Source organism: Nocardia farcinica (genome assembly GCF_001182745.1).
Lineage (GTDB): Bacteria > Actinomycetota > Actinomycetes > Mycobacteriales > Mycobacteriaceae > Nocardia > Nocardia farcinica.
In genome coordinates, this window is the sequence record NZ_LN868938.1 from 2,296,044 (window position 1) to 2,353,714 (window position 57,671).

The 57,671-nt window shown below is 70.6% G+C and carries 44 protein-coding genes, 2 rRNA genes and 1 pseudogene (2 of these 47 cut by a window edge); 23 read left to right on the forward strand and 24 right to left on the reverse strand.

The window, feature by feature from the left end; genetic code table 11:
* The 6 genes from AMO33_RS11205 to AMO33_RS11230 all read right to left on the reverse strand — a co-directional run.
* Positions 1-2,475 (reverse strand): 23S ribosomal RNA (locus AMO33_RS11205); it reaches 655 nt to the left of the window's first position.
* Between the two features lie 334 nt (positions 2,476-2,809).
* Positions 2,810-4,328 (reverse strand): 16S ribosomal RNA (locus AMO33_RS11210).
* The 16S and 23S rRNA genes sit together here, the layout of an rRNA operon.
* A 422-nt stretch (positions 4,329-4,750) precedes the next feature.
* Positions 4,751-5,482: a dethiobiotin synthase gene (gene bioD, locus AMO33_RS11215; protein WP_060592476.1), complete on the reverse strand. Its 732-nt coding sequence runs from the start codon at positions 5,480-5,482 to the stop codon at positions 4,751-4,753.
* Complete coding sequence (locus AMO33_RS11220) at positions 5,479-6,633, reverse strand: 8-amino-7-oxononanoate synthase (protein WP_060592479.1); 1,155 nt, start codon at positions 6,631-6,633, stop codon at positions 5,479-5,481. The genes bioD and AMO33_RS11220 overlap by 4 nt, the downstream gene beginning before the upstream one ends.
* Positions 6,634-6,659: 26 nt before the next feature.
* Positions 6,660-7,943 carry an adenosylmethionine--8-amino-7-oxononanoate transaminase gene (locus AMO33_RS11225; RefSeq protein ID WP_011208349.1) on the reverse strand — a complete coding sequence of 428 codons (1,284 nt, stop codon included), beginning with the start codon at positions 7,941-7,943 and terminating at the stop codon, positions 6,660-6,662.
* A 97-nt stretch (positions 7,944-8,040) separates the two neighbouring features.
* Positions 8,041-8,484, reverse strand: coding sequence for a MarR family winged helix-turn-helix transcriptional regulator (locus AMO33_RS11230; protein WP_060592481.1), 444 nt, complete (start codon positions 8,482-8,484; stop codon positions 8,041-8,043).
* Positions 8,485-8,513: 29 nt separating this feature from the next.
* On the opposite strand from AMO33_RS11230, the gene AMO33_RS11235 reads away from it, so the two are divergent.
* From AMO33_RS11235 to treY, 3 genes are all read left to right on the forward strand, one after another.
* Positions 8,514-9,047, forward strand: coding sequence for a cupin domain-containing protein (locus AMO33_RS11235; RefSeq protein WP_060592483.1), 534 nt, complete (start codon positions 8,514-8,516; stop codon positions 9,045-9,047).
* Between the two features lie 63 nt (positions 9,048-9,110).
* Entirely contained in the window at positions 9,111-11,231 is a 2,121-nt protein-coding gene (glgX, locus tag AMO33_RS11240; RefSeq protein WP_060592485.1) for a glycogen debranching protein GlgX, read from the forward strand.
* Positions 11,232-11,239: 8 nt separating this feature from the next.
* Entirely contained in the window at positions 11,240-13,666 is a 2,427-nt protein-coding gene (gene treY, locus AMO33_RS11245; RefSeq protein WP_228791466.1) for a malto-oligosyltrehalose synthase, read from the forward strand.
* A 93-nt stretch (positions 13,667-13,759) separates the two neighbouring features.
* Here the strand turns inward: treY and AMO33_RS11250 are convergent, their stop codons facing one another.
* The 3 genes from AMO33_RS11250 to AMO33_RS11260 form a co-directional block, all read right to left on the reverse strand.
* Positions 13,760-14,950, reverse strand: coding sequence for a DUF2235 domain-containing protein (locus AMO33_RS11250; protein ID WP_060592486.1), 1,191 nt, complete (start codon positions 14,948-14,950; stop codon positions 13,760-13,762).
* 216 nt (positions 14,951-15,166) lie between these two features.
* Entirely contained in the window at positions 15,167-15,589 is a 423-nt protein-coding gene (locus AMO33_RS11255) for a hypothetical protein (protein WP_060592488.1), read from the reverse strand.
* Positions 15,590-15,620: 31 nt separating this feature from the next.
* On the reverse strand, positions 15,621-15,977 hold the full coding sequence (locus AMO33_RS11260; protein ID WP_011208342.1) for a nuclear transport factor 2 family protein: 357 nt from the start codon (positions 15,975-15,977) through the stop codon (positions 15,621-15,623).
* A gap of 148 nt (positions 15,978-16,125) precedes the next feature.
* Between AMO33_RS11260 and AMO33_RS11265 the strand changes: the two genes are divergently transcribed.
* Entirely contained in the window at positions 16,126-18,810 is a 2,685-nt protein-coding gene (locus AMO33_RS11265; protein ID WP_060592490.1) for an AAA family ATPase, read from the forward strand.
* Here AMO33_RS11265 and AMO33_RS11270 read toward each other — a convergent pair.
* Positions 18,796-19,035: a hypothetical protein gene (locus AMO33_RS11270; protein ID WP_060592491.1), complete on the reverse strand. Its 240-nt coding sequence runs from the start codon at positions 19,033-19,035 to the stop codon at positions 18,796-18,798. The genes AMO33_RS11265 and AMO33_RS11270 overlap by 15 nt on opposite strands.
* An 87-nt stretch (positions 19,036-19,122) precedes the next feature.
* Here AMO33_RS11270 and AMO33_RS11275 point away from each other — a divergent pair, with 87 nt between their 5' ends.
* On the forward strand, positions 19,123-19,557 hold the full coding sequence (locus tag AMO33_RS11275; protein ID WP_011208339.1) for a nitroreductase family deazaflavin-dependent oxidoreductase: 435 nt from the start codon (positions 19,123-19,125) through the stop codon (positions 19,555-19,557).
* Positions 19,558-19,620: 63 nt separating this feature from the next.
* Complete coding sequence (ilvA, locus tag AMO33_RS11280) at positions 19,621-20,976, forward strand: threonine ammonia-lyase IlvA (RefSeq protein WP_060592493.1); 1,356 nt, start codon at positions 19,621-19,623, stop codon at positions 20,974-20,976.
* A 22-nt stretch (positions 20,977-20,998) separates the two neighbouring features.
* Here the strand turns inward: ilvA and AMO33_RS11285 are convergent, their stop codons facing one another.
* Positions 20,999-22,216 (reverse strand): serine hydrolase domain-containing protein, encoded by a 1,218-nt coding sequence (locus tag AMO33_RS11285; RefSeq protein WP_060592494.1) that lies wholly within the window; start codon positions 22,214-22,216, stop codon positions 20,999-21,001.
* A gap of 63 nt (positions 22,217-22,279) precedes the next feature.
* On the reverse strand, positions 22,280-24,019 hold the full coding sequence (treZ, locus tag AMO33_RS11290) for a malto-oligosyltrehalose trehalohydrolase (RefSeq protein ID WP_060592495.1): 1,740 nt from the start codon (positions 24,017-24,019) through the stop codon (positions 22,280-22,282).
* 99 nt (positions 24,020-24,118) lie between these two features.
* On the opposite strand from treZ, the gene AMO33_RS11295 reads away from it, so the two are divergent.
* The gene (locus AMO33_RS11295) at positions 24,119-24,733 is read left to right on the forward strand and encodes a class I SAM-dependent methyltransferase (protein WP_060592497.1); all 615 of its coding nucleotides are present in this window, start codon (positions 24,119-24,121) and stop codon (positions 24,731-24,733) included.
* Between the two features lie 33 nt (positions 24,734-24,766).
* Here the strand turns inward: AMO33_RS11295 and AMO33_RS11300 are convergent, their stop codons facing one another.
* Complete coding sequence (locus tag AMO33_RS11300) at positions 24,767-25,159, reverse strand: hypothetical protein (protein ID WP_060592499.1); 393 nt, start codon at positions 25,157-25,159, stop codon at positions 24,767-24,769.
* Positions 25,160-25,335: 176 nt separating this feature from the next.
* Between AMO33_RS11300 and AMO33_RS11305 the strand changes: the two genes are divergently transcribed.
* Together AMO33_RS11305 and AMO33_RS11310 are read left to right on the forward strand one after the other, a co-directional pair.
* Positions 25,336-25,908, forward strand: a complete 573-nt coding sequence (locus AMO33_RS11305; RefSeq protein WP_060592500.1) for a TetR/AcrR family transcriptional regulator — start codon at positions 25,336-25,338, stop codon at positions 25,906-25,908.
* Positions 25,909-25,987: 79 nt separating this feature from the next.
* On the forward strand, positions 25,988-27,181 hold the full coding sequence (locus AMO33_RS11310; RefSeq protein ID WP_060592502.1) for a Cmx/CmrA family chloramphenicol efflux MFS transporter: 1,194 nt from the start codon (positions 25,988-25,990) through the stop codon (positions 27,179-27,181).
* A gap of 82 nt (positions 27,182-27,263) precedes the next feature.
* Here the strand turns inward: AMO33_RS11310 and dnaE are convergent, their stop codons facing one another.
* Positions 27,264-30,758 carry a DNA polymerase III subunit alpha gene (gene dnaE, locus AMO33_RS11315; RefSeq protein WP_060593431.1) on the reverse strand — a complete coding sequence of 1,165 codons (3,495 nt, stop codon included), beginning with the start codon at positions 30,756-30,758 and terminating at the stop codon, positions 27,264-27,266.
* Between the two features lie 324 nt (positions 30,759-31,082).
* On the opposite strand from dnaE, the gene AMO33_RS11320 reads away from it, so the two are divergent.
* The 8 genes and pseudogenes from AMO33_RS11320 to acs all read left to right on the forward strand — a co-directional run bounded on the left by AMO33_RS11320 (position 31,083) and on the right by acs (position 39,918).
* Positions 31,083-31,532, forward strand: a complete 450-nt coding sequence (locus AMO33_RS11320) for a hypothetical protein (RefSeq protein WP_060592504.1) — start codon at positions 31,083-31,085, stop codon at positions 31,530-31,532.
* Between the two features lie 83 nt (positions 31,533-31,615).
* On the forward strand, positions 31,616-32,806 hold the full coding sequence (locus AMO33_RS11325) for a sensor histidine kinase (protein ID WP_060592507.1): 1,191 nt from the start codon (positions 31,616-31,618) through the stop codon (positions 32,804-32,806).
* A gap of 47 nt (positions 32,807-32,853) precedes the next feature.
* Positions 32,854-33,645, forward strand: coding sequence for a LytR/AlgR family response regulator transcription factor (locus AMO33_RS11330; RefSeq protein WP_041560015.1), 792 nt, complete (start codon positions 32,854-32,856; stop codon positions 33,643-33,645).
* A complete protein-coding gene (locus AMO33_RS11335; protein ID WP_086838736.1) occupies positions 33,642-34,007 on the forward strand; it encodes a hypothetical protein in 366 nt (121 codons plus the stop codon). Before AMO33_RS11330 ends, AMO33_RS11335 begins: the two co-directional genes overlap by 4 nt.
* Position 34,008: 1 nt before the next feature.
* Complete coding sequence (locus AMO33_RS11340) at positions 34,009-35,754, forward strand: sodium/solute symporter (protein WP_060592509.1); 1,746 nt, start codon at positions 34,009-34,011, stop codon at positions 35,752-35,754.
* A gap of 136 nt (positions 35,755-35,890) precedes the next feature.
* Positions 35,891-36,247, forward strand: a complete 357-nt coding sequence (locus tag AMO33_RS11345; protein ID WP_011208325.1) for a DUF485 domain-containing protein — start codon at positions 35,891-35,893, stop codon at positions 36,245-36,247.
* Positions 36,244-37,879, forward strand: a pseudogene (locus AMO33_RS11350) (solute symporter family protein). Before AMO33_RS11345 ends, AMO33_RS11350 begins: the two are co-directional and overlap by 4 nt.
* An 83-nt stretch (positions 37,880-37,962) precedes the next feature.
* Entirely contained in the window at positions 37,963-39,918 is a 1,956-nt protein-coding gene (gene acs / locus AMO33_RS11355) for an acetate--CoA ligase (protein ID WP_060592511.1), read from the forward strand.
* A 92-nt stretch (positions 39,919-40,010) separates the two neighbouring features.
* On the opposite strand, the gene AMO33_RS11360 is transcribed toward acs, so the two are convergent.
* From AMO33_RS11360 to AMO33_RS11370, 3 genes are all read right to left on the reverse strand, one after another.
* Entirely contained in the window at positions 40,011-40,478 is a 468-nt protein-coding gene (locus AMO33_RS11360) for a VOC family protein (RefSeq protein ID WP_011208322.1), read from the reverse strand.
* An 89-nt stretch (positions 40,479-40,567) separates the two neighbouring features.
* Positions 40,568-41,290, reverse strand: a complete 723-nt coding sequence (locus AMO33_RS11365) for a hypothetical protein (protein WP_240327482.1) — start codon at positions 41,288-41,290, stop codon at positions 40,568-40,570.
* Entirely contained in the window at positions 41,287-42,231 is a 945-nt protein-coding gene (locus AMO33_RS11370) for a hypothetical protein (protein WP_060593433.1), read from the reverse strand. The genes AMO33_RS11365 and AMO33_RS11370 overlap by 4 nt, the downstream gene beginning before the upstream one ends.
* A 122-nt stretch (positions 42,232-42,353) precedes the next feature.
* Between AMO33_RS11370 and lspA the strand changes: the two genes are divergently transcribed.
* The 3 genes from lspA to AMO33_RS11385 are packed head-to-tail and all read left to right on the forward strand — an operon-like array spanning position 42,354 to position 44,728.
* On the forward strand, positions 42,354-43,022 hold the full coding sequence (gene lspA / locus AMO33_RS11375; protein ID WP_060592515.1) for a signal peptidase II: 669 nt from the start codon (positions 42,354-42,356) through the stop codon (positions 43,020-43,022).
* Entirely contained in the window at positions 43,019-43,945 is a 927-nt protein-coding gene (locus AMO33_RS11380) for an RluA family pseudouridine synthase (protein ID WP_060592517.1), read from the forward strand. The genes lspA and AMO33_RS11380 overlap by 4 nt, the downstream gene beginning before the upstream one ends.
* A gap of 36 nt (positions 43,946-43,981) precedes the next feature.
* A complete protein-coding gene (locus AMO33_RS11385) occupies positions 43,982-44,728 on the forward strand; it encodes a hypothetical protein (RefSeq protein WP_060592519.1) in 747 nt (248 codons plus the stop codon).
* Between the two features lie 10 nt (positions 44,729-44,738).
* Here the strand turns inward: AMO33_RS11385 and AMO33_RS11390 are convergent, their stop codons facing one another.
* Positions 44,739-45,557, reverse strand: a complete 819-nt coding sequence (locus AMO33_RS11390) for a PhzF family phenazine biosynthesis protein (RefSeq protein WP_060593434.1) — start codon at positions 45,555-45,557, stop codon at positions 44,739-44,741.
* Positions 45,558-45,655: 98 nt separating this feature from the next.
* Complete coding sequence (locus tag AMO33_RS11395; RefSeq protein ID WP_060592520.1) at positions 45,656-48,076, reverse strand: cation-translocating P-type ATPase; 2,421 nt, start codon at positions 48,074-48,076, stop codon at positions 45,656-45,658.
* 83 nt (positions 48,077-48,159) lie between these two features.
* Here AMO33_RS11395 and rarD point away from each other — a divergent pair, with 83 nt between their 5' ends.
* Positions 48,160-49,092, forward strand: coding sequence for an EamA family transporter RarD (rarD, locus tag AMO33_RS11400; RefSeq protein ID WP_041560824.1), 933 nt, complete (start codon positions 48,160-48,162; stop codon positions 49,090-49,092).
* Between the two features lie 71 nt (positions 49,093-49,163).
* On the forward strand, positions 49,164-50,099 hold the full coding sequence (locus tag AMO33_RS11405) for an ADP-ribosylglycohydrolase family protein (protein ID WP_060592521.1): 936 nt from the start codon (positions 49,164-49,166) through the stop codon (positions 50,097-50,099).
* Positions 50,100-50,163: 64 nt separating this feature from the next.
* Here AMO33_RS11405 and AMO33_RS11410 read toward each other — a convergent pair whose 3' ends face one another.
* From AMO33_RS11410 to AMO33_RS11420, 3 genes are all read right to left on the reverse strand, one after another.
* Positions 50,164-53,418: an arabinosyltransferase domain-containing protein gene (locus AMO33_RS11410; protein ID WP_060592523.1), complete on the reverse strand. Its 3,255-nt coding sequence runs from the start codon at positions 53,416-53,418 to the stop codon at positions 50,164-50,166.
* 112 nt (positions 53,419-53,530) lie between these two features.
* Complete coding sequence (locus AMO33_RS11415; RefSeq protein WP_011208311.1) at positions 53,531-54,088, reverse strand: hypothetical protein; 558 nt, start codon at positions 54,086-54,088, stop codon at positions 53,531-53,533.
* A gap of 37 nt (positions 54,089-54,125) precedes the next feature.
* Positions 54,126-55,430 (reverse strand): DNA polymerase IV, encoded by a 1,305-nt coding sequence (locus AMO33_RS11420; protein ID WP_240327549.1) that lies wholly within the window; start codon positions 55,428-55,430, stop codon positions 54,126-54,128.
* A gap of 278 nt (positions 55,431-55,708) precedes the next feature.
* On the opposite strand from AMO33_RS11420, the gene AMO33_RS11425 reads away from it, so the two are divergent.
* Entirely contained in the window at positions 55,709-56,593 is an 885-nt protein-coding gene (locus AMO33_RS11425) for a UTP--glucose-1-phosphate uridylyltransferase (protein ID WP_076574018.1), read from the forward strand.
* Here the strand turns inward: AMO33_RS11425 and AMO33_RS11430 are convergent.
* A complete protein-coding gene (locus AMO33_RS11430; RefSeq protein ID WP_041560010.1) occupies positions 56,590-57,153 on the reverse strand; it encodes an NlpC/P60 family protein in 564 nt (187 codons plus the stop codon). The two genes, AMO33_RS11425 and AMO33_RS11430, sit on opposite strands and share 4 nt — an antisense overlap.
* Before the next feature lie 358 nt (positions 57,154-57,511).
* Positions 57,512-57,671, reverse strand: the end of a protein-coding gene (gene ileS, locus AMO33_RS11435) for an isoleucine--tRNA ligase (protein WP_060592524.1). It continues 2,969 nt past the right edge of the window; the window shows 160 of its 3,129 coding nt (coding positions 2,970-3,129); its start codon lies beyond the right edge, outside the window; it ends in the stop codon at positions 57,512-57,514.

A 57,671-nucleotide genomic window follows, 5' to 3' on the forward strand; every position in this document is an offset into this window, starting at 1 on the left:
AAACTACCCACCAGGCACTGTCCCTGAACCAGATCATGGCCCGAGGTTAGAAGTCCAATACGATCAGAGTGGTATTTCAACGACGACTCCCACCACACTGGCGTGTGGCTTTCACAGTCTCCCACCTATCCTACACAAACCGTACCGAACACCAATACCAAGCTATAGTGAAGGTCCCGGGGTCTTTTCGTCCTGCCGCGCGTAACGAGCATCTTTACTCGTAATGCAATTTCGCCGAGTCTGTGGTTGAGACAGCAGAGAAGTCGTTACGCCATTCGTGCAGGTCGGAACTTACCCGACAAGGAATTTCGCTACCTTAGGATGGTTATAGTTACCACCGCCGTTTACCGGGGCTTAAATTCTCAGCTTCGCGCCGAAGCGCTAACCGGTCCTCTTAACCTTCCGGCACCGGGCAGGCGTCAGTCCGTATACATCGTCTTACGACTTCGCACGGACCTGTGTTTTTAGTAAACAGTCGCTTCTCTCTGGTCTCTGCGACCCAACCCAGCTCACGGTGCAAGACCGGTCACCAGATCAGGTCCCCCTTCTCCCGAAGTTACGGGGGCATTTTGCCGAGTTCCTTAACCACAGTTCTCTCGATCGCCTCGGTATTCTCTACCTGACCACCTGTGTCGGTTTGGGGTACGGGCCGTGTACCAACTCACTAGAGGCTTTTCTCGGCAGCATAGGATCACTGAATTCACCTCAATCGGCTACGCATCACCTCTCAGGCTCATGTTGTGCGGATTTGCCTACACAACGCCCTACAGGCTTACACCAGTACAACCACTCACTGGCCCAGCTACCTTCCTGCGTCACCCCATCGCTTGACTACTACAGCAGGGGTCGTGCGCAGCCACTTCCGGCCTCCCGAAGGAGGTCCATCCGCTTTTGGGCACTTAGCACCACTGATTCGCCATTGGGCGCGGATACACGGGTACGGGAATATCAACCCGTTGTCCATCGACTACGCCTGTCGGCCTCGCCTTAGGTCCCGACTCACCCTGGGCGGATTAACCTGGCCCAGGAACCCTTGGTCATTCGGCGGACGAGTTTCTCACTCGTCTTTCGCTACTCATGCCTGCATTCTCACTCGCACAGCCTCCACAACTGGGTTACCCCGCTGCTTCCCTGGCTGCACGACGCTCCCCTACCCACCCCAACCACTGCGCACCGGACCGTAACCCGATGCGGATGTCATGTTGGAGTGCCGCGGCTTCGGCGGTGTACTTGAGCCCCGCTACATTGTCGGCGCAGGATCACTTGACCAGTGAGCTATTACGCACTCTTTCAAGGGTGGCTGCTTCTAAGCCAACCTCCTGGTTGTCTTCGCGACCCCACATCCTTTTCCACTTAGTACACGCTTAGGGGCCTTAGCCGGCGATCTGGGCTGTTTCCCTCTCGACTACGAAGCTTATCCCCCGCAGTCTCACTGCCACGCTCTCACACACCGGCATTCGGAGTTTGGCTGACTTCGGTAAGCTTGTAGGCCCCCTAGGCCATCCAGTAGCTCTACCTCCGGCGTGAAACACGTGACGCTGCACCTAAATGCATTTCGGGGAGAACCAGCTATCACGGAGTTTGATTGGCCTTTCACCCCTACCCACAGCTCATCCCCTCAGTTTTCAACCTAAGTGGGTTCGGGCCTCCACGACGTCTTACCGTCGCTTCACCCTGGCCATGGGTAGATCACTCCGCTTCGGGTCTAGAACACGCGACTCAACGCCCTATTCGGACTCGCTTTCGCTACGGCTACCCCACACGGGTTAACCTCGCCACATGCCACTAACTCGCAGGCTCATTCTTCAAAAGGCACGCCATCACCCACAGCAACAAAGTCACTCGCAGGCCCTGACGGATTGTAAGCGCACGGTTTCAGGTACTATTTCACTCCCCTCCCGGGGTACTTTTCACCTTTCCCTCACGGTACTAGTCCGCTATCGGTCACCAGGGAGTATTCAGGCTTACCGGGTGGTCCCGGCAGATTCACAGCAGATTTCACGGGCCCGCTGCTACTCGGGTATCACTCACATGAGCCGTCATGTTTTCACTTACCGGACTCTCACCGTCTACGGTAGGCCGTCCCAGACCACTTCAGCTAACACAACGGTTTCTGACTCACGCCCAGCTCGGCAGAACCGGGAAGAGCAACCCCACAACCCCACATAGACAACGCCTGCCGGCTATCACATCTACATGGTTTAGCCTCATCCGCTTTCGCTCGCCACTACTCACGGAATCACTCTTGTTTTCTCTTCCTGTGGGTACTGAGATGTTTCACTTCCCCACGTTCCCTCCACACACCCTATATATTCAGGCGCGGGTAACACGACATCACTCGTGCTGGGTTTCCCCATTCGGAAATCCTCGGATCTCAGCTCGGTTGACAGCTCCCCGAGGCTTATCGCAGCCTCCTACGTCCTTCATCGGCTCCTGGTGCCAAGGCATCCACCGAACGCTCTTAAACACTTACAAACAAAGATGCTCGCGTCCACTGTGCAGTTCTCAAACAACACACCCACCCGAACCAGAAACCCAGGACCAGCACCCCCGAAGGAGCCGGTATCACATGGCGATCCGAGCAGATCATGCATTCGCCTAGAGAGTCACTCGCGTGTTCTCTCAGGACCCAACAGTGTGTCGACTACATCCCCGCCGGCCGGCCACACAGGACCAACCGATACACGAGGCACATGCCAGCGTTCCACCCATGAGCTCCCGCCGGAAGACGACTGCTTCCGAAACGGTCTCTGCCACAAGACGTTTACCATCCCGACTCCTCGGGTGTCCGTGGAGAAGTGCTCCTTAGAAAGGAGGTGATCCAGCCGCACCTTCCGGTACGGCTACCTTGTTACGACTTCGTCCCAATCGCCGATCCCACCTTCGACGGCTCCCTCCCACAAGGGGTTAGGCCACCGGCTTCGGGTGTTACCGACTTTCATGACGTGACGGGCGGTGTGTACAAGGCCCGGGAACGTATTCACCGCAGCGTTGCTGATCTGCGATTACTAGCGACTCCAACTTCACGGGGTCGAGTTGCAGACCCCGATCCGAACTGAGACCGGCTTTAAGGGATTCGCTCCACCTCACGGTATCGCAGCCCTCTGTACCGGCCATTGTAGCATGTGTGAAGCCCTGGACATAAGGGGCATGATGACTTGACGTCGTCCCCACCTTCCTCCGAGTTGACCCCGGCAGTCTCCTGCGAGTCCCCGCCATAACGCGCTGGCAACACAGGACAAGGGTTGCGCTCGTTGCGGGACTTAACCCAACATCTCACGACACGAGCTGACGACAGCCATGCACCACCTGTACACCGACCACAAGGGGGCCTACATCTCTGCAGGTTTCCGGTGTATGTCAAACCCAGGTAAGGTTCTTCGCGTTGCATCGAATTAATCCACATGCTCCGCCGCTTGTGCGGGCCCCCGTCAATTCCTTTGAGTTTTAGCCTTGCGGCCGTACTCCCCAGGCGGGGCGCTTAATGCGTTAGCTACGGCACGGATCCCGTGGAAGGAAACCCACACCTAGCGCCCACCGTTTACGGCGTGGACTACCAGGGTATCTAATCCTGTTCGCTACCCACGCTTTCGCTTCTCAGCGTCAGTTACTGCCCAGAGACCCGCCTTCGCCACCGGTGTTCCTCCTGATATCTGCGCATTTCACCGCTACACCAGGAATTCCAGTCTCCCCTGCAGTACTCAAGTCTGCCCGTATCGCCCGCAAGCTTGGGGTTGAGCCCCAAGTTTTCACGGACGACGCGACAAACCGCCTACAAGCTCTTTACGCCCAGTAATTCCGGACAACGCTCGCACCCTACGTATTACCGCGGCTGCTGGCACGTAGTTGGCCGGTGCTTCTTCTACAGGTACCGTCACTTGCGCTTCGTCCCTGTCGAAAGAGGTTTACAACCCGAAGGCCGTCATCCCTCACGCGGCGTCGCTGCATCAGGCTTTCGCCCATTGTGCAATATTCCCCACTGCTGCCTCCCGTAGGAGTCTGGGCCGTGTCTCAGTCCCAGTGTGGCCGGTCGCCCTCTCAGGCCGGCTACCCGTCGTCGCCTTGGTAGGCCATTACCCCACCAACAAGCTGATAGGCCGCGGGCCCATCCTGTACCGATAAATCTTTCCACCAAACACCATGCGATGTAAGGTCATATCCGGTATTAGACCCAGTTTCCCAGGCTTATCCCGAAGTACAGGGCAGATCACCCACGTGTTACTCACCCGTTCGCCGCTCGTGTACCCCGAAGGGCCTTACCGCTCGACTTGCATGTGTTAAGCACGCCGCCAGCGTTCGTCCTGAGCCAGGATCAAACTCTCCGTTGAAGACTCACAATCACACCCCACAGGGCGCAATCAAAAGTACAAAACTAGAGTCCGAAAACCCAGCAAAACAATCGCCAGCCGGAAATTAGCTGACAAAAAATATCCGACCCTCACACGGGGGTATGAGGAACCGGAACCAAAAAAAATTTGGCACTGACATTCATCGACACACTATTGAGTTCTCAAAGAACACACGCACACACCATCTCGCGGGTTTCCCCGTCCGTCGGTGAGGCAACTTTTACAGCTTAGCGCGGCCATTCGCCCGAATCAAAATCCGGACTCACAGTCGAGCTAGTGTGATCGTCAGGCGCTCCTCGTCCGACCTCGTTTCCCGTGCCACGCTCAGCCTCTCGGCTCGGCGTCTCGGCTCAGCGTTTCCGCTCCGGGTTGGCGTCCGTGTCGCTCTGACCTGGAATAAGTTACGTACCCGATTGCGAGGTGTCAAATCCCCAGGTAGATGGGGGTGAATCGGAGTTGAACGGCAGACGCGGCGACCACCCCGGGGCGAACCACCCGGGGACCGCGGCGGTGAACCGATCGTGGTCCCAGGCGCCGACTCCTGCGGGCACGGCCCCGACGATCGGCACGCCGGTCAGGCGCGGCAGATCCTCGCGATTGCACAGGGACGCCAGATCCGGCTCGGCCGGCCAGGCGCCGATCACCACTCCCGCGCAGCGCACGCCCGCGGCGTCGAGCGCGCGGATGGTGAGCTCGGTGTGGTTGAGGGTGCCCAGGCCGGCGGCGGCGACGACGAGGACCGGCGCGTCGAGTTCGCGGGCCAGATCCAGCAGGGTGAACTCGCCGACCCGGACGAGCAGTCCGCCCGCGCCTTCCACGACGGTCAGCTCGGCGTCGAGGCCGCCGACGGCGGTGGCCGTCTCGTCGAGGGTGAGCAGGGGCGCGCCGCAGCGGCGCGCGGCGGTGTCGGGTGCCAGTGGCTCGGGATAGCGCGCGAGTTCCAGGGTCGGGACCGGGCCCGCGAGCCGCCGGACCTCGGCGAGGTCGCCGGGTTCGCCGGGCGCCACACCCGTCTGGGCGGGTTTGCAGACCGCGACCGCGAGGCCCTCGGCACGGGCGAGCGCGGTCAGCGCCGCGGTGACGACGGTCTTGCCGACGTCGGTGGAGGTGCCGGTGACGAGCAGGGTGTTCACGCGGGCACCACCTCCCGACCGCGTGCCTCGGCGAGGACCTCGCCGAGCACGGTCGCGATGGTGTCGAGTTCGGCGGCGGTGAGGTCCGCGCGGGCGGTCAGGCGCAGGCGGGAGGTTCCTTCGGGGACGGACGGCGGGCGGAAGCAGCCGACCTCGAGGCCGCGGGCGCGACAGGCCTGCGCGGCATCGTGGGCGACCTGGGCTTGGCCGAGCACCACCGAGACGACCGCCGACTCCGGGGTGCCGACACCCGCGATCCGCGCGATGGCCGCCGCATTGCTCAGCACCCGCCCCGCCATGCCGGGGTCACGGCGCAGCAGTGCCAGCGCGGCGCGGGCGGCACCGACGGCGGCGGGCGCCAACCCGGTGTCGAAGATGAAGGTGCGGGCCGTGTCGATGAGGTGGGCACGCACGCGTTCGCTGCACAGCACGGCGCCGCCCTGCGCGGCCAGCGCCTTGGACAGCGTGGCCGTGACGACGAGATCGGGCTCGCCGGCCAAGCCGGTCTCGTGCACCAGCCCGCGGCCGCCGGTACCGCGTACCCCGAGCCCGTGCGCCTCGTCGACGACGAGCACCGCGCCGTTGGCGCGGGTGACCCGGTGCAGGTCGGCCAGCGGCGCGAGATCGCCGTCGGCGCTGAACACCGAGTCGGTGAGTACCAGCGCGCGTTCCTCGGTGCGCGCGGCGAGCACCCGGTCCACCGCGGCCACGTCGCGGTGCGGGGCGATCTCGACGCGCGCGCGGGACAGGCGGCAGGCATCCACCAGCGAGGCGTGTGAGCCCGCGTCGGAGACGACGAGCGAACCGCGCCCGGCCAATGCGGTGACCGCGCCGAGATTGGCCGCGTAGCCCGAGGCGAACACCAACCCGGCCTCCGCGCCGACGAAGTCGGCGAGCTCGGCTTCGAGCTGTTCGTGCTCGGTGGTGGTGCCGGTGACCAGTCGCGATCCGGTCGAGCCCGCCCCCCAGCGGCGGACGGCCGCGACGGCGCCCTCGACGACCTCCGGGTGCCGGGTGAGCCCGAGATAGTCGTTGGAGGCCAGGTCGATCGACGGCGACCGCGGGGCCCGCGGCCGTAGTTCTCGGCGCAATCCGGCGCTCACGCGCGCATCGGCCCGTTCGTCCAACCAACTCAGCGGATCGGTAGTCACAGCTGAGCAGCATACTTGAACACCGTTCAGGACGGCACATCACCGGCCGCGACGGCCGCTGCGATACCGCGGGTGATGGCCGCGACGTCGGCGGCGGTGCTGATGAACGGCGGCATCGTGTAGACGAGGTTGCGGAACGGCCGTAGCCAGACACCGGCGGCCACCGCGGCCGCGGTCGCGGCACGCATGTCGACGGGTCGGTCGAGTTCGACGACGCCGATCGCGCCGAGCACCCGCACGTCGACCACGCCCGGCAGGTCCCGCACCGGCGCCAGTCCCGCGCGCAACCCGTCCTCGATGCCGCGGACCTCGCCGCGCCAGTCACGGGCGAGCAGCAGCTCCACCGACGCGACGGCCACGGCACACGCCAACGGGTTGCCCATGAAGGTGGGCCCGTGCATGAGCCCGCCGTGCGCGGCGCTGATGGTCTCGGCGATCCGGGTGGTGCACAGGGCGGCCGCGAGGGTGAGGTAACCGCCGGTGAGCGCCTTGCCCACGCACATCACGTCGGGGCGCACCCCGGCGTGTTCGGCGGCGAACAGCTCCCCGGTGCGCCCGAATCCGGTGGCGATCTCGTCGAAGACCAGCAGCACGTCGTGGGCGTCGCAGAGCCTGCGCAGGTCGGCGAGGTAGCGGGGATCGTGGAACCGCATACCGCCCGCGCCCTGCACCACCGGCTCCACGACGACGGCCGCCAGTTCGTCCGCGTGGGCGGCCAGCGCGGCCTCGAGTTCGGCCACGTAGCCGGGCCGGTACTCCGCCGGCGGCATCCCGACGAAGACCTGTTCGGCGAGCACGTCGGTCCACAACGCGTGCATGCCACCTTCCGGGTCGCACACGCTCATCGGGGTGAAGGTGTCGCCGTGGTAGCCGCCGCGCCAGGTGAGCAGCCGCCGTTTGCCCGGCTTGCCGAGACTGCGCCAGTACTGCAGGCACATCTTGACCGCGACCTCCACCGAGACCGAGCCGGAGTCACAGAGGAACACCTTGTCCAGCCCCTCGGGCGTGAGCTGAACCAGCAACTCGGTCAGCCGGGCGGCCGGTTCGTGGGTGAGTCCGCCGAACATCACGTGACTCATCCGCTGCGACTGCGCGACCAGCGCGGCGTCGAGCACGGGGTGCCGGTAGCCGTGCACGGCCGCCCACCAGGAGCTCATGCCGTCGACCAGCTCCCGCCCGTCGGCCAGCGTCAAGCGCACGCCCGACGCGCTCGCCACCACGAGCGGCTCGGTGGTGGCGGGGAAGCCGCCGTAGGGGTGCCAGACGTGTGCGGCGTCGATGGCGGTGATCTGGTCCGGAGTCAATGCCACAGTGGAGTCCCTCGCCGGTCGGTGTGCCCGGCCCGCCGGGCGACTTGAACGGTGTTCAAGTTAGCAGCGCGGCGCGGCCCGGCTCCCACCCGGCCGGTCACCGGGCGCCCTCGCCGAGGACGTCGGCCACGCCGGCCAGTGCCGCCCGCAACCCGGCCACCGTGGACTCCCCCAGCCGCGCGGCCAGCGCGCGCTCGATCGCCTCGATCTCCCGCCGGGCCCGCCGCAGCGCGGACCGCCCCGCGGGGGTGGCCACCACGAGCCGCGCCCGGCGGTCGGCCGGGTCGACCCGGCGTTCGACGTACCCGCACGCCGCCAGGTGCGTGACCAGTTCCCCCATGGACTGCTGCGTCATCCCCGCCGCGTCGGCGAGTGCGGTGATCCGCGAGCCTTCCGGATCGAGATAGCGGAAGACCGCGAAGTGGGCGGGGCGCAGCCGCTCGTCGAGGGCGGGGCGCAGAGCTTGCTCGAGTGTGTGTTCGTAGGACCGGGTGGCGTGGACGAGCAGTTTCAACAGCGTGGTCGCGGTTTCGGTTGACACAATAGGAAGGATACCTTTATATCTGGAGTATGAGCGAGCAGCGCGCCGTCACGTTCCGCAACGGCCACCGCGTCACCCTGGTCGACCGCGGTGTCGACGAGCGCGGCCCCTACCTGAAGCTGCATCACCATCTGCCGCAGCCGGGCAGGCAGGCGGGCCCGCACTGGCATCCCGAGCTCGCCGAGAGCTGGACGGTGCGGGCGGGCAGGCTGTGGTTCGAGGTCGACGGCACCGAGATCGTGGCAGGCCCGGGTGTCACGGTGAGCGCGCCGCCCCGCGCGGTGCACCAGTTCCGCTGCGAGGAGCCGGGAACCGAGTTCGACCACGAGATCCGGCCGCCGCTGCGGCACTGGCAGATGTTCGAGCTCTGGTCGGCACTGGATCTGGCGGGCCGGACGACCGCGGGCCGCATCCCGCGGAACCCGCTGGCGCTGGCGCTGCTGTGGGAGTACCAGGACGGATACCTGGCGGGCGTGCCCGCGTGGGCGCAGCGCGTCGTGCTGGGCGGCCTGGCCCGGATCGCCCGCCGCGTCGGATATCCGCGCCCGCCCGCCGAGGTGTGATCGAGACGACCCGAAACCGCCGCCGCTCCGACGCACCACCGGTTCGGCGCTACTGTCGTCACCATGGTTCAGCCCGACCACTCGCCGAGCGACGTGACGCCCCTGGGGGTATGGCCGGGGAACGCCTATCCCCTCGGCGCGACCTACGACGGGGCAGGCACGAACTTCTCGCTGTTCTCCGAGGTCGCCGAGGCGGTCGACCTGTGCCTGATCGACCGCGACGGCGCCGAGACGCGGGTGCGGCTCGACGAGGTCGACGGCTATGTCTGGCACGCCTATCTGCCCACCATCGGGCCCGGCCAGCGCTACGGATTCCGGGTGCACGGCCCCTACAATCCCGAGCGCGGACTGCGCTGCGATCCGAGCAAACTACTGCTCGATCCCTACGGCAAGGCCTTCGACGGCGACTTCGACGACGATCCCTCGCTCTACACCTTCGGCCTGGATTCACTCGGGCACACCATGACCGGCGTGGTCATCAATCCGTTCTTCGACTGGGGCGCCGACCGCGCGCCGAACCGGCCCTACCACGAGACGGTGATCTACGAAGCCCACGTCAAGGGCATGACGATGACCCATCCCGACGTGCCCGAGGAATTGCGCGGCACCTACGCGGGCATCGCGCACCCCGCGGTGGTGGAACATCTGAAGAGCCTGGGCATCACCGCGATCGAGCTGATGCCGGTGCACCAGTTCCTGCACGACCGCGTGCTGCTGGATCAAGGTCTGCGAAACTACTGGGGCTACAACAGTTTCGGCTACCTCGCCCCGCACAACGGTTACGCGGCCAGCCCGCGCGGTGGGGCCGCGGTCACGGAGTTCAAGGCGATGGTGCGCGCGCTGCACGCCGAGGGCATCGAGGTGATCCTCGACGTGGTGTACAACCACACCGCCGAGGGCAACCACCTCGGCCCGACCATCGCCTTCCGCGGCATCGACAACGCGGCCTACTACCGGCTGGTCGAGGACGATCCGTCGAAGTACATGGACTACACCGGCACCGGCAACAGCCTCAACGTCCGGCACCCGCACACCCTGCAGCTGATCATGGATTCGCTGCGGTACTGGATCCTGGACATGCACGTCGACGGCTTCCGGTTCGACCTGGCCGCCACCCTGGCCAGGGAACTGCACGACGTGGACCGGCTCTCGACGTTCTTCGACCTGGTGCAGCAGGATCCGGTGGTGAGCCAGGTGAAGCTGATCGCCGAGCCCTGGGACGTCGGCGAGGGCGGCTACCAGGTCGGCAACTTCCCCGGCCTGTGGACCGAGTGGAACGGCAAGTACCGCGACACCGTCCGCGACTACTGGCGCGGCGAGCCCGCGACGCTGGGCGAGTTCGCCTCCCGGTTGACCGGCTCCTCGGACCTGTACGAGGCGACCGGGCGGCGGCCGAGCGCCAGCATCAACTTCATCACCGCCCATGACGGTTTCACGTTGCGGGACCTGGTGTCCTACAACGAGAAACACAACGAGGCCAACGGCGAGGACAACCGCGACGGCGAGAGCCACAACCGGTCGTGGAACTGCGGTGTGGAAGGCCCCACCGACGATCCGGAGATCCTGGCGTTGCGCGCCAAGCAGTCCCGGAACCTGCTGGCCACCCTGATCCTGAGCCAGGGCACGCCGATGCTGGCGCACGGCGACGAGATGGGCCGCACCCAGCAGGGCAACAACAACGTCTACTGCCAGGACTCGCCGCTGTCGTGGATGGACTGGTCGCTGGCCGAGACCAACGCCGACCTGCTGGAGTTCACCCGCAGGGTGATCGGGCTGCGCACCGAGCACCCGGTGTTCCGGCGCAGGCGCTTCCTGGCGGGCAGGCCGATCCGCTCCGCCGGGGCCGCCCGCGACATCGCCTGGCTCACCCCCGGCGGCGAGGAGATGACCCCGGCCGACTGGGACAGCGGCTTCGGCAAGTCGCTGGCGGTCTACCTCAACGGTCAGGGCATTCCCGAGCCGGGACCGCGCGGCGAACGTATCACCGACGACTCGTTCCTGCTGTGCTTCAACGCCCACCACGACCCCATGGACTTCGTCCTACCCGGCCCCGGCTACGGCGGGCCGTGGCTGGTGGCGCTGGACTGCTCGGCGCCCGACGGCCGGGCCGAGGCGCAGTACGACGCCGCCGCGACCGTGACCGTGCCCGCCCGCTGCCTGCTCGTGCTCCGCTGCCCCGAGTGACCGAGACGATGACCGCACCCGACCCCTTGCACCACACCGACCCGATCGTCCGCGGCCGCGCCGTGACCCGGCAGACACCGGTCCGCAGCACCTACCGGCTGCAGCTGCGCCCGGACGCCTTGACCTTCGCCGATGCCCGCGCCATCGCGGAATACCTCCAGCAGCTGGGCATCTCGCACCTGTACCTGTCGCCGATCCTCACCGCCACGCACGGGTCGACGCACGGCTACGACGTCACCGATCCGACCACCGTGTCCGCGGCGCTGGGCGGGCCGCTCGGGCTGAAAGCGCTCGCCGACGAGGTCCGCACCCGCGGCATGGGGTTGATCGTGGACCTGGTGCCCAACCATGTCGGCGTCGCCGACCCGCGGCAGAATCCCTGGTGGTGGGACGTGCTGCGGAACGGCCGCGACTCCCGCTACGCCCGGTTCTTCGACATCGATTGGAGCCCCGGCAACGGCGCCGGCGGCAGGCTGGCGCTGCCGGTGCTGGCCAACGAGAACGACCCGGCCGCGCTGACCGTGGACCGCTCCGGTCCCGAACCGATGCTGGCGTTGCACGACCTGCGCTTCCCGATCGCGCCGGGCACCGACGGCGACAACGCGCTGCGCATCCACGACAAGCAGCACTACCGGCTGGTCAGCTGGAAGGCCGGCGTGTGCACCTACCGGCGGTTCTTCGCGGTGAGCACGCTGGCGGCGCTGCGACAGGAGGATCCGGAGGTCTTCGAGCTGACCCACCGGGAGCTGGCCGCCTGGTGCGAGCACGACCTCATCGACGGCGTGCGCGTCGACCATCCGGACGGGCTGTCCTATCCCGCCGCGTACCTCACTCGGCTGCGGCAGCTGATCGGCCCGCACCGGCTGCTGCTGGTGGAGAAGATCCTGGCCAACCGGGAGCCGCTGGACCCCACCCTGCCGATCGACGGCACCACCGGCTACGACGCGCTGGCCGGAGTCGGCGGGGTGCTCATCGATCCCGACGGGGAGCACGCGCTCACCGAACTCTCGCGCCGGGTGGCCGGGCACGGCAGCGACCGGGCCTGGATCGGCGAGACCGAGCACCGCATCAAACGCGCTGTCGCCGAGAGCATTCTCGCGCCGGAGCTGCGGCGGTTGGTGGCCGCGATCAAGCGCGACGCGGCCGCCGAATCGTTCGACACCCTCGCGCTGACCAACGCCACCATCGAGGTGCTGGCGTTCATGCCGGTCTACCGCGCCGACTACGCGCCGCTGGCCGGGATGACCGGAGCGGTGATCGCGGAGGTGGAGCGGCGCAACAGCGAGCTGACCGCACCGCTGAACGTGCTGGTCGCCGCCTTGGCCGTGGGCGGGGAGGCCGCCATGCGGTTCGAGCAGGTGTGCGGGGCGATGACCGCGAAAGCCGTGGAGGACACCATGTTCTACCGCGCGGTGCGGCTGGTCTCGCTGCAGGAGGTGGGCGGCAACCCGGCCCGGTTCGGGCACTCGGTCAACGAGTTCCACCTCGCCAACATCGAACGGGCCCAGCGCTGGCCCGCGACGATGACCACCCTGTCGACCCACGACACCAAGCGCGGCGAGGACGTCCGGGCACGCATCGGAGTGCTCTCCCAGGTGGCGAGCGTATGGGCGCGGTCGGTGGAGTCGTGGCTGGAGAAGACGCCGCCGCCGGACGGGGCGACCGCACTGTTCCTGTTGCAGAACATGTTCGGCGTGTGGCCCGCCGACGGCCGTCCCGCCTCGTCGGTGCCCGGCCTGCGCGAGCGGCTGCACCGGTACGCGGAGAAGGCGATGCGCGAGGCCGGGCTGCGCACGTCCTGGGAGGAGCCGGACGGCGAGTTCGAGGCGGCCGTGCACGGTTGGCTGGACGCGGTGGTGGACGGCCCGGTCGGCGCCGAACTCGGCGACCTCGTCCACGATCTCGCCCCGCACGCGTGGTCGGATTCGCTGGCGCAGAAGCTGTTGCAGTTGTGCGGGCCGGGCATTCCCGACGTCTACCAGGGCTGTGAGCTGTGGGAGGACTCCCTGGTCGACCCGGACAACCGCCGCCCGGTGGACTTCCCCGCCCGCACCGGCATGCTGCAATCGCTCACCGGCACACCGGCGTTGGACACCTCGGGGGCGGCGAAGATGTGGGTCGTGGCCTACGCGCTGTGGCTGCGGCGCGAGCGGCCGGAGTGTTTCGTGGGCGGTGCCTATCTGCCGTTGTTCGCCACCGGTGAGCAGGCCGGGCGGGTGGTGAGTTACGCCCGCGGCCGGGTCGGCGAGACACCGGAGGTGGTGGTCGTGGTCACCCGGCACAGCGTCGGGCTGGGTGAAACGGGTTGGGGCGATACGGCGTTGGATCTGCCCCAGGGCTCGTGGACGGACCGGCTGACCGGGCACACCTTCCAGGGGCGCACCCGGGTCGAGCAGATCTTCGCCCGGCTGCCGGTGGCACTCCTGGTCCGCTGAGCGGCGCGGCCACCGTCGGCCGTCGATATGGCCCCTGCCGGTGCCGGTGCGGCTCCGTTGCCGCGTCGGCGCCGGCTGCCTGCGATGGTGCGGCTACGCCACCGCCCGCGGGCGCTGTCCGGCCGCGGCGGGTGGCACGGGTTCGATCAAGGTCTCGGGGCAGCTGCCGCCGAGTTCGTCGAGCCAGCGGCGCAGATTCGTCGGCAGGTCGTCGCGGTCGGCCGCCGCCGTCGAGGCCAGCCGCACGCCGTGGTCGCCCTCGACGTGCAGTTTGCGCCAGGAGTTCCAGTAGAACCGGCCGTGCCGGGCCCGCACCGACCGCGCGGCGCGCACCACGTTGAGGATCCGGTACCCCAGGCCGAGTGAATCGTGCAGCTTGTCGTGCTCGGGGCGGTTCACGCAGCGGCCGGCCAGGCACTCGACGAGCGCGCGGTCGAAGGCCAGGCCCTCGGCTTCGGCCTCGGCGACCATCCAGCGGAACGTGGCATCGGAGAGCCCGCACTCCTCGTATCCGCCGCCGATGTCGCTGTGCACGCCGCGGAACCAGACCTGCTTGACCCGCTCGCGCCCGGCCCGGTGTTTGATCCTGCGGTACTTGATGTTCAGCGCCACCGGCACCGTCCACAGGCAGGGCTCGAAATTGCGCCGGCGTTCGTCGACGGCCAGCGCCTGCCGCGCGCACAGCACCCGCTCGGAGAGGTTGACGTTGTGGAAGCTGTGCCGCCACGACGTGATCCCCGGAACGCCGAGCGCGCCGACGGTGTCGAAGACACCGAGGAAGTCCACCGGGACCATGCGACTGTGCTCGGCGCGGAAGGCCGCCCAGTCGTCCTCGGTCGGGGGCGGGCCCCAGTTCGACAACCGCGAGCCGCCCAGCCTGCGGTACATCGCCAGTGCCGTCGGGTAGTGGCCGCCGATCATCGAGTCCGGGCGCATGATCCCGATGCGGTCGATCAGGCCGACCAGGCTGCGGGCGGTGTAGGCGCCGCGGCTGAAGCCGAAGACGAAGATCTCGTCGCCGGGTTCCCAGTTGACGGCCAGCTGCCAGTAGGCGGCGGAAAGGTTGGCCTCCAGGCCGAGCCCGAAGGCGCCGCCGATGAGGCGGTCTGCGGTGAAGCCTCGGGCGCCGGGCCCGGAGACGTAGATGACCTGCTGCCGGATGGGCGAGCCGTCGGGGCCCGGAGCCTCCATGCGCACGGTCTGCGCGATTTTCACGATGTTCGACACGGTGCTGCTGTTCTCGGCCTTCCAGGTGCCGTCGCAGCACACCACCAGGCGTTTCATGGTTGTAGTCTCCCGCCCGACGGGGTGTGGCACGCGCGTATCGGACTACTCGTTCCGGCGTGCCGCGCCGCCGCCGGGTGCGCGCCGCCGACCGGCTCCTACCTGCGTGAACCCCCTCGACCCCGAGCGCGGCGGCGGCCGGGCGCCGCCGGTACGCACGCCGGCGACCCGGCGGGCACCGAGGGTGCGAGCCGGGTCGCCGGGGCGGCGCGACGATCAGCGCGCCTTGCGCAGGCCCAGGTACTGCAGGGCGGCGAAGCCGCCGACGGTCACGGCCTGCAGCACCGCCCACACGGTGCCGATCGCGGTGAGGTCGAGAACCCCGGTGATCGCCGCGGCGAGGCCGGCGAGGACCCACGCGAGGTTGACCGCGACGACGACGCCCGCGGCGGCCTGGCTGATCCGGGCCGGTAGCCCGACCAGCGCGACACCGATCGCGTAGACGGTCAGGAACACGCCGATGCCGAGGGCGACGGTGCGGTCCAGGCCGAGCAGTGACTCGAGGGGCCCCGACAGGGCCAGGTAGGCGAGTCCGTTGACGCCGGTGACCAGGGCGTCGGTGCGCAGCGACAGCCGCAGCAGGCGGTCGCCGGGGGCGAGCAGTGCCGAGAACCGTCCGGTGGGGGTGAGTGCGGTCATGGCGAATCGTCTCCTTCGGGGGAATGGGCGGTCAGGCGGCGGCGGGAACCTTGTCGAGGAAGCCGTAGACGTCGGCGATGCGGCCCTGCTCGAGCACCGCGACGTCGAAACCGACGACCAGCGCCGGACCGTCGGCCGGGCCCAGCTCCCAGGTGAAGCGCACCTGGTCGTGATGGCCGTCGACCGGTCCGGCCAGGCGGAACACCAGGTCGGGGAACTGGGCCTGCACCGCGGCGATGCCGGCGTCGAGGGCGTCGCGGCCGGTGACGGCCATCAGCGGGTCGACGTAGCGGGGCTCGTCGGTGAAGACCCGCGCGATGGCCGCCCGGCGGGCCGCCGCGTCGGTGGTGTTCCAGATCTCCAGGTACTGCGCGACCAGCTCGTTCATGATGTTCTCCTTCGGTGCGGTGGTGATGGGAAGAACGGTATGGCCGGGGCGTGGGTCGCCGAATCAGTCGCGCATAAGTACTTTTCGACCCGGTACGGGTCGGCCCGGAGGCCGGTATCGGTCAGGCGGTACCGGCTACGGTGAACGAATGCTGTACGGACGTCAGGCCGAGCAGGCCCGCATCGATCGGCTGCTCGCCGACGCGCGGGCCGGGCGCAGCGGCGCACTGGTCCTGCGGGGCGAGCCGGGTATCGGCAAGACCGCGTTGCTGGATTACGCGGCGGCGCAAGGACTTCCGACGGTGCGCAGCGCGGGCGTGGAATCGGAGGCCGAGCTGCCGTTCGCGGGCCTGCACCTGCTGGTGCGGCCGGGCATGGCACTGGTCGACGGGCTGCCCGAGCGGCAACGGGCGGCGCTGCGCGGTGCGTTCGGTCTCGGTGACGCCGTGCCGGGCGACCGGATGCTCATCGGGCTGGCGGTGCTCTCGCTGCTGGCCGAGGAGGCGGCCGAGCAGCCGCTGCTGTGCCTGATCGACGACGCGCACTGGCTCGACCGCGCGACCGCCGAGACGCTGCTGTTCGCGGCGCGGCGGCTCGACGCCGAAGGGGTGGCGATCATCTTCGCCACCCGCTCCGGTCCGGACGACTTCCCCGCACCCGGCCTGCCCGAGCTGGTGGTACCGCCGCTGCGGCCGGAGGCGGCCGCGGCGCTGGTGGACGACCAGGTGGCCGGGCTCGCCCCGGACGCGCGGATGCGGCTGCTGGCCGAGTCGGCGGGCAATCCCCTGGCACTGCGCGAACTACCCGCGGTGCTGGCCACCGAGGCGGTGCACGACGGGCCGAGTCCGCTGCCGTTGACCCAGCGCCTGCACGTCGCCTTCCACGGGCAGGTCAGCAGGCTGCCCGCGGACACCAGGACACTGCTGTTGGTCGCGGCGGCCGCGGGCACCACCGCCCTCGGGCCGGTGCTGGCCGCCGCCGAACGCCTCGGTGCGCACGCCGGCGATCTGCGCCCCGCCGAGGAACTCGGACTGCTGGGCACCGACGGCGCGGAACTGCGACTGCGGCATCCGCTGCTGCGCTCGGCGATCTACAACGGCGCGCCGCTGAGTGCCCGGCTCGCCGCGCACCGTGCCCTGGCCGACACGCTGACCGGCCCGGAGCAGGCCGACCTGCGGGCCTGGCAGCTGGCCGGCGCGGCCACCGGCCCCGACGAGGAGGCCGCCGCGGCGCTGGAGGAGACCGCCGAGCGGGCGCGCAGGCGCAGCGGCCACCACGGTTCGGTCGCCGCCTACGAACGGGCGGCCGCACTCAGCCAGGACCCGGCCGCGCGGGTGCGCAGGCTGGTCCTCGCGGCCGAAACCGCGGCCGAGGCAGGGCTTTTCGACCGCTCCGGCGATCTCGCGGCCCGTGCGGCCGCGCAGACCACCGACCCGCTGCTGAGCGCCCGCCTGGAGTTGGTGCGCGGCACCGCCGAGTTCGGGACCGGTAAGCACCTCGCCGCCCACCACCGGCTGCTGGCCGCCGCGGACAGCGTCGCCGCCGGGCATCCCCGCGCCGCCGCGCGCATCCTCACCCAGGCCGTGCACGCGGCCTGGTACCTCGGGGACACCGAACTGGCGCAGGTCTCCGACCGGCTGGCGGCGCTCCGGCTGCCCGCCGACGATCCCAGCGCGCCGATCGTGGCCTATCTGCTCGGCGGCCTGCATGCCCGGGCGGGCGCGGAGCTGCGGGACGTCGCCGAGGCCGCCGGGATCGACACCGCGGCGACCCCGCGCGAGCTGGTCCAGCTGTGCGGCACGGGGCTCGTGGTCGGGCAGGACGAGCAGGTCGGCGAGCTGGCGGCCGACCTCGTCGCCCGGTGCCGCGAGCAGGGCCGCATCGGGTTGCTGCCGCCGCTGCTGTTCTTCCGGGCCGAAGCCGAGACCTTTCTCGGCCGTCCCCGGGAGGGCCTGGTGATCGCGAGCGAGGGCGCCCGCATCGCCGCCGACATCGGGCAGGGGCACTGGGTGAGCCAGCTCGACGCCTTCCTGGCCTACCTGGCCGCGCTGGGCGGCGCCGCCGAGGACTGCCGGGCGGCCGTGGACCGCGCGCTGGCCGAGGAGCTCGGCGGCGCGCAGGCGCCCGGCGCCACCTGGTGCCAGGCGGCGCTCGGCCTGCTGGCGCTCGGGCTCGGTCAGGTGGAGGAGGCGGTCGGCCGGTTCACCGCGCTCACCGAGGAACCGGCCAGGCACCAGGTCGTCGGGCTGCGCTCGCTCCCGGATCTCGTCGAGGCCGCGGTCCGGCTGGGCGACCACGACCTGGCCGCGCGGGCACAGGACCGGCTCGCCGCCTGGGCCGACAGTTGCGGACAGCCGTGGGTACGGTCCCTGGCCGCCCGCGCAGGGGCGCTGCTCGCCGAGGGCGCGGCGGCCGAGGACGGCTTCACCGCCGCGCTGGCCGCGCGGCCGCGTCCGTTCGAGGAGGCCCGTACCCGATTGGTGTACGGGGAATGGTTGCGGCGCGGGCGGCGCAAGAGCGACGCGCGCGCCCAGCTGCGGGTCGCGCACGAGATCTTCGAGCGGCTGGGCGCGCGTCCGTGGGCCGATCGGGCCGAAGTCGAACTCCGCGCGCTCGGCGCGGCCACGACGCCGCGGCCGGCCGGCGGGCCGCTGGCCACCCTGACCCCGCAGGAACTACAGATCGTACGGCTCGCGGCGCAGGGCCTGTCCAATCGCGATATCGCCGCGCAGCTGTTCCTCAGCCCGCGCACCGTCGGGCATCACCTGTACAAGGCGTATCCCAAGCTGGGTGTGGTGTCGCGCGCGGAACTGGCCGAGCTACCCCTGGAGTGAGGGATGGCGCACCGCTCGGCGATCGGTGAGCCGACGGGCCGCGGTCGAGGCGAAGGCCACCCGTACCGCTGCCGCGACGGCGGCGGCCAGCACCGCCACCTGGGCCGAGCCGGTGAGCACGCCGAGCAGCAGTGCGGTCACCAGCGCGGCGGCCAGCGCCTCGAGCTTGTACACCGGCCACGCGGAGCCCGCGAGGTCGACGGTGGGATGGTGAACCGTAGCCATGTGTTCAGGATACGCGCGGAACAAAGTTCGGGCCACCGAACTCATGTGGCGGGGAACACGTCGGGGTCGCGGATCGTTGGTGCTCGTATGCCACTCACCGGAGAATACGAACCCAGCCCGTCCGACTGGGCCCGCAAGCAGGTGGAGACCTACGAGAATTCCGGCGGTACCGAAGGCACGACCCTGCAGGGCAAGCCGGTCGTCGTGCTCACCACCAAGGGCGCCAAGACCGGCAAGCTGCGCAAGACGCCGCTCATGCGTGTCGAGCACAACGGCGAGTACGCGGTGGTCGCCTCGCTCGGCGGCGCCCCCAAGCACCCGGTCTGGTACCACAACATCAAGGCCGAACCGCACGTCGAACTGCGCGACGGCACCGAAGTCGGTGACTACACCGCCCGCGAGGTGACCGGCGAGGAGAAGCGGGTGTGGTGGGAACGAGCCGTCGAGGTCTGGCCCGACTACGCCGAGTACCAGACCAAGACCACCCGCGAGATCCCCGTTTTCGTCCTCACGCCCCGCTGACCACGGCCGTTGCCCTGCCACCCGCCGCAGCCGACCGGCGCGGCGGGTGGCAGCATTGACGAGGTGGCCAATCCGCTGGAACTGATCGATGACCTGTCCCCGTCTCGTCGCGCGCTCAACGCCGACGAGATCGACGCCGCGGCCAAGCGAATTTCCGACATCATCGAGCCCACCCCCCTCCAGCTCAGCCCCCGCCTGTCCGCCGCCACCGGCGCCCGCGTCTACCTCAAGCGCGAGGACCTCACCGCCGTGCGCTCCTACAAGCTGCGCGGGGCCTACAACCTGATCGTGCAGCTCGACGAGCGCGAGCGCGCGGCGGGCGTGGTCGCGGCCAGTGCCGGCAATCACGCCCAGGGCGTGGCGTTCGCCTGCCAGGCGATGGGCATCCAGGGACGCATCTACGTGCCGACCACGACGCCGAAGCAGAAGCGCGACCGGATCCGGGTACACGGCGGGGAGTTCGTGGAGCTGATCGCCGTCGGCGACACCTACGACGCCGCCGCGGCCGCCGCGGCCGCCGACGTGGAACGCACCGGCGCGACGATGGTCGCTCCCTTCGACGACCCGCGCACCGCCGCCGGTCAGGGCACCATCGCGGTGGAGATCCTCGAACAGCTCGGCGCGGCGCCCGATCTGGTCGTGGTGCCGGTGGGCGGCGGCGGCTGCCTGGCCGGTATCGGCACCTACCTGCGCGACCGCTCCCCCGCCACCGGCATCCTGGCGGCCGAGCCCGCCGGGGCGGCCTCCATGACGGCGGCGCTGATCGCGGGCGGGCCGGTGACCCTGCCCGAGATCGATCCCTTCGTCGACGGCGCGGCGGTGCGCCGCGTCGGCGCGCTGCCCTACGCCGCGGCGGTCGGCTTCGGCGGCCGGGTCGTCACGCACGCCTCGCTACCGCTGCTCACCGCCGTCGACTCACCGCAGGGACACGGCGCGTTCCGGTTGCTCCAGGTCGACGAGGGCGCCATCTGCACGACGATGCTCGAGCTCTACCAGAACGAGGGCATCATCGCCGAGCCTGCGGGCGCGCTGGCGGTGGCCGCCCTGGCCGAGGTCGACGTCGAACCCGGTTCGACGGTGGTGTGCCTGATCTCCGGCGGCAACAACGACGTCTCCCGCTACGGCGAGATCATCGAGCGCTCCCTGGTGCACCAGGGTCTCAAGCACTACTTCCTGGTCGATTTCCCGCAGGAGCCGGGCGCGCTGCGCCGGTTCCTGGACGAGGTGCTCGGTCCGGACGACGACATCACCCTGTTCGAGTACGTCAAGCGCAACAACCGGGAGACCGGGGCGGCGCTGGTCGGCATCGAACTCGGCGCGGCCGACGGGCTGGACGCGCTGCTCGAACGCATCGCGGCCTCGCCCATCCAATGCGAACGGCTGGAGCCGGGCTCGCCCGCCTACCGCTACCTGACCTGATCCGCCGACGCTGCGCCGCCGGTCACGCCGCCCGGCGCAGCTGCGGTGCGGTACCGCGCCGCACGCCACGCAGGCCGGTGAGGATCAGCGGCAGCAACCACACGGCGATGAGCTGGTCGGGCCCGAGCTGGCTGGCCGACAGCCGGTTGTGCACGAACCCGACCGACAGGCCCAGCCTCGGGTCCGCCCAGCCGAAGGACCCGCCGAGACCGATGTGGCCGAGGCCGGACCGGGCGCCGGGCATCGGCAGCGAGTGGTAGCCCAGGTGCCACATCATCGGCAGGTAGAACAGCGCGTGGTCGAGACGGTAGGTGCGCACCTTGGCGATCTCGCGCATGGTCGCCGCCGACAGGTAGCGCTTGCCGTCCACCACGCCGCCGCAGGCCAGCACGTCGTACACCCTGGCAAGGGCCGAGGCGGTGGCGACGCCGTTGCCCGCGGCCAGTTCGGTGCGCAGGATCGGCGGGTGCTCGCCCTCCAGGATGGTGTGCACGCCGGGCAGGAACAGGCAGCGCACGGCCGCGCCGAGCGGGCCGGGCAGCAGATGCCCACGGCCCATCACCGCGTTGCCGAGCGGGGTGCCGAGCAAGCCGAGCTGGTTGCCCGCCAGTGGGGCGTATCGGGTGGTCGCCTCGGCGGGCGGATGCCCGAGGTGCGGGCCGTCGATACCCAGCGGCTCGGACACTTCGGTGCGCAGCAGCTCGGACATGCTCTTGCCGGTGATCCGCCGCGCCAGGCCCGCGAGCAGCCAGCCGTAGGTGAGCGCGTGATAGGTGGGCACGCCGAGCAGCCGGTCCGGCTTGGCCGCGGCCAGCCGCTCCTCCATCAGCTCGTGATCGAGGACGTCGGCGAAGCCCTCCACCAGCGGTGACAGCGCCGACAGGCCGGCGCTGTGGGTCATCACCTGCCGCACGGTGATGCGGGATTTGCCGTTGGCGGCGAACTCCGGCCAGTACTCGGCCACCGGCGCGTTGTAGTCGAGCAGGCCGCGGTCGGCGAGCCGGTGCATCGCGGTGGCGGCGACCCCCTTGGTCGCGGAGAAGATGAGGGTCCCGTGCTCGCGGGTCCACGCCTCGGTGCCGGCCTCGCCGGTCCAGATGTCGACCAGCGGCTCGCCGTGCACGTGAATGGCCAATGCCGCGCCCGCACCGGGGCGGCGGCCGAATGTGCGGCCGAAAACGCGCACGAGCTGCCCGAATTCCGGGGGCGCGCTGCCGTGCACCGAAGCGTCGTTGCTCATCGCTCCACGGTAATCGTGTCGTTCGGTCACGGCAACGACCGTTTCCGGACAGTGGACCAGTTGTTACCGTTCCCCCACCGGACGGTCCTCGAGCAGGGTGAACGAGTGCGCCGGGACGGTGGTGGCGGTGGGGCCCAGCGTCGGCGGCTCCCAGTACAGCAGGCTGCGGCCGGTCACCGGCACGGTCACCGGGTCCTCGGACAGGTTGCACACCAGGTGCAGACTGCCGCGATGCAGCACGAGCCAGCGGGCCTGCTCGTCGTAGTCGACGCCGACGTGCCGCAACGACGGATCGGTGAGTTCGGGGCGGCGGCGACGCAGCGCCAGCAGCGCGCGATAGCAGGCCAGCAGGCGCGCCCGATCCGGGTCGTCGAGGTCGGACCAGTCCAGTCCGGAGCGTTCGAAGGTTGCCGGATCCTGCGGATCGGGCACCTCCTCGGCGGTCCAGCCGTGCTCGGCGAACTCGGCCTTGCGTCCGGCGGCGGTCGCGGCGCCGATCTGCGGGTCGGTGTGCGAGGTGAAGAACTGGAAGGGCGTGCGTGCGCCCCATTCCTCGCCCATGAACAGCATCGGCGTGAACGGCGAACAGAGCACCAGGGCCGCCTTGACCGCCAGCTGGCCGTCGGTGAGGTAGGCGCCGGGCCGGTCGCCGAGGGCGCGGTTGCCGATCTGGTCGTGTGTGCAGGTGTAGCCGAGCAGGCGGAAGCCCGGGATCAGGTCCCGGTCGAGGGGCCGGCCATGGGTGCGGCCGCGGAAGCTGGAATAGGTTCCGGCGTGGAAGAAGCCGCTGGTCAGCGTTTCGGCCAGACAGGCAAGGGTGCCGAAATCCGCGTAGTAGCCCTGGCGTTCGCCGGAGACCGCGGTGTGCACGGCGTGGTGCAGGTCGTCGTTCCACTGGCCGGTCAGGCCGTAGCCGCCTGCGGCGCGCGGCGTGATCAGGCGCGGGTCGTTCAGGTCGCTCTCGGCGATCAGCGACAGTGGTCTGCGCACGTGCGCCGAGAGCCGCTCGGTCTCGGCGGCCAGCTCGGCCAGCAGATGGGTGGCGGTGCGGTCGACCAGGGCGTGCACCGCGTCCAGCCGCAGCGCGTCGATGTGGAAGTCGCGCAGCCAGCGCAGCGCGTTGTCGAGGATGTAGCGGCGCACGTGGTCCGAGCCCGCGCCGTCCAGGTTGAGGCTCTGCCCCCAGGTGTTGCGGCCGGAGGCGAGGTACGGGCCGAAGCGGGGCAGGTAGTTGCCCGACGGACCGAGGTGGTTGTAGACCACGTCCAGGCACACCGCCAGGCCGCGGGCGTGGCAGGCGTTCACGAACCGCTGCAGGCCGTCGGGCCCGCCGTAGCCCTCGTGCACCGCGTACCAGAGCACCCCGTCGTAGCCCCAGTTGTGGGTGCCGTCGAAGGCGTTCACGGGCATGATCTCCACGACAGTGACGCCGAGGTCGACCAGATGGTCCAGCCGATCGATCGCCGCGTCGAAGGTGCCCTGCGGGGTGAAGGTGCCGATGTGCAGCTCGTAGAACACCGCACCGGCCAGCGGACGGCCCGTCCAGTCCGCGTCGGTCCAGGCGGCCGGATCCAGTGCGTGCACCGCCGAGCGGCCGTGCACACCGTCGGGCTGCCGGGGCGAGCGCGGGTCGGGCAGCACCGTGGGATCGTCGTCGAGCAGAAAGCCGTAGCGGGCGCCCTCCCCCGCCGCCACCTCGGCCCGCCACCACCCGTCCGGCGACCGCGTCATCGCGTGCCCGACCCCGTCGACCTCCACCCGCACCGTTCTCGGCAGCGGCGCCCACACCTCGAACACAGTCACCGCGCCAGCATCCCACGCGCGGGCGGCCGCTTCATCCGCGGCGACGATCCCGTGCGCCGGGGGCTGGCGGGCGTCGCGGCGACCTGCCAGAGTGGGCCCATGGGCTGGTACGGAGACCACGTGGTGCCGCGAATGGTGAATTGCGCCTGCGGAATGCGGGTCAACGAGCCGTACCGGGCGCGGGTGTGCGCGGGGCTGCGGGGCCGGGTGGTGGAGATCGGCTTCGGATCGGGTCTGAACGTGCCGTTCTACCCGGACACCGTGGCCTCGGTGACGGCGGTCGAACCGGCGGATCTGGGCTGGCGATTGGCGGCGCCGCGGGTGGCGCGGGCCCGCGTGCCGATCGAACGGGCGGGTTTGGACGGCAGCGCGCTGCCGTTCCCGGACAACAGCTTCGACTCGGCGCTGTCCACCTGGACGATGTGCACGATCCCCGACGTCGCCGGTGCACTGGCCGAGCTGCGGCGGGTGCTGGTGCCCGGCGGCACGCTGCATTTCGTGGAGCACGGGCTGGCACCCGATCCGGCGGTGCGGGTCTGGCAGCACCGGCTGAATCCGGTGCAGAAGACCATCGCGGGTGGCTGCCACCTGGACCGCGACATCGCCGCCCTGGTGCGCGACAGCGGCCTGCGGATCCAGGAGTTGGAGACCTGTTACGGCGAGGGACCGAAATTCCTCACCGCGCTCACCCTCGGCGTCGCCGCCGCTCCCTGACCGCGAGCGGCGGCATCGCCGGACCCGTCCCGATCAGACGATCGAGACCTGCAGCCAGTACTCGGTGTTGCCACGGGTGGGCGCGATGTCGAGCACGTAGTTGCCGTCCTCGGGCAGCACGACCTCGTCGTAGAGCGCGTCCAGGACCAGGAAGGTGCCGTCCGGGGCGATCAGGCTGTAGGTGGCGTTGTCCTCGACGGAACCGACGGCGGCGCTGAACAGCTGCCCGGCCCTGGCCTCGATGATGTAGGTGTCCACCTCGCCGCGCACGATCGCGCCGCCGACGCCGGTGCTGCTGGTGCCGGGCGGGAAGTGCAGCTGGGTGTAGACGCCCGCGTGCGCGGCGCCGGCCCCGGCGAGGCCGATGAGCGCGGCGGCGGCGACAGCGGTGAAGGCGGTGCGAAGGGGGCGCGGGAGCGTGGTCATCGTCGAACTCCATGAGTGGGAAGGGTGTGTCGAACGCGGCAAGCATGCGTGGGCGGGCTTGGCGCGCGCTTAACAGTCGCCTACGACGCCGCGTTGGATCACCCCGCATTCGATCACCCGGTATTCGATCACCGCGTATTGGATCGAACAGTTCAAAACATGGTATCCTCGTGCCCATGGCGCGACCGAGACAGTTCGACGAGGACCGCGCGGTCGACGCGGCGATGCGCGCGTTCTGGACCGCGGGCTACGAAGCCACCTCCACCCAGGATCTCTGCGCGGCAACGGGATTGGGCCGCAGCAGCATCTACAACACCTTCGTCGGCAAGCGCGAGCTGTTCGACCGGGCGCTGCGCCGCTACATGGCGGTCAAGAACGCCGATCTGTTCGCACTGCTGGCGGAACCGGGCTCGGCCAGGGAGAAGCTGCACACCCTGGTGCGCCGCGCCGCCGACCCGCCCGCGGACGATCCCGCGGGCTGTCTGGTGGTGAACTCGCTCGTCGAACTCGCCCCGCGGGATGCCGAGATCGCCGCCACCCTGCGGGCGGACGAGACCAGGCGACTCGACGCCCTCGTCGCCACCATCGAGCGGGCGCAGCGCGACGGTGAGATCGAGGCCGGGCGCGATGCGCGCGCCCTGGCCCATTTCGTCGTCGCCACCATCGGCGGACTGCGCGTCGCCGCCCGGGGCGGCGCCGATCGGGCGACACTCGCCGCCATCGCCGACACCGCGCTGCGCTGCCTCTGACCTCGCACCGACCGGACCATACGGCGGGGGTCCACCCCTGCCAGCGTTTTGTACTGATCAACCCAAAACGAGGAGTCACATGCCACCCGCCGTCTACGTCCTCGGCCTGGCCATCTTCGCCCAGGGCACCTCCGAACTCCTGCTCGCCGGGCTGCTCACCGAGGTGTCCGCCGATCTCGCCATCAGCATTCCGCGGGCGGGCCTGCTCATCTCGGCGTTCGCGCTCGGCATGCTCGTCGGCGCACCGGTGCTCGCGGTCGCCACACTGCGGCTGCCGCGCCGCGACACCCTGCTCGCCTTCCTCGCGATCTTCGTGGCCGCCCACGTCGTCGGCGCGCTCACCGCCGACTACGCGGTGCTGTTCGGCACCCGCGTGGTGGCCGCGTTCGTCTACGCGGGCTTCTGGGCACTCTCGGCCGCCACCGTCGTGGACCTGGTGCCCGCCGCCGCGCGCGGGCGGGCCATGAGCATCGTGGCGGGCGGGCTCACCGTCGCCACCATCGTCGGGCTGCCCGCCGGCACCGTGATCGGCCAGCAGCTCGGCTGGCGGGCGGCGTTCTGGGCGGTGGCCGCCCTCTCGGCCGCGGCCGCGATCGGCGTCCTCGCGGTGGTGCCGTCGGCGCGGCCCGCCGCCGAACCGCGGCTGCGCCGGGAGCTGCGGACGATGGCGCAGCCGCGGCTGTGGCTGGCCTACGGCTCGACCGCGCTGTCCACCGGATCGGTGTTCGCCGTGTTCGGCTACCTCGGCGCGGCGCTGACCGATCACACCGGCCTGCCGGCGAACTGGGTGCCCGCGGTGCTCGCGCTCTACGGCGTGGGCGGGCTGCTCGGGATCACCCTCGGCGGCCGCACCGCCGATGCCCACCCCTTCGCCACCCTGTACGTGGGCGGTGCGGGCATGACCGCCACCGCGGCGGCGCTGGCGCTCGCGCTCGACCACGCCGCGGTCGTCGTCGCGCTGGCGTTCCTGCTCGGCGCGTTCGGCTTCGCCACCAACCCGGCACTGAACACCCGGGTGTTCGGCGTGGCCGCGTCGGCGCCGACCCTGGCCGCGGCCACCAACTTCTCGGCCTTCAACGTCGGCATCACCGTCGGACCGTGGATCGGCGGGCTCGCCCTCGGGGCGGGACTGGGGTACCCGGCGGTGGCGTGGCTCGGCGCCGCGCTGGGGGTGGCCATGATCGTGACCGTCGGGTGGGCGGATGTGTTGGAGCGCAAAGCCGTTCGCCCGGCCGCCCCGACCGCCGACCCGCTGCCGGAACCGGTCGGATGACGCGACCGCCGCGCATGCCGATCCGTTCGGCATGCGCGGCGCACGTACCGGCCTCTCGTCGAGGCCGCACCCGGGGACGGGCTCAGCTGGTCAGGCAGCTGGGGCCGAGCAGCGCCTTGAGATCACCGAACAGCGCCGACGAGGGCGACACCCGCAGGCTGTCGGAGAGTTTGAGCATCGTGGTCCTGTCCCGTGCGCCGACATAGCGGACGTGCACGTCGGAGGTGCCGGGGTGGCGGGTGAGCACCCGCTTGAGCTCGCCGATCTTGTCGGGCGTGCACATGCGGCTGGTGATGGTGACCGCGAGCGGTTTGGCCACGCCGATCGCGGACAGGTCCGGGACGGCGAGATCGTTGGCGATCAACGAGATCCGGTCGTCACGCACCGAGACCCTGGCCTTCACCAGCACCACCGCGTCCTCCACCACGTCGGCGCCGAAGACCGAGTACGCCTGCGGGAAGAACAGCACCTCGATGCCGCCGGTGAGGTCCTCCAGCTGCGCCGAGGCCCAGGCCAGGCCGTTCTTGTTGATGCGGCGGTTCACCGAGGCGAGGATGCCGCCGATGGTCACCTGCGCGCCGTCCTTGACGTCGCCTTCGAGGATGGCGGGGATCTGGGTGTCGGCCTGGGCGGCGAGCACGTGCTCCACGCCGTTGAGCGGATGCCCGGAGACGTAGAGGCCCAGCATCTCCCGCTCCAGGGCGAGCTTGTGCTTGGTCTCCCATTCCTCGTCGGGCACCTTCACGTTGAACACGCTGGTCACCGACTCGTCGGCGTCCATGCCGCCGAACAGGTCGAACTGGCCGATGGCCTCGGCCTTCTTCGTCGCCATCACCGCGTCGATGGCGTCGGAGTGGATCAGCATCAGGCCCTTGCGCGGATGCCCGAGCGAATCGAAAGCGCCAGCCTTGATGAGGGATTCGGTGACCTTCTTGGTACAGGCGATGGCGTCGATCTTGTTCAGGTAGTCGGAGAAGTCGGTGAACTTCGACTTCTCCTTGCGCGCCTGGATGATCGAGGCCACCACGTTCGCGCCGACGTTGCGCACCGCGCCGAGGCCGAAGCGGATGTCCTTGCCCACCGAGGCGAAGTTCTGCTCGGATTCGTTGACGTCCGGCGGCAGCACGGTGATGCCGAGCCTGCGGCAGTCCGAGAGGTAGACCGCGGCCTTGTCCTTGTCGTCGCCGACGGAGGTGAGCAGGCCCGCCATGTACTCGGCCGGATAGTTGGCCTTGAGATAGGCGGTCCAGAACGAGACCAGGCCGTAGCCCGCCGCGTGCGACTTGTTGAACGCGTAGCCGGCGAACGGGAGGATGGTGTCCCACAACGCCTTGATCGCGGGCTTGGAGAAGCCGTTCTCCAGCATGCCCGCCTCGAAGCCCTCGAACTCGGCCTCGAGCACCTCGGCCTTCTTCTTGCCCATCGCGCGGCGCAGGATGTCTGCTCGGCCGAGCGAGTACCCGGCCACCTTCTGCGCGATCTGCATGATCTGCTCCTGGTACACGATCAACCCGTAGGTGTCGGCCAGGATGTCCTTCAGCGGCTCCTCGAGCTCGGGGTGGATCGGTTTGACCTCTTGGCGCCCGTTCTTGCGGTCGGCGTAGTCGTTGTGGGCGTTCATGCCCATCGGGCCGGGGCGGTAGAGGGCGAGCACGGCGACGATGTCCTCGAAGCCGGTGGGCTGCATGCGCCGCAGCAGATCGCGCATGGCGCTGCCGTCGAGCTGGAACACGCCGAGGGTGTCACCGCGCGAGAGCAGTTCGTAGGTGGCGGGATCGTCCAGCGGCAGGTTGTCCATGTCGAGGTCGATGCCGCGGTTGGCCTTGATGTTGTCGAGCGCGTCGCCGATGACGGTGAGGTTGCGCAGGCCGAGGAAGTCCATCTTGAGCAGGCCGATGGCCTCACACGACGGGTAGTCCCAGCCGGTGATGATGGCGCCGTCCTGGGCGCGCTTCCACAGCGGGATCGCGTCCATCAGCGGTTCGGAGGACATGATCACCGCGCAGGCGTGCACGCCCGCGTTGCGGATCAGGCCCTCCAGACCGCGCGCGGTCTCGTAGATCTTGGCGACGTCGGGGTTGTTCGCGATGAGCTCGCGGACCTCGGCGGCCTCCTTGTACCGCTCGTGCTCGGGGTCCATGATGCCCGAGAGCGGGATGTCCTTGGCCATGATCGGCGGCGGCAGCGCCTTGGAGATCTGGTCGGCGATGGCGAAGCCCGGCTGGCCGAACTGCACACGGGCCGAGTCCTTGATGGCGGCCTTGGTCTTGATGGTGCCGAAGGTGATCACCTGGGCGACCCGGTCGCTGCCCCACTTCTCGGTGGCGTAGCGGACCATCTCACCGCGGCGGCGATCGTCGAAGTCGATATCGATGTCGGGCATCGAGACGCGCTCGGGGTTGAGGAAGCGCTCGAACAGCAGCCCGTGCGGGATCGGGTCGATGTTGGTGATGCCCATCGCGTAGGCGACCAGCGAACCGGCCGCCGAACCGCGGCCGGGACCGACCCGGATGCCGACCTCGCGGGCATGGTTGATCAGGTCGCCGACGACGAGGAAGTAGGCGGGGAAGCCCATCTCGCAGATGACGCCGAGCTCGTACTCGGCGCGGCGCAGGTACTCCTCGGGCACCCCGTTCGGGAAGCGCCGCTCCAGCCCGCGCATGACCTCCTTGTGCAGCCAGCTGGCCTGGGTCTCGCCCTCGGGCACCGGGAAGATCGGCATCCGGTCCCGGTGCTCCCACACCGCGTCGTAGGACTGGACGCGCTCACCGATCAGCAGCGTGTTGTCGCACGCGCCGGGCACTTCCGCGTCCCAGATGGCGCGCATCTCGTCGCCGGACTTGAGGTAGTAGCCGGAGCCGTCGAACTTGAAGCGGGTCGGGTCCGACAGCGTCTTGCCGGTCTGCACACACAGCAGCGCCTCGTGGTTGGCGGCGTCGGACTCGTAGACGTAATGGCAGTCGTTGGTGGCCAGCGGCGGGATGCCGAGCTTGCGGCCGATGTCGAGCAGGCCCTCGCGCACCCGGCGCTCGATGGACAGCCCGTGGTCCATCACCTCGAGGAAGAAGTTGTCGGGACCGAAGATCTCCTGCCACTTGGCCGCCGCCTCCAGCGCCTCGCGCTCGTGACCGAGGCGCAGCCGGGTCTGCACCTCGCCCGAGGGGCAGCCGGTGGTGGCGATGATGCCCTCGGCGTGCTGGGCGATGATCTCGGCGTCCATGCGCGCCCACTTGCCGAGCTGGCCCTCGATGGAGGCCAGGCTGGACAGCTTGAACAGGTTGCGCAGGCCGGTCGCGTTCTCGGCGACCATCGTCATGTGGGTGTAGGCGCCGGAGCCGGAGACGTCGTCGCCCTTCTGGCTGGGGTCGCCCCACTGCACGCGCTTGGTGTCGAACCGGGAGCCGGGCGCGATGTAGGCCTCGATGCCGATGATCGGCTTGAGCCCGTGCTTCTTGGCCGAGTTGTAGAACTCGCTCGCGCCGTACATGTTGCCGTGGTCGGTCATGCCGACCGCGGTCATGCCCAGTCGCTTGGCCTCCGTGAACAGCGGAGAGATCTTCGCCGCGCCGTCGAGCATCGAGTACTCGGTGTGGTTGTGCAGGTGAACGAACGATCCGGACGAGGCGGCCAAGACGGTCCTTCCTCCCAAGTGTCTCGACGGGGGTTGGCGCACCGAGTGTATGCCGCCGCGACGACAGGTTTTCCCACCGCCACGCGCCGCCCTGGCGATCTTCGGCGCGTCGCGAGAAAGATCACGGCGCGTCGGGCGGAGCGGCCCGAAAGTCCGGCGGTCGACGTCCGAAAACCGCCGATCCCGGCCCGGTGGTGCGTACGGTTACCTCGCAGCACGACCGTCATGATCGTCCCGACTCCCCCAGGAGGTCATCCAGTGAGGTCATCGATGAGTTCTGCCCGTCCCGTCCGCACCGCCGCCGTCGCCGGTTCGGCGCTGACCGCCCTGCTGGTCGCCACCGCACCCGCCGCCCACGCCGGGCCCGGTGGGGCGTTCGCACCGCTGTACTCGCTCACCCAGGGGCCCTGCGTGGCGATGGTCGCCAGTTCCGTCAACGGCAACGCCTACCCCAACCAGGCCGCCTTCACGGTGAACACCACCATGCTCGGGGTCGGTTCGTGCGAGCTGACCGTCACCCTGCACTGGCGCAATGTGCAGACCGGGCAGACCGGCGAGTTCGCGGTCACCGCGCACGGGCCCGGCTACTGGAGCAACAGCGGGCCGGGAGCGATCTTCGGGCCGGGCGTGGGGTCGTTCACCGGGTGGGTGAGCGTGAACGCGCCCTCGGTCGGCGCCTCGGGCGAGATCCAGTTCGACGTCCCGCAGTACCAGGGCTGAGCCCGCGGGCCGCTCGTCGCCGGACCCCGGTCGCCGGGCGGTGGTGATAATCGGACCATGATCGGGCGACGCGGGAGCACGCGATGACGGCCGGCGCGGTGGCCGTGGCCGTGCTCGCGGCACTGGCCGCGGCGCTGCTGGTGTGGCTGCGCACCCGCCGGGTGGTCACCACCCCCGCCGAGCGGGCGGTGCATTCGGCGCTGCACACCGCCTCGCTGGCGGCGGTGCCGCTGCGCCGCGGCCTCACCGAGGACTCGGCGCAGGAGGCCGCACCGCACCTGCGCGCGCTCACCGGCGCGTCGGCCCTCGGCGTCGCCGACGCCGAGGGTGCGGTGCTGGCCTGGGACGGCACGCACGGCGACCTCGCCGGTGAGTTCACCGAGGTGGCCCGGCGGGCGATCGTCGAGCAGCGGCCGGTGCTGGTAAGCAATCCCAGCCCGGCGGAGCACGGCGCGCGCACGCTCGTCGCGCAACCGTTGATCATCGAGAACAACGGCGTGGTCGGCGCGCTGGGCGTGGTGACCGGCGGTAGGCCGGGACCGGGCATGCTGGGCGCGCTGGCGGAGGTGGCGCGCTATGCCTGCGGGCAGCTGGAGCTGGCCGAGCTCGACGCCTCCCGCGCCCGACTGGACCGGGCCGAGGTGCGGGCCCTGCGCGCGCAGATCAGCCCCCACTTCATCTACAACGCGCTCAACACCATCGCCTCCTTCGTGCGCACCGATCCGGGCCGGGCCAGGGAGCTGATCCTGGAGTTCGCCGATTTCACCCGCTACTCCTTCCGCGCCGCGGGCGAATACACCGTGCTGTCGGACGAACTGCGCAACATCGAGCGCTATCTGGCGCTGGAACGGGCCCGTTTCGGCGACGCCCTGCAGGTGCGGCTGCGCATCGCACCCGAAGTGCTCGGTGTGGTGCTGCCCTTCCTGGCGCTGCAACCGCTGGTGGAGAACGCGGTGCGGCACGGCATCGCCGGGCGTCCCGGCGGCGGTGTGATCACCATCGAGGCGAGCGACGCGGGCACCGACTGCCTGATCAGCGTGGAGGACGACGGCGCGGGCATGGACCCGGAGCTGCTGCGCTCGGGCGCGCTGGACGCGGTCGCCGACGGTCCGGCCGGTGCGGGCGAGTCGGCGCATGTCGGGCTGGCCAACGTCGACGACCGGCTGCGGGCGGCGTTCGGCAACGACTACGGCCTGGTCGTGGAGACGGCGCCGGGCGCGGGCACCAAGGTCAGCCTGCGGGTGCCGAAGTTCCGGGCGGGAGTGCGGGCGTGACGGGTGCGGCGCCCGCCGCGACGGGCGGCCCCTACGATGGACGAACTGTGACGCAGCACACCGGTGCGGCGGCCGCCCTGCGCGTGCTCGCCGTGGACGACGAGAAGCCCGCTCTGGACGAGCTGGTGTACCTGCTGCGCACCCGGCCCGAGATCGGCGAGATCCATGCCGCCGCCGACGCCACCAGCGCGCTGCGGCTGCTGCGCACCCACGCCGTCGACGCGGTCTTCCTCGACATCAACATGCCGGGGCTGGACGGCATGGAGCTGGCGGGCATCCTCTCGGAGTTCGCCAACCCGCCCGCGGTGGTGTTCGTGACCGCGCACGACGACCGCGCGGTGAGCGCCTTCGACCTGGGCGCGGTGGACTATCTGCTCAAGCCGTTGCGGGAGGCGCGGCTGGCCGAGGCCGTGCGCCGGATCAGCCAGGCGCGCGCCACCCCCGCGCAGGCGGCCGCGCCCCGCCAGGATCCCAACGAGGTGATCCCGGTGGAACTGGGCGGTGTCACCACGCTGGTGCACCGCAGCACGGTCAGCTGGGTGGAGGCCGACGGCGACTACGCCCGGTTGCACACCGCGGCCGGTTCCCACCTGGTGCGCATCCCGCTCTCCGCCCTCGAATCCCGCTGGGAGAATGCCGGATTCCTGCGCGTGCACCGCTCGTATCTGGTGGCGCTGCGGCTGGTGACCGGCCTGCGCACGGTCGGCAACGGCACGGTGGTGTGCCTGCGCGGCGAGGGGGACGCGGCGGCGGTGGAGCTGCCGGTGAGCAGGCGGCAGGTGCGCGAACTCAAGCAGCGGCTCGTGCACGGGCCGCGCCAGACCTGGACGCAGCGATGACCGCGCCGCAGCGGCCGCAGCGGGAGCGGGTGGTACTGGCGCAGCGGCGCGGCGCCCGCCGCGTGCTCACCCGCGGCGAGGTGGTCGAGCAGACCGAGATCGGCGAGGCGCTGATCGGCGGGCTGATCCGCGCGCAACTGGGCCTGGCCGTGCGCATGGCGCTGGTGACCGTGCTGGTGCTTGGGTCGCTGCCGCTGCTGTTCACGGTCGCCGAGCTGGGTACCGCGCACGTGTTCGGCATCCGGTTGCCGTGGCTGCTGCTGGGGGTGGCGGTGTATCCGGCGCTGTTCCTCATCGGACGGCTCTATGTCGCGCTGGCCGAACGCAACGAGGCCGATTTCCTCGACGTGACGAGGGATTGACGTGCAGGCGCCCGCGCTCACCCTGGCGGCGCTGCTGCTCGCGGCCCTCGCGACGGTGGCGATCGGCGCCTACGGTGTGCGACTGACCCGCACCACCTCCGATTTCCTGGTCGCCTCGCGCAGCGTCGGCCCGCGCTGGAACGCCGCCGCCATCTCCGGTGAATACCTTTCGGCGGCCTCGTTTCTGGGTGTGGCGGGGCTGATCGCCAAGTACGGCGCCGACGCGCTGTGGTATCCGGTGGGTTTCACCGCGGGCTATCTCGGGCTGCTGATGTTCGTGGCGGCGCCGCTGCGCCGTTCGGGCGCCTACACCGTGCCAGACTTCGCCGAATTCCGGCTCGGCTCGGTGCCGTTGCGGCGGCTGGCCGCGGTGGTCGTGGTGCTGGTCTGCGCGGTGTACCTGATCCCGCAGTTCCAGGGCGCGGGCCTGACCCTGCGCATCCTGCTCGGGGTACCGAGCTGGGTGGGCGCGCTGGCGGTGGGGGCGATCGTGATCGCCAACGTGGTCGGTGGCGGGATGCGCTCGATCACGCTGGTGCAGGCGTTCCAGTACTGGCTCAAGCTCACCGCGGTGGCGCTGCCCGCGCTGGTGCTGTTCGGTCATTTCCTCGGCGCCCACCGGGATCTGGGCACCGCGGCGCCGCCGGTGGTGGCCGAGCAGACGACGGTCGAGATCACCACCGACGTGCTGGTGCAGGTGTCCGCGCCGCAGGAGGTGACGATCGCGGGCAGGCTCGACGACCGGCCGGTGGACGGTGCGGTGGTGCTCGCCCCGGGCAGGCACGAACTGGCCGCGGGCACCGACCTGACGCTGCCCGCCGGAGCGGCCGTCCCGGTGGTCGCGGGCGCTCCCGCCGACGACGCGGGCTGGCTGCGCCCGGGCGGCGGGTTCGGTGAGCCGCATCCCACCTACCAGGTGTACTCGCTGATCATCGCGACCTTCCTGGGCACGATGGGCCTGCCGCACGTGCTGGTGCGCTTCTACACCAACCCGGACGGCCGCGCCGCCCGCGCGACCGCGTTCGCCGTGATCGGGCTGGTCGGGGTGTTCTATCTGTTCCCGATCCTGCTCGGGGTCTTCGCGCGCCTGTGGGTACCGCAGCTGCTCATCACCGGCGCCTCGGACGCGGCGGTGCTGCTGCTGCCCGGCTCGGTGCTCGGCGGGCTGGGTGGGCAGTTGATCGCGGCCCTGGTCGCCGCGGGGGCCATCGCGGCCTTCCTGTCCACCTCCTCGGGACTGCTGGTCAGCATCGCGGGCGTGCTCAGCACCGACATGCTGCGTGGGCGGGTGCGCGATTTCCGGCTGGCCGCGCTGGTGGCGGGGGCGGTACCGCTGGCGCTGTCGCTGACGGTGGTCTCCCTCGACCTGTCCCGCACGGTCGGGCTGGCGTTCGCGGTCGCGGCCTCGACGCTGTGCCCGCTGCTGGTGCTCGGCATCTGGTGGCGCGGACTCACCGCCAAGGGCGCCGCGGCGGGGTTGACGGCGGGCGGACTGCTGGCCGGAACGGCCACCGCGGTGTCGGTGCTGGGCGGGGTCTCCGAGCGGGTGGCCGACGGCTGGCTCGGCGCCGTCCTCGGCTACCCCGCGGCGGTGAGCGTGCCGCTGGCCTTCCTGACCATGATCGCGGTCAGCAAGCTCACCCGCGGGTTGCCCGCCACCCAGGTGCGCGCGGTGTTCGTCCGCATGCATGCCCCGGAGCGGCTCGGCATGGGCTCCGACCGCGAGCCGGGCCTGCGGACCGCCTGACCGCTCGTCGCGCGCAGCCGACCGTTCACCGCACAGATCCGCACCTTCACGGAGTGACCGCAGACACAGTCTCGGCCGCGGCGGTTTTCGCCGTTACCTTCAGCACAGTAATCCACATCACACGTCAGGAACTCCGATGACCAGTACCGACCTCGACGGCACCGCGCCACAGCGCACGCCGAGCGCCGAGGAGTTCGCCCAGGTACAGGCGAGCCCGCAATTCCAGGAGTTGCGTAACCGACTGCGCCGCTTCGTCTTCCCGATGACCGCGGTGTTCCTGCTCTGGTACGTCGGCTACGTGTTGCTCGGCGCCTACGCGCACGACTTCATGGCCACCAAGGTGTTCGGGAACATCAATGTCGGCCTGCTGCTCGGTCTCGGGCAGTTCCTGACCACGTTCGCCATCACCGCCGCCTACGTGCGCTTCGCCAACCGCGAGCTGGACCCGCGCGCGGCCGCCATCCGTGAGCAGCTGGAAGGGGTGCGCGCGTGACCACGTCCCTGCTCGCCGCGGGTACCGTCGGCAACCCCGCCGCCAACATCGCCATCTTCGCCCTGTTCGTGGTGGTGACGATGGTGGTGGTGATCCGCGCCAGCCGCAACAACGCCACCGCCAGTGACTATTTCACCGGCGGCCGCGGCTTCTCCGGTCCGCAGAACGGCATCGCCATCGCCGGCGACTACCTGTCGGCGGCCAGCTTCCTCGGCATCGCCGGCGCCATCGCGGTCTACGGCTACGACGGTTTCCTCTACTCCATCGGCTTCCTCGTCGCCTGGCTGGTGGCGCTGCTGCTGGTGGCCGAAATGCTGCGCAACACCGGCAAATTCACCATGGCCGACGTGCTCAGCTTCCGGCTGCGCGAGCGGCCGGTGCGCACCGCCGCGGCGCTGTCCACGCTGACCGTCTCGTTGTTCTACCTGCTGGCGCAGATGGCGGGCGCGGGCGGCCTGGTGGCGCTGCTGCTCGACATCGACAGCCGCGCGGGGCAGTCGCTGGTGATCGCGGTGGTCGGCGTGCTGATGATCGTCTACGTGCTGGTCGGCGGCATGAAGGGCACCACGTGGGTGCAGATCATCAAGGCCGTGCTGCTGATCGCCGGTGCGGCGTTCATGACGGTGCTGGTGCTGGCCAAGTTCGGTTTCAACCTCTCCGAGATCCTCGGCTCGGCCCAGCAGATGGTCTCCGGCTCGGCCAACGACGCCGTCGCCTCCCGGGACGTGCTCGCCCCCGGCGCGCAGTACGGCGCGAACGAGACCTCCAAGCTGAACTTCCTGTCCCTCGGCCTGGCGCTGGTGCTCGGCACCGCGGGCCTGCCGCACGTGCTGATGCGCTTCTACACCGTGCCCACCGCCAAGGAGGCCCGCCGCTCGGTGGTCTGGGCGATCGCCCTGATCGGCGCGTTCTACCTGTTCACCCTGGTGCTCGGCTACGGCGCGGCCGCCATCGTCGGCCCGGACCGCATTCTGGCCGCGGCGGGCGGACAGAACTCGGCGGCTCCGCTGCTGGCCTTCGAACTCGGCGGTGTGCTGCTGCTCGGCATCATCTCGGCGGTCGCGTTCGCGACCATCCTCGCCGTGGTCGCCGGCCTCACGATCACCGCGTCGGCCTCGTTCGCGCACGACATCTACGCCAGCGTGATCAAGCGCGGCAAGGTCGAGGAGAACGCGCAGGTGCGGGTCTCGCGGATCACCGCCGTGGTGATCGGTCTGCTCGCCATCGGCCTGGGCATCCTGGCCAACGGCCAGAACATCGCCTTCCTGGTGGCGCTCGCGTTCGCCGTCGCGGCGGCCGCGAACCTGCCGACCATCGTGTACTCCCCTGTTCTGGCGGCGGTTCAACACCACCGGCGCGCTGTGGAGCATGTACGGCGGTCTGATCTCGACCATCGTGCTGATCGTGTTCTCCCCGGCCGTGTCCGGCAGCAAGTCGGCCATGCTCCCGGGCATGGACTTCGACTGGTTCCCGCTGTCCAACCCCGGAATCGTCTCCATCCCCTTGGCTTTCGGCCTCGGCATCGTCGGCACCCTGGTCGGTGGCGGCAGGCCCGAGGACCCGGCCAAGGCCGCGGAGATGGAAGTTCGCTCGCTCACCGGTGTGGGCGCGGAGAAGGCCGTCGTGCACTGACGGTCCATCCACCCGAGCTGTCCCGGGCCCGGCACCCCGCCGGGCCCGGGACGACACCGTGACTACCCGATAGGAGATCGACGTTGACCAGCACCACCGACCACGACATCCCCACCCTCGACAGTTACCCGCCGTCGCCGGAGTTTGTTGCCGGGGCCAATGCTGATGGGTCGTTGTATGAGCGGGCGCAGGCTGATCGGTTGGGGTTCTGGGCCGAGCAGGCCCGCCGCTTGTACTGGCACACCCCCTTCACCGAGGTGCTGGACTGGTCCCAGGCGCCGGTGGCGCGCTGGTTCGCCGACGGCCGACTCAACGTCGCCTACAACTGCCTGGACCGCCACGTCCTCGACGGCCACGGCGACCAACCGGCCATCCTGTGGGAAGGCGAACCCGGCGACACCCGCACCCTGACCTACGCCCAACTGCTCACCGAGGTCTCCAAAACCGCCAACTACCTCACCGAACTGGGCCTGAACACCGGCGACCGCGTCGCGATCTACCTGCCGATGATCCCCGAAGCCATCATCGCCATGCTCGCCTGCGCCCGCCTGGGCCTGCCCCACTCGGTCGTCTTCGCCGGCTTCTCCCCCGCCGCCCTGCGCCAACGCGTCGACGACGCCGCCGCCCGCCTGATCATCACCAGCGACGGCCAATACCGCCGCGGCACCCCCACCCCCCTCAAAACCGCCGTCGACGAAGCCCTCACCGAACCCGGCCACACCGTCGAACACGTCCTGATCGTCAACCGCTGCAACCTCGACATCCCCCTCACCCCCGGCCGCGACCTGTGGTGGCACGACACCATCGCCCACGCCCCCACCCAACACACCGCCCAACCCCTACCCGCCGAACACCCCCTGTTCATCCTCTACACCTCCGGCACCACCGGAAAACCCAAAGGCATCCTGCACACCAGCGGCGGCTACCTCACCCAAGCCGCCTACACCCACCACTACGTCTTCGACCACAAACCCGGCCACGACATCTACTGGTGCACCGCCGACATCGGCTGGGTCACCGGCCACTCCTACATCGTCTACGGCCCCCTGGCCAACCGCGCCACCCAAATCCTCTACGAAGGCACCCCCAACACCCCCGACGAACACCGCCACTTCCACATCATCGAAAAATACGGCGTCACCATCTACTACACCGCCCCCACCCTCATCCGCACCTTCATGAAATGGGGCCGCCACATCCCCGACGCCCACAACCTGACCAGCCTGCGCCTACTCGGCTCGGTCGGCGAACCCATCAACCCCGAAGCCTGGCGCTGGTACCGCCACGTCATCGGCCGCGACACCACCCCCATCGTCGACACCTGGTGGCAAACCGAAACCGGCGCCATCATGATCTCCCCCCTCCCCGGCATCACCCACACCAAACCCGGCGCCGCCATGACCCCCCTACCCGGCATCAGCGCCCAAGTCGTCGACGACGACGCCAACCCCGTCACCCCAGGCGAAACCGAAGCCAACGGCTACCTCGTCCTCGACCAACCCTGGCCCGCCATGCTCCGCGGCATCTGGGGCGACCCCGACCGCTACCGCGACACCTACTGGAACCGCTACCACACCCACGGCTGGTACTTCGCCGGCGACGGCGCCAAAATCGACACCGACGGCGCCCTCTGGGTCCTCGGCCGCGTCGACGACGTCATGAACGTCTCCGGCCACCGCATCTCCACCGCCGAAGTCGAATCCGCCCTCGTCGCCCACCCCGCCGTCGCCGAAGCCGCCGTCGTCGGCGCCACCGACCCCACCACCGGCCAAGGCATCGTCGCCTTCGTCATCACCAACACCACCACCAACCCCCACACCACCCCCGACCAACTCATCACCGACCTCAAAACCCAAGTCGCCCAAGAAATCAGCCCCATCGCCCGCCCCCGCGACATCCACATCGTCCCCGAACTCCCCAAAACCCGCAGCGGCAAAATCATGCGCCGACTCCTCCGCGACATCGCCGAAGGCCGCCCCCTCGGCGACACCAGCACCCTCGTCGACCCCACCGTCTTCGAAGCGATCGCCAAGCGCTGAGACACGTCGGTCGAGGAAACCGCCGCGGGCGGCGTACCCGGTCTCATGAGGGGGATCGGGTCCGCCGCCCGCGGCGATTCGGCTGTGCGGATTCAGGATTCGCCGAACAGTTCGGCCATGCGCCGGTCCATCTCGTCGGGTGGGACGTCCTCGACATGGGTGGCGACCGTCCAGCGGTGTCCCCACGGGTCCTCGAAGGAGCCGGTGCGGTCGCCGTAGAACTGATTGCCGACCGGGGCGATCTCCTTGGCGCCCGCCTCCATCGCCTGGCGGAACGCCTCGTCGACGTCGCGGACGTAGACGTGCAGGTTCACCGGTGTCCCGCCGACCGCTTTCGGGTCGAAGAACCCCATGTCCGGGGCCGGGTCACCGAGCATGATCACCGATTCCCCGACCAGCAGTTCGCAGTGGGCGATCTTGCCGTCGGGGCGCGGCATGCGCATGCGCTCCGTCGCGCCGAGCACCTGTTTGTAGAAGTCGATCGCGGCCGCCGCGCCGTCGATCGCCAGTCCCGGCGACACCGCCGGGTATCCGTCGGGTACGGGTTTGACATCGGACATGACAGACCTCCGGTCGAGGCGTTTCGTCGGACACGGCGAGCCTATGCCCGCCGCGCCGGCCGCGACCCCGGATCGGCCCGCCGGGCAGGCTACGGTTCGGTGACGCCGCGCAGCTTGCGCACCTGCGCGGCGGTCAGTTCGGCCAGCAGCGCCGGGTCCGAGGATTCCGGCGCCGTCACCGAGATCTGCGCCAGGGTGGTGCCGACCTGCACCAGCGCCACGTGCGCGACCAGCGTCAATCCCTCGCTGGTCATCAGCAGTTCGAACGCGGTGGCGGCGTCGCCCGCGGGCGGCTGTGCCAGCGCACCGAGGCGGTAATCGATGCGGGCGTCGTCGGCGTCCTCGCCGAAGTACTCGGTGCAGCCGCGCAGCGTCTCCTGCACGGCGGTGAACGCCGGACCGACGGCCTCGGGCCGGTAGCTGGCCGCGTCGATGTCGATGCTGGCGAAGTCCGGGCCGTTGTAGGCCACGGCGGTCCAGGCCAGCGCCTCGGGCCGCTGGTGGCCGAGTTCCATGAGCACCTTGCCGCAGCCGGGCGGGGTGGTCGGTGCGGGCACGCCCGCCTGCTGTCCGGGGGCGTCGGTGCTCGGGTCGTAGGCGGCGGTCATCCCCGCGGGCAACTCGGTGTCGGCGAGCAGCCGCAGCGCCAGCGCGTCGGGACTGGTGAACGGCTCACCGGTCGCCGGCGCGGCGGGGACGACCGTACCGAGCGGGGCGGCAGGCGGCGGCGCGGCGGCGTCCTCGGTGTCGGAGCCGCACGCGGTCACCAGCAGCGCGCCCGCCACGGCCAGCGCGGCGACGCCGATCCTCACTCGGCCCACGAGACCTGCGTGGTGATGCTCTGGCGCAGCAAGCTCACGCTGCGCGGGTCACGGTAGGACTGGTGCCCGCCGACGGTGATGGACCCGGCCACCGGCAGCGGCAGCCCCAGATCCACGGTGATGGTGCCGTTGCCCTCCATCACGTAGTCCTCGATGTCGAGCGTGCCCGCGTCGTTGGGCAGCGTCCAGGACGTGGATTTCGGCGTCTGGGTGACGGCCAGCTCGATGGTGAGCCGGTCGCCCTCGCGGCGGGTGAGCGTCGCGGTGGTCACCTGGTCCAGGGTCACCCCGCCGGTCACCTTCTGGTGCACCCGCCAGACCGCGCCCTCGCCGACCGGCTCGTCGGGGAACATGATCGAGCGGTACACCGCCTGGTAGAAGGCGTTCTCCAGGGCGGCGCGGGCCGCGTTCGGGGTGTCCGGGCCGGGCGCGAGACGCAGCGCGGTGATCGCACCGTCGTCGCTGAAGTCGAAGCCCGCGTGCGAGCCGTCGGCGGCGGTGAGCGCCTTGCTCAGCAGCGGGTCGGGGGTGGTGACCTCGCCGAGGGTCAGGTCGACGCCGTCGGCGCTGGTGTGCGCGGTCATCGGGATGGTCAGCGCGGGCGCGGAGAAGTCGCGCGACGGCTGGTCGTTGATCTGCTGCTGGATGCGGTGATCGGTGCGCAGCGTCACCTGCTGCTCGGTGCCGGGAGCGAAGGTGGGCCGCAGCACGGCCCGCGGCTCCGCGCCCGGGGAGACCAGCGTGGCGGCGGCCACCGAGATGGGCACCGTCACCTCCTTGCCGATGCCGAGCGGCTCGGTGCCGTCGGTGCTCACGGGCGCCTCGACGTCGTCGGCGGCACAGCCGACGCCGAACGCGGACAGGCCGACCGCGAGCGCGACGAGCAGCGCGCCCGGCCGCGCGATCCGGGGCAGGTGGGGAGAAGACAACACCGTCACGAGCAACAGGGTACGACCGCTTCCTGAGTGTCAGCTGGGACGTCCGCCGCCACCGCCGCGGCGTACCGCACACGCCGGGAACGGAGGCGCGGCACCGGCCGCGGTCCGCTCGAGAGATGATGATCGGCGTGAATGACGACCAGCGGCCGCCGCTGCGCCTGCGCACCCTGCTGATCATCGCGTTCTGTCTGTACGCGCTGGATCTGCTCACCAAGTGCCTCGCCGTCGCACTGATCGACCCGGGCGAGCCGGTGCCCGTCATCGGTGATTTCGCCCGGTTGGCGCTGGTGCGCAATCCGGGCGCGGCCTTCTCGATGGCCACCGGGATGACCTGGTTGCTGACGCTGATCGCCACCGCGGTGGTGATCGGGGTGATCCGCATCGGCCGCACGCTGCGCTCGCTGTGGTGGGCGATCGGCCTCGGCATGGTGCTCGGCGGCGCGCTGGGCAACCTGACCGACCGGCTGTTCCGCTCCCCCGGCCCGCTGCAGGGGCACGTGGTCGATTTCGTCGCCGTCGGCGATTTCCCGGTCTTCAACGTCGCCGACTCCGCGATCGTGTGCGGCGCCACGCTGCTGGTGGTGGCCACGGTGTTCGGATTCGAGCCGGACGGGACGCGGGTCGGCCGTGACGACGAGAACGATGACGCCGCGAACGAGGACGGCACCGACACCGCCACCGCGGGCGAGGACGGCACCGCCCCCGAACCCGACCGGCCGAGCCCGCCGCCCACCGATTCCGAGCGCAAGGGATCCGAGAGCAAGGGAGAGGAGAACGCCGCGTGAGAGAGACCAGAGCCATGCCGGTCCCCGACGGACTCGACGGGATGCGGGTGGACGCCGGGTTGTCCCGGCTGCTCGGGCTCTCCCGCACCGCGGTCGCGGCGCTGACCGCCGAGGGCTCGGTGCAGTTGGACGGTGTGCCCGCGGGCAAGTCCGACCGGCTCACCGCGGGTGCCTGGCTCGAGGTCGAGTTCCCCGAGCCCAAACGCGAGCTGACCGTGGAGGCCGCGCCGGTGGAGGGGATGAAGATCCTCTACGCCGACGACGACATCGTCGCCGTCGACACGCCGGTCGGGGTGGCCGCGCACACCGGCGTCGGCTGGTCCGGGCCGACCGTGGTGGGCGGGCTGGCGGCGGCGGGGTACCGCATCTCCACCTCCGGTGCGCACGAACGCCAGGGCATCGTGCACCGGCTCGACGTCGGCACCTCCGGGGTGATGGTGGTCGCCCAGTCCGAGCACGCCTACACCGTGCTCAAGCGCGCGTTCAAGCAGCGCACCGTGTCCAAGCGGTACCACGCGCTGGTGCAGGGCCATCCCGACCCCAGCAGCGGCACCATCGACGCGCCGATCGGCCGCGCCCGCGGCAACGACTGGAAGTTCGCGGTGACCGCCGACGGCCGCCCGAGCGTCACGCATTACGACACGATCGAGGCCTTCCAGGCCGCCAGCCTGCTCGACATCCACCTCGAGACCGGCCGCACGCACCAGATCCGGGTGCACTTCTCGGCCATCCGCCACCCCTGCTGCGGTGATCTCACCTACGGCGCCGACCCGCGCCTGGCCGAACGGCTCGGCCTGCAACGGCAGTGGCTGCACGCGCGCACACTCGGCTTCCACCACCCGGCCGACGGGCGCTGGCTCGAGATCACCAGCGAGTACCCGGACGATCTGCGTCATGCCTTGGACGTGCTGCGCGATGCGTGAGCACCCCGCCGGGCATGCGAGTGGGCGGTAGCGCCAATGCTGCGCGGCGTCGGCGTGGTCGTGTCGGCCGCGCTGCTGGTGGGCTTCTTCGCGGTGCTCGGCGTGCTGGTGCCGCCGCGTGAGTCCGGCGTCGGGACCGATCGCCTCGGGCCGGAGCACGGCGAGGCGGTCGCGGACTACCGTGCCCGGGCCCGGCAGTCACTCGACGGCGCGGACACCGCCGAGCGGTGGGCACTGGTCTCGTTCACCGCGCCGCTGCCGCCGGGACAGCTCACCGGGCTCGGCGCCGGCCTGCGCATCGCGCAGGTGCTCTACCAGGTGCCGATGCCGCGCGTGCGCACGCCGCTGACCGTGGTGCCGGTCCCGGCGGGTGCGGCGGCGGTGCTCGCCTCGGCCGAGGCCGCCGCCTCCCAGCTGCGCGACGCCCTCGACCCCAAGGCCCTCGACCCCGACGCCCTCGACGACACCATCGACCCCGACGCCCTCGACCCCGACACCATCGACCCCGACACCATCGACCGGAATACCGCCGACGAGCGCTATCGTCGCGTCCTCGGCGTCGCCGCGCAGCGGTTGACCGACGGCTGCGCCTGCGCCGTCGGGGTGGTCGTGCGCGGGCCGCTGGACCGGCTGCGCACCCTCGCCGAGAATCCCGCCGTTCGTGCCGTGGAAGCACTGCCCGCCGACGCGATCGCGGGACGCTTCGGGGTGGTCCCGTTGCTGCCCGAGCACGTCGACGTCGTCGCCCCCGGCCCCGACGACGGGCCGGTACCGGACCGGTAGCGCCGCAGGCTCATTCCGGCAGTGTCACCACACCGTCCAGGTACCGGCGGCAGCGCCCCAGCAGCAGCACCCGGTCCCCGACGAGCTCGCAGCGCAGTGTGCCGCCGCGCCGGGAGAGCTGGCGCGCCACGAAATTCGTGCCGCCCAGGCGCGCCGCCCACAGCGGGACCAGTTGCGCGTGCGCCGATCCGGTGACCGGGTCCTCCGGGATGCCGACCGCGGGCGCGAACACCCGCGAGACGAAATCGACCTGCTCGCCCGGCGCGGTGACGATCACCGCGCGCGCCAGCGGCGGAAACGAACCGAACAGCGGATTCACCTGCCGCACTTCACGTTCCGACTCGACGACGAGCACCTCGTCGGTGCCGGTGTATGCGCGCGCGGGACGGACGCCGAGCGCGGCGACGAGGGCGGGGTCGGGGTCGATCTCGACGGAGGTCACCGCGGGCAGGTCGAGCACGAACTCGTCGTCGTCGGTGCGGTCGACGTGCAGCCAGCCGCTGCGGGTGAAGAAGCTGACCCGGTCCTCGCCGGGGTGGATGTCCGCGAGGATCTGCGCCGCCGCGGCGAGTGTCGCGTGCCCGCACATGTCCACCTCGGCGCGCGGGGTGAACCAGCGCAGGTGGAACACCGGCCGATCCGGCGGCGGTGCGACCGCCTCGGGCGGTAATTGCGAGGTGTAGAAGGCGGTTTCGGCGAGGTTGTTCTCCTCGGCCAGGTTTTGCAGCAGCTCGTCGGGCAACCAGGACAGCAGCGGCATGACCGCGGCCGGGTTGCCGGAGAACGGTGCGTCGGCGAACGCGTCGATCTGGTGCAGCAGGACCTCCATGATCTCCAGAAGGTACTCCACGACCGAATGCCCGCCGCGCACAAGGCTTCTCGCGGCGCGGCGGGTCGAACGACCACTTTGCCGCCGCGCCGGCCCGGTCAGGCGCTGCCGCCGGGCGAGGCGGGGATCAGCCTGCGCCGCCCGTCCTCGGCCGCGCCGAACCACCACGCGATCTCCACCAGCACGATGCCCACCGCACCACAGGCGAACGCCGCCCCGGTCAGCGCGAGGTTCGAGGGATCGAGCGCGAAGAACTCCCGGGTGAACGGCACCGTGAACAGCACAACGTAGGCGAGCACCGACACCGCGATCAGCACGACCTTCCACCACACATAGGGCCGCGCCACGATCGCCAGCACCCACACCGCGATCATGATGAGGGTGATCAGCGCGGTGGTGCCCGCCTGCACCTTCTGCTGCTCGCTGGCCTGTGGCCCGGCGTAGGCGATCAGGTACGCCACGAACGTCGCCGCGCCGATCACGACGCCGGAGGGGATGGCCTGGCGCATCACCCGGGAGACGAAACCGGTACGGGCGCGCTCGTTGTTCGGTGCCAGCGACAGGATGAACGCGGGAATACCGATGGTGAACCACGCCGCGATGGTGACGTGCCGCGGCAGGAACGGGTAGCCGATCGGTTCGTAGCCGAACACCTGCGAGCCGACCCCGGCCAAGCCGACCAGGAAGGCCAACAGCACCGAATAGACCGTCTTGGTGAGGAACAGGTTGGAGACCCGCTCGATGTTGCCGATCACCCGGCGGCCCTCGCCCACCACGTACGGCAGGGTGGCGAACTTGTTGTCCAGCAACACGATCTGGGCGACCGCGCGAGTGGCCGGGCTGCCCGAGCCCATCGCCACCCCGATGTCGGAATCCTTCAGCGCCAGGACGTCGTTCACGCCGTCGCCGGTCATCGCGACGGTGTGCCCCCGCGATTGCAACGCGCCCACCATGGCACGCTTCTGGTCCGGGCGCACCCGGCCGAACGTGGTTTCGCGCTCGAGTACGTCGGCCAGTTCGTCCCGGTCGTCGGGCAGCGTGCGGGCGTCCACGGCGTGCTCACCGCCGGGCAGGGCGAGCGAGGAGGCCACCGCGCCCACCGAGACGGCGTTGTCGCCGGAGATCACCTTGATCGCCACGTCCTGCCTGGCAAAGTAGTCGAGGGTGTCGCGCGCGTCCGGGCGCACCTTCTGCTCCAGCACGACCAAGGCGGCGGGCCGCACCACGCCGGGCGCGTCGGGGGCGTCCACCGGCCGGTCGCTGCGCGCCAGCAACAGCACCCGCAGCCCCTGCGCGCCCAGTTCCTCGGCGGCCCGCGCGTGCTCGGACTCGCGGTCGAGCAGCACGTCGGGGGCGCCGAGCAGCCAGTCGCCGTGCTCGCCGAAGGACAGCCCGCTCCACTTCTTGGCCGAGGAGAACGGCGCGACCGCGGTGTGCGTCCAGCCGGGCGCGTCCGGCAGTGCCTCGGCGATGGCCTGCACGCTGGCGTTCGGGCGCGGGTCGTCGGCGGCCATCGCGGCCAGGGCGGCGCGCACCTTCGCCTCGTCCTCGTCGTCGAGCACCCGCACCTCGGCCAGCCGCATGCCGTTCTCGGTGAGCGTGCCGGTCTTGTCCGCGCACACCACGTCCACCCGGGCCAAGCCCTCGATGGCGGGTAGTTCCTGCACCAGGCACTTGCGCCGGCCCAGCCGCACCACGCCGACGGCGAACGCGATGGAGGTCATCAGCACCAGGCCCTCGGGCACCATCGGCACCAGCGCGGCCACCATCCCGGTGACCGCGGGCCGCCACGACTCGCCGCTGGAGAACAGCTGGTTGTAGATGCTGAGCAGGCCCGCGGGCACGAGCAGCACGGTGATGAACTTGAGGATGCGGTCGATGCCGCTGCGCAGCTCCGAGTGCACCAGGGTGAACTTGCTGGCCTCCTCGGCCAGCCGCGCGGCGTAGGCGTCGCGGCCCACCTTGGTGGCCCGATAGCAGCCGGAACCGGAGACCACGTAGCTGCCCGACATCACCTGCGCGCCGACCGGTTTGTCGATGGGATCGGCCTCGCCGGTGAGCAGCGACTCGTCGACCTCGAGCAGCTCGGACTCCTCGACCACGCCGTCGACCACGATCTGGTCGCCGGGGCCGAGCTCGATCAGGTCGTCGAGCACCACGTCCTTGGGCGAGATCTGGCTCGCCACCCCGTCGCGGCGCACCGTGGGCTTGGCCTGGCTGACGATCGCCAGCTGGTCCAGGGTGCGCTTGGCCCGCACCTCCTGGATGATGCCGACGGCGCTGTTGGCGACGATGAGCAGCCCGAACATCCCGTCGATGAGCGAGCCGGTGCTCAGCACCAGCAGGAACAGCACGCCGAGGATGGCGTTGATGCGGGTGAAGACGTTGGCGCGCACGATGTCGCGCACCGAGCGGCTGGCCCGGTCGGGGACATCGTTGGTGAGCCCGTCGCGACGACGCTGCTCGACCTGCGCCGCGGACAGTCCGGCGGACCCCGACAGCTGCTCGGTTGTGGTCATGATCGCCAGCCTAAGCCCGGTGGCGCGGGCGGCCGAACCGGCCCGCGCCGGTCGTGTCGGCGCGGGTGGGTACCGTCGGGGGCGTGCGAACGGTCACGGCGGTTCCGGGGGTGGTGTTCGGGACGAGCGCCTACCTCGCCTGGGGGCTGTTCCCCGCCTTCTTCGGTCTGCTGGCCTTCACCGGCGCGGTCGAGGTGCTGGCGCAGCGGATCCTGTGGACGCTGGTGGTGGTGCTTGTGGTGCTCACGCTGGCCGGCCGGCTGCGTGAGTTGCGCGGTATCGACGCCCGCACGTGGCGGCTGGCCGGGCTGGCCTCGGCCGCGATCTCGATCAACTGGGGGGTCTACGTCTACGGCGTCACCTCCGGGCACGTGGTGGAGTGCGCGCTCGGCTACTTCGTCAATCCGCTGGTCACCGTGGCGTTCGGGGTGCTGATCTTCCGCGAACGGCTGGCCGTGGCGCAGTGGGTGGCGCTGGGGCTGGGCGCGCTGGCGGTGGCCGTGCTCACCGTCGACTACGGCAGGCCGCCGGTGATCGCGCTGACGCTGGCCTGCTCGTTCGCGCTGTACGGGCTGGTGAAGAAGGTGATCCGGCTCGACGCGCTGCGCGGTATCGCCGCCGAGGGCCTGCTGTCGGCGCCGTTCGCGCTGGCCTACGTGATCGCCGGGCTGCTCACCGGCACGAGCGCGCTGCTGACCGGGCCCGCGCACGCCGCTCTGCTGATCGCGACCGGACCCGTCACCCTGGTGCCGCTGCTGCTGTTCGCGGTCGCCGCCCAGCGGGTGCCGCTGTCGACGATGGGCCTGCTGCAGTATCTGACCCCGGCGTTGCAGATGGCGTGGGGGGTCGGCGTGGCGCACGAGCCCATGCCCGCCTCGCGGTGGGCCGGGTTCGCCCTGATCTGGCTCGCCCTGGCCGTGTTCACCGCCGATGCCCTGGTTCGCGGTCGCCGCACGCGCCGGGCCGCCCGCAGCCGGGCCGAGGATCCGGAAGGTGTTGCGGGACCGGCGGGTTGACGGCGTCGCCAGTGGCGGTAGATTGACCGGTGGGCGCGGGGGAAGCCCCGCACAGGCGAACAGGGGGGATCGTGAACGAATTCGAAGACAGAGTCGCCGGCGTGCTGCTGGGCACCGCGGCCGGTGACGCGCTGGGCGCCGGGTACGAATTCACCCATCCCGGCCCGGACCGGCCGATCGAGATGATCGGCGGCGGGCTCGGCAATTTCGCACCGGGCGAATGGACCGACGACACGTCGATGGCGCTGGCGATCGCGCTGGCCGCCGACACCAACCCGCCCGGCCTCGACCTGGACGTGGTCGCGGCCAACTTCGTGCGCTGGTACGACTCGCAGCCGCCGGACATCGGGGTGCAGACCGCGAAGGTGCTCTCGGTGCGTCCGGAATCGGCCGAGGCGATGTGGCGGCAGTCGATGGCGATCGAGGGGCGCACCGGCGGCAACGGCTCGCTCATGCGCACCGCGCCGGTCGCGCTGGTGCACCTGGACAGCGCGGCCGACTGCGCGCGCGTCGCCGGGCAGGTCAGCATGCTGACCCACCGCGACCCGCAGGCCGAGCAGGCCTGCCGGATCTGGTCCCTGGCCATCCGGCACGCCGTGCACGCGGGCGATTTCCAGGGCGTGCGCGCCGCGGTCGCGACCCTGGACACCGCCGACACCTGGCACCGGCTGCTGGACGAGGCGGAAACGCTCTCGCCACAGCATTTTCCGAACAACGGCTGGGTGGTGCACGCGCTGCAGACCGCGTGGTGGGCGATCACGCACGCGCCCGCGACCGGTCCCGAGCATCTGCCCGCCGCGCTGGAGCTGTGCGTGCGCGCCGGTGGCGACACCGACACCACCGCCGCCATCGCGGGTGGGCTGCTCGGCGCGCGCTGGGGCGCGTCGGCGGTGCCCGCCGAGTGGCGCGCGATGTTGCACGGCTACCCGGGGCTCACCGGCGAGGACCTGGTGGACCTGGCGCTGCGGATCACGCGCGCCGACCGCCGCCAGCCGACGAACGGCTGAACTCGGACCGGTGCCAGCCGTCCCGCGCGGCTGTCACCGGTCGGTCTCGGTACGCCGTGCCGTCTCAGTACGCCGTGTTGATGTTCCCGGGCGACCACAGCCCGGAGTGATCGCGTTCGGTGATGTCGGGCCTGGCCGCGACGGCGGTGTCGTCGATGCGGGTGAACTGCTGGAGTTCGCCCCAGTCGCGGTCCCAGTCACCGTTCAGATAGGTGGCCAGGGTGCGCGCGTGCAGCAGCATGCCGGTCCAGCCCAGCGGGCCGCCGCTGTCGTGGCTCTGCCACAGGTTCGTCACCGCCGCGCCGCCGCGATCGGGCAGGATGCGGTAGGCGGGGATCTCGGCGATGCCGTGGCGGTGGTCGAAGGGCCGCTGGTGCGGGAACTGCAGCCCGACCATCCAGTCCACCAGCGCGGGCTGTTCGGCGCCGACCAGTTCGTCCAACGTCACGGTCTGCGGCACCCGCGGCGGGGTGACGGCCAGCCACTGTTTGGGGTTGCGGTCGCGGTCGGCGGCGACGATCCGGATGACGTCGGCCTGGGCGGGGATGTCGGCGAAGGGCACCCGCAGGTTGCGCCACGACGGCGCGGGCCCGATGTCGATCGGGGTGACCCGGCCCAGCGGCCGCGCGGTCTCGCCGGATTCGGTGACGCCGTATTCGATCTCCACGGACTGGCCGGGGGTGACCACACCGTCGGCGTCCACCGAGCGGATGCGGCCCGCCGCGCTCAGCGCGATGATGCCCGCCCGGTCTTCGGGGCGAGGCAGCCGGTACCAGCCGGTGGTGAGTTCGGCCGGGCCGCTGTCACCGGACCGGTAGCTGCCCAGCACCGGCACCCGGGCGGGATCGAGGCCGAACGGCAGGGCCGCGGTGGCGGTGCCCGCCTTGTCCTCGGCGGAGGTCTTGGTGGTCAACGCGTCGGCGATGCTGCCCGAGGTGTTGTCCTCGGCGTCGGCGCGCAGATCCTCGGCGACACCCGCCGGGGTGAACCCGGTGCCGGTGCCCGCCAGGGTGGTCACCGCGTCGCCGGTGAGCGGTTCGAGCATGCCACGGTTGGGGTCCTGCTCGACCAGCACGTGCCCGGCCAGCCCGAACGGCTTGCCGGTGACGGCTTCGATGTTGGCGCGCGCCAGCGAGAACGACTCCCCTTGCGCGACCGCGGCTTTGGCGAACGAGCCGAGGTCCCAGACCAGCGCGAGCGCGAGGGCGAGGGTCAACGGCGGCAGCGCCGAGGCCCGCCGGAGGCGGCGTGAGATCCGGTGCGGCACGCCGGAATCCGGTGTGCGCACATGCCACCACGCGGCCACGGCCAGCAACAGCACGGCCAGCGCCAGGAACATCCGGTTCAGCCCGATGCCCGCCACCGCGGGCGACTTGTCCCACCACGGCATGCCGTAGGAGGACACGTACCACCAGCCGTTGGTGCCGGAGAAGACCAGCGCCAGCAGGAACGCGATCCCGGCGGCGAACAGCGCGCGGTTGCGCGGCGCGCGCAGCACCCGCGGGCTCACCGCCATCGCCGCCAGCACCGCGACGCCGCCGGCGAGCCCGGCGTAGACGCCGAAGTGGTGCGTCCACTTGGTCGGGGTGATCATGATCAGCAGCAGCGCACCCGCGGTGGTGCCGAGCAGCCTGCGGGCGGGCCCCGGCGCGGTGAGCGGGATGCGCCCACCGCGGCGCAGCAGCACCGCCACGCTCACGAACAGCGCGGCGAACATCAGGAAGATGCCGATCCGGCGCCCGATGGACCCGTCGACCTCGGGCTGGAACAGGTACTGGTAGCGCAGATACTCCTGATACCAGGGCACGTCCGGCCCGATGGCGTGGTGCACCCGCTGCATCTCGAGCGCGGCGCTGAGCGGCTGGTCGGCGAAGGACACCGCGAGCACCAGCACGCCCGCCGCGGCCAGCGGCGCCAGCAGGGTGGCGTAGCCGAGCGCCCGCTGCCGGGTGCCGCTCGCCGTCGCCGTCACCCGGGCCATGATCGTCCGCGCCACCGGGCGCAGGCCGGCCAGCAGCGCGGCGAGGCAGATCACGCCGGAGGGCCCCGCGGTGATGGTGAACGCGGCCACCAGGATCGCCACCGCCGCGGGCAGCAGCCGCCGGGTGGCGACCGCGCGCTCCATCGAGCACCAGGTCAGCAGCAGGCCGAGAGCCACCGGGGGCTCCGGGCGCAGGCCGTTGTTGTAGGGCAGCCAGACGGCCAGGAAGGCCAGCGCACCCGTCCACAGCGCCAGCCGGTTGTGGCGCACCAGGACGCCCAGCCGCGGCACCACCTCCCGGCTCAGCAGCAGCCACACCAGCATTCCGGCGAGCAGCGCGGGCAGCCGCACCCACGGGCTGGCCGTGCTGACCTCGGTCATGATCCGGATGAGGTCGTAGTAGGGGGTGCCGATCGGGTTCTCCGGCACGCCGAAGTAGGCGAAGTAGTTGGCCATGTAGCCGGAGACGCCGGATACCCGCGCCATGCCGAACTGGTAGCCGTCGTCGGAGGTGGTGGCGCCGATGAAGTGCCACAGCACCAGCACGCCGAGCACGACGCCGTCGACCACCGAGAGGCTGCGCAGCCGCGGCAGCAGCCTGCGGTTGCGCCTGCCGTCCTCGCGGTCGATGCGGTGCAGGGCCACCAGTGCCACGGCGGTGGCCAGCAGCGCCAGCCAGATGGCGGCGCGCTTGAGCGGTGTCGGCGTGGAGGAGAAGCGGGAGTCGATCTCGGCGGTGACGACGGTGCCGTCGGGGGTGGCGAGTTCGCTGTAGATGCCGACCAGCTGCGGGCGGTAGTCCCCGTCGAGGCGGACGGTGCTCGCACCGCCGGTGTAGCCGGTCAGCTCCGCGGTGGCGGCGGTGGCGTCGGCGTGCACGCGCAGTGCACAGCCGGGTGCCAGTTGCTCGACGGGGACGCTGAACAGGGCGTTGTTGCGCAGCACCACGTCCAGGCGGGCCCGCTCGTCGGCGGTGGCGGTGGTGACCCTGGCCAGGAAGCCGTAGCGCTCGAGATCGGGCGCGCCCTTGGGGCCGGTGGCGGTCAGCACGCCGCCGTCGGGACCGAGCTGGGTGATCGCCGCGCACGGCACGGTGGCGTCGAAGGTCAGCGGGGCGTAGCCGATCAGCGGGGCCTCGACGCTGTCGGGCGCGCCGTTCTGCGGCCAGGTGAGTGTCGCGGCGTCCACGCGCACCGGCAGCAGCGGCACCGCCACCGCGCACAGCGCGCCGATCAGCGCCGCGAGCAGCGCGACCGGTCGCGCCCAGGTCGAGCGCGGAACCCCTTGCGGTGCCGATGTTTTCGCTTCACCCGCGGGCGGGGCTCCCGTTCGCACCATAGTCTCAGCCACGGCGACCGATCGTAACGGTCGTTGCTGAGAAGGGAACCCCGGTGTCCGCAGACGGCGCGCGGCGCGCGGCCCGACCGGTCGCCGGGCCGCGCGTGACGGGTCAGGCGCAGGCGACCGACTGCTGGCCGAGGTTGGTCAGCATGGTGCAGGCCCAGGCCTTCTGGACCTTCCACTTGCCGTCCTCGGCGACGAACGGCACGTCGGCGATGTTCTCCTGGCCGTTGAGCACGATCTTGGCCTTGGCGTTGAGGGTGTCGCCGAAGGCGGTCACATCGGTGACCTCGACGGTGGCGCCGGTGTCCTTGTAGGCCTGGGCCAGGCGCGAGGGCAGCTCGGGATCGGCCTCGATGCCCTGCACCATCTCGAGCTTCTCGGAGTTCGGCACCGCCGGGTCCAGCGCGCGCTGCAGCTGGGTGTTCAGCTCCGCCGCCGTCGGCACCGCGGGCGTGTTCGCCGCGGTGGTGGTGGCCGCCGCGCTGGTCGTCGTCTTGGTCGGCTTCGCGTCGTTGCCGCTGTCGTCACCGCCACACGCGGTGAGACCCAGGGAGGCGACGACGGCGAGGCCGGCGATCGCGATGCGTCCAGTCGTACGAAGCTTCAACTGCTCGTCCTTTGCGTTCGAGTAGGTCCGTGTCGTTACCGAGGCAGCCCAGCACATCGAACCGGCAGCACTGCCCGGTGACCCAGGCTACCGGTCAGGCCAGACTGCCGAGCGGATCCGCCCGGGACAGACTGATGTCGTCGGCGCTGAACGTACGCGCCGGACCGGGTCCTGTCGAACTCGTCTCGAACCGCACGGTCACCACCCCGTGCCCGGCACCCTGCACCCAGCCGTGGCCGTACTCCGGATGTGCCACATCCATTCCCGGATACCAGATCCGCACCGCGGCCGGATCGGCGACGGGTTCGGGCGCGGCCGGTTCCGCGGGCTCGACGGCGGCGTCCTCGTCGACGGGGCCCCGGTCCAGTTCCGGGAACAGCGACTCCTGCCGCACCGCCGACAGCCCCGCGTACCCGACGCCGACCAGCCGGATCGGCCCCAGCTCCACCGGGTCGATGGCCGAACGCTGGGCGGCGGCGGTGAGCGCGGCCAGATCGGTGGTGGCGTACGGCAGGGTCGAGGAGCGGGTGACGATGCTCATGTCCGAGCGCTTGAGCTTGAGCACCACCGTGCGCGCCGCCCGGCCGTCCTTGCCGAGGCGCCGGTGCGCCGCCGCGGCCATCGCGTCGATGGCCTGGCGCAGCGCGGGCATGGTGACGATGTCGGTCTCGTAGGTGTTCTCGGCGCTGATCTGCTTGGCCTCGGCGCGCTCGGTGACCGGCCGGTCGTCGATGCCGCGGGCCAGCCGGTGCAACGCCGCGCCGATGCTGCCGCCCAGCAGCGACACGGCCTCGGACTCGGGCAGGGCGGCGAACGCGCCGACGGTCTCGATCCCCAGTGTGCGCAGCCTGCCCTCGGCCACCGGCCCGATTCCCCACAGCTTGCGCACCGGCAGCGCGGCGAGCAGCCGCTGCTGCTCGGCCGGGGAGACCACCCGGATGCCGTCGGGTTTGGCCAGGCCGGAGGCGATCTTGGCGAGTTGTTTGCCGGTGCCCGCGCCGACCGAGGCGACGAGCCCGGTGCGCTCGCGCACCAGCGCCCGCAGCTCCGCGCAGAATTCGTGCACCCGCGCCACGCTCGCGCCCGCGAGTTCGGCCGGTTCACCGAACGCCTCGTCGAACGACAGCGTCTCCAGCACCGGGATGCGGCTGCGCAGCGCCTCGAAGACCCGCCCGCTCATCTCCGCGTACACGGCCCCGCGCGGCGGCACCACCACCGCGCTCACCCCGACCAGCCGCTTGGCCTGGTGCATCGGCATCGCCGAGCGCGCGCCGTACACCCTGGCCTCGTAGCTCGCGCCCGCCACCACCCCGCGCGCGCCGGTACCGCCGACCAGCACCGGGCGACCGCGCAGGGTGGGCCGGGTCAGCTGTTCGACCGAGGCGAAGAAGGCATCCATGTCGATGTGCAGCACCCACCGCCGCGCGGTGTGCTCGGTGTCACCCGCCCGCTCGGTCCTCACGGACCGGAATCTACGCCTGTCCACCGACAACCCGGCCGAGCCACCGTGGTGGCTGTGAACTTGCTGCCGGTCCGCTGGGGATGAACCCGCGGGCCAGGCCTGCGCCGCGACCGCCGAGACCGGCATTGACCAGGGCCGATAGCCGTCACGTCCGCCGTGCTCGGCGCGGCCGGGAGCGGGCGGTCGGCGGTGGGCGATATGTGATGATCGGAGGCATGAAGATCCGCAAGGCCGTCATCCCCGCCGCAGGCATCGGCTCCCGGCTGCTCCCGCTGACCAAGGCCATCCCGAAGGAGATGCTGCCGGTCGGCGACAAGCCGGTGATCGAGCACACCGTGCGCGAGCTGGTCGCCTCCGGCATCACCGACATCACCATCGTCGTCAGCGGGGGGAAGTCCTTGATCCAGGACCACTTCCGCCCCAATCCCGCGCTGGTCGCCCAGCTGCGGGCCGACGGCAAGACCGCTTTCGCCGACGCGGTGGAGGAGGTGGGCGAGCTGTCCCGGCTCGGCCACATCACCTACCTCGACCAGCACGGTCCCTACGGCAACGGCACCCCGGTGCTCAACGCCGCCCGCACGATGGGCGACGAGCCGATGCTGGTGCTGTGGCCCGACGACGTGTTCGTCGCCGAGACCCCGCGCGCCCAGCAGCTCATCGAGGCCTACGAGCGCACCGGCGCGCCCGTGCTGGCGCTCATGCCGATGGACCCGGCCGAGTCGCAGCGCTACGGCGTGCCGGTGGTCGCCGACGACCACGGCGAGGGCCTGCTGCGCATCACCGGGCTGCGGGAGAAGCCCAAGCCCGAGGACGCGCCGTCCAGCTACGCCGCCATCGGTGGCTACGTGGTGACGCCGGGCATCATCGAGGAGCTGCGGCGCCAGACCGCCGCCTGGTACGAGCACCGCACCGGCGAGGTCTACCTCACCGACGCGATCAACGTGCACGCCGCCGACAACCCGGTCTTCGGCCAGGTCATCCGCGGCCGCTGGTACGACACCGGCAACCCCGCCGACTACCTGGTCGCCCAGTTCGCCTCGGCCCTGGCGCATCCGGAGTACGGCCCGCTGCTGCGCAACCTGGCGGCCGAGCTGGGCTAGAAACGCCGGATGGTGTGGATGACGAACTGGTTCAGCGGGGTCAGCCCCACCGGCACGCCCACGCCGTAGGCGTTGAGCACCTGGCCGAATCCGGCGTAGATGCCCACGTGCGAGGCGTCCGCGTGCAGGATCACCACGTCGCCGGGCGAGAGCGCGTGCAGCGGCACCGCCGCGCCGACCTCGGCCTGCTGCCAGGTCGTGCGCGGCAAGTGCACGCCCACCTGCCGGAACGCCCACTGCACGAGTCCGGAGCAGTCCCAGGTGTGCGGGCCGACGCCGCCCCATTCGTAGGGTTTGCCCACCTGGGTGGTCGCCGCCGCCAGCGCGCCGAGTCCCGCGATGCTGGGCACCGGCAGGGCGGCCGATCCGCTGGAGCTGCCCGAGCCGGAGCCGGACCCCGATCCGGAACCGGAGCCCGATCCGGAACTGCCGGCGCTGCCCGATGCGCTGCCGGTGTCAGCCCAGCCCGCGCCGGCGAGCAACACGCTGGCGACCGTCGCGATCACGAATCCGAACGCGATGCGCCGCAGAGGTTTTCGATACTCGATCCGTCGGGTCATCCGCACGCAGCCTCCTGTCGACCCGTCGATCCGCGACACCGGCACGCCTACGGGACGACGCCGCGGACCACAGTTCGCCCCGGGCGGCCGGAGAGTCGGCGGCCGTGGCGGGGCACATCAGGTAGAACTCGTCGAGCGATCACACAAGCACCAGCAGCCGCATGGGCACCAGGTGCAACACTGGGGATTGTGCCGAAGTCCACGCCGCCCCGACAGTGGATCAGCAAATATCCAGCATGTGATTTACATCACAAAAGTGGGTCGCTCCGGGACTTGTCCGGGCAGGCCCGCGCGGCGCCGGAACCCGCGGCGGTGCATCCGGGCTGCGCGGAGGCACCGTCGCGGGGTCGGGCCTGCCCTACGCCTTCCTCACCGAAGCCCGCACGCCACCGGCGAGTTCGGCGGCCGGCTCGCCCGCCGTGCCGAATTCCAGGCTGGTCGCCAGGATCTCCCCCGCGATCAGGTCGCGGTGGGTCTGCGCCCACGACCGCCGGTCCTCGGGAACCTCGAGCACCACG

Excerpts from the sequence above, each read along its gene's own strand:
- AMO33_RS11235 (WP_060592483.1), top strand. The coding sequence starts at position 8,514 with ATGAGCGAGCAGCGCGCCGTCACGTTCCGCAACGGCCACCGCGTCACC.
- glgX (WP_060592485.1), top strand. The coding sequence starts at position 9,111 with ATGGTTCAGCCCGACCACTCGCCGAGCGACGTGACGCCCCTGGGGGTA.
- treY (WP_228791466.1), top strand. The coding sequence starts at position 11,240 with ATGACCGCACCCGACCCCTTGCACCACACCGACCCGATCGTCCGCGGC.
- AMO33_RS11250 (WP_060592486.1), bottom strand. The coding sequence starts at position 14,950 with ATGAAACGCCTGGTGGTGTGCTGCGACGGCACCTGGAAGGCCGAGAAC.
- AMO33_RS11255 (WP_060592488.1), bottom strand. The coding sequence starts at position 15,589 with ATGACCGCACTCACCCCCACCGGACGGTTCTCGGCACTGCTCGCCCCC.
- AMO33_RS11260 (WP_011208342.1), bottom strand. The coding sequence starts at position 15,977 with ATGAACGAGCTGGTCGCGCAGTACCTGGAGATCTGGAACACCACCGAC.
- AMO33_RS11265 (WP_060592490.1), top strand. The coding sequence starts at position 16,126 with ATGCTGTACGGACGTCAGGCCGAGCAGGCCCGCATCGATCGGCTGCTC.
- AMO33_RS11270 (WP_060592491.1), bottom strand. The coding sequence starts at position 19,035 with ATGGCTACGGTTCACCATCCCACCGTCGACCTCGCGGGCTCCGCGTGG.
- AMO33_RS11275 (WP_011208339.1), top strand. The coding sequence starts at position 19,123 with ATGCCACTCACCGGAGAATACGAACCCAGCCCGTCCGACTGGGCCCGC.
- AMO33_RS11285 (WP_060592494.1), bottom strand. The coding sequence starts at position 22,216 with ATGAGCAACGACGCTTCGGTGCACGGCAGCGCGCCCCCGGAATTCGGG.
- AMO33_RS11295 (WP_060592497.1), top strand. The coding sequence starts at position 24,119 with ATGGGCTGGTACGGAGACCACGTGGTGCCGCGAATGGTGAATTGCGCC.
- AMO33_RS11300 (WP_060592499.1), bottom strand. The coding sequence starts at position 25,159 with ATGACCACGCTCCCGCGCCCCCTTCGCACCGCCTTCACCGCTGTCGCC.
- AMO33_RS11305 (WP_060592500.1), top strand. The coding sequence starts at position 25,336 with ATGGCGCGACCGAGACAGTTCGACGAGGACCGCGCGGTCGACGCGGCG.
- AMO33_RS11310 (WP_060592502.1), top strand. The coding sequence starts at position 25,988 with ATGCCACCCGCCGTCTACGTCCTCGGCCTGGCCATCTTCGCCCAGGGC.
- dnaE (WP_060593431.1), bottom strand. The coding sequence starts at position 30,758 with ATGCTCGACGGCGCGGCGAAGATCTCTCCGCTGTTCACGGAGGCCAAG.
- AMO33_RS11320 (WP_060592504.1), top strand. The coding sequence starts at position 31,083 with ATGAGTTCTGCCCGTCCCGTCCGCACCGCCGCCGTCGCCGGTTCGGCG.
- AMO33_RS11325 (WP_060592507.1), top strand. The coding sequence starts at position 31,616 with ATGACGGCCGGCGCGGTGGCCGTGGCCGTGCTCGCGGCACTGGCCGCG.
- AMO33_RS11335 (WP_086838736.1), top strand. The coding sequence starts at position 33,642 with ATGACCGCGCCGCAGCGGCCGCAGCGGGAGCGGGTGGTACTGGCGCAG.
- AMO33_RS11345 (WP_011208325.1), top strand. The coding sequence starts at position 35,891 with ATGACCAGTACCGACCTCGACGGCACCGCGCCACAGCGCACGCCGAGC.
- AMO33_RS11360 (WP_011208322.1), bottom strand. The coding sequence starts at position 40,478 with ATGTCCGATGTCAAACCCGTACCCGACGGATACCCGGCGGTGTCGCCG.
- lspA (WP_060592515.1), top strand. The coding sequence starts at position 42,354 with ATGATGATCGGCGTGAATGACGACCAGCGGCCGCCGCTGCGCCTGCGC.
- AMO33_RS11385 (WP_060592519.1), top strand. The coding sequence starts at position 43,982 with ATGCTGCGCGGCGTCGGCGTGGTCGTGTCGGCCGCGCTGCTGGTGGGC.
- AMO33_RS11390 (WP_060593434.1), bottom strand. The coding sequence starts at position 45,557 with ATGGAGGTCCTGCTGCACCAGATCGACGCGTTCGCCGACGCACCGTTC.
- AMO33_RS11395 (WP_060592520.1), bottom strand. The coding sequence starts at position 48,076 with ATGACCACAACCGAGCAGCTGTCGGGGTCCGCCGGACTGTCCGCGGCG.
- AMO33_RS11410 (WP_060592523.1), bottom strand. The coding sequence starts at position 53,418 with ATGGTGCGAACGGGAGCCCCGCCCGCGGGTGAAGCGAAAACATCGGCA.
- AMO33_RS11415 (WP_011208311.1), bottom strand. The coding sequence starts at position 54,088 with ATGTGCTGGGCTGCCTCGGTAACGACACGGACCTACTCGAACGCAAAG.
- AMO33_RS11420 (WP_240327549.1), bottom strand. The coding sequence starts at position 55,430 with ATGGATGCCTTCTTCGCCTCGGTCGAACAGCTGACCCGGCCCACCCTG.
- AMO33_RS11425 (WP_076574018.1), top strand. The coding sequence starts at position 55,709 with ATGAAGATCCGCAAGGCCGTCATCCCCGCCGCAGGCATCGGCTCCCGG.
- AMO33_RS11430 (WP_041560010.1), bottom strand. The coding sequence starts at position 57,153 with ATGACCCGACGGATCGAGTATCGAAAACCTCTGCGGCGCATCGCGTTC.